Here is a 57,671-nt window from a genome sequence, read left to right on the forward strand (position 1 = left end):
GCGCCTGCCGCACCTGGCCCTATGAGTTTCCCGCGCAGGGTTTCGTCCACATCGACCTGGAGGAGCAGCCCCGGCCTGGCGCCTGGATCGACGGCCTGATGCGCGACATCGACAGCGCGCCGGCTCGCACCGGCAACCTGCTGTCGCTGGCCTGGCGCCAGGGGGGGCGCTGGCGCTTCGGCGTCGAGCCTCTGGCCCTGCCGCCGGCGGCGGCCCGGCCGCAGCGCCCGGTGCTGCGCGACCAGGGCCTGTACCTGGTCAGCGGCGGCTTCGGCGGCATCGGCGGCCTGGCCGCCCAGTGGCTGGCGCGCCAGGCCCGGCAGCCGCGCCTGGTGCTACTGGGACGCAGCGCCGTGCCGCCGCGCGACCAGTGGCCGGCGCTGCTGGCCGATGAGGGCGGCGATGCTGCCACGCTGGCGCGCATCCGCCAGATCCGCTCGCTGGAGGCCCTGGGCGCCGAGGTCGAGGCGGTGCAGGCCGACGTGGCCGACCGGGCCCGCATGCAGGCCGTGCAGGCGCAGCTGGCCGAGCGCTTCGGCAGCGCCGTGGTGCATGGCATCGTGCATGCGGCCGGCGTGGCCGGTGGTGGGCTGATGCAGCTGGAGGGCAGCGCCGGGGACACGCGCAATCTGCGCGCCAAGGTCGCCGGCACGCGCCTGCTGGCCGAGCTGTTCGGTTCACCGGCACTGGACTTCATGCTGCTGTGCTCGTCGCTGGGCGCGCTGGCGGGCACCCTGGGCCAGGCCGAGAACACGGCCGCCAATGCCTTCCTCGACGCCTATGCGCAGGCCGGCCCGCTGCGCGCGGGCGTGGTGCACAGCGTGAACTGGGACTACTGGCTGCAGGTCGGCATGATCCTGGAGCTTGCCGAGCGCCACCACCGCATCACCGGCGGCGCGATCGAGACCGGCATCCTGCCCGAGGAGGCGCCCGGCTGCTTCGAGCGCGTACTGCGCGCCGGCCTGCCCCAGGTGGTGGTGTCCACGGCCGACTTCCCGGCGCTGCTGGCCGCGCGCGCCCAGGCCACGGGCCAGGCGCTGGCGCTGTTCGAGAACGCCGACCTGCGGCGTGACGCTGCCGACGCCACCTCTGCGCGGCCGCTGGACGGCCCGGCCTATGTGGCGCCGGCCAGCGCCACCGAGCGCGTGCTGGCCCTGCTGTGGCAGGAACGCCTGGGGTTGGAGCGCGTGGGCACGGACGACGCGTTCCTGGCCCTGGGCGGCGACTCCATGCTGGCCCTGCCGCTGATGGCCGAGATGCGCGAGGCCCTGCAATTCGACCTGCCGGTGCGGACCCTGTTCGCCGAGCAGACCATCGCGCGCATCGCGCGCCACATCGCCAATCATGAAGCCCGGCCCGGGCTGACCGAACGCGTGGCGGCCGTGTACCTGCAGGTGCACGGCATGTCGCCCGAGCAGGTCGCGCTGGCGCTTTCCGAAGAGGTATCCGCATGAGCTCCCACCGTCTCGACGCGCAGCAACGCGCACTCATGGAACGGCTGCTGCGCGGCGAAGGGGTCGCCATGGCAGCCCCGGCCGCCAGCGCCGTGCCGCAGATCGAACCCGACACCGCCCACCGCCATGACCCCTATCCGCTGACCGACATACAGCAGGGCTACCTGCTGGGGCGCAACCGCCATTTCGTGCTGGGCAATGTCTCCAGCCATGCCTACCTCGAATTCGAGATCGAGGGCCTGGACGTGGAGCGCTACCGCCAGGCCTGGCAGCAGGTCATCGCGCGCCACGACATGCTGCGCACCGTGGTCCACGACAGCGGCCGCCAGCAGACGCTGGCCGAGGTGCCGCCGTTCGAGGTGGCGGTGCAGGACCTGCGCGGCCTGGAGGCGGCGGCGCGCGAGCAGGCGCTGCTGGCGCTGCGCGAGCACATGTCGCACGAGGTGCGCCCGGCCGATCGCTGGCCGCTGTTCGACGTGCGCGTCAGCCTGATCGATGGCGAGCGCCAGCGCATCCACTGGAGCTTCGACGCCATCGTCTCCGACGTCTACAGCAACTTCATCTTCCAGGGCGAGCTGCTGCGCTGCTACCGCGACCCGCAGCTGCGGCTGCCGCGCACCACGCTGAGCTTTCGCGACTACGTGCTGGCCCTCAAGGCCCAGGAGGGCGGCGAGGCCCATGCGCGCGCGCAGCGCCACTGGCAGCAACGGCTGCAGACGCTGGCGCCGGCCCCGGCCCTGCCGCTGGCCCGCGAACTGGGCGAGCTGCGCCAACCGCACTTCACGCGCTTGCGCCTGGCGCTGGCCGCGCCGCAGTGGCAGGCCATCCGCCAGCAGTCGCGCGCCATCGGCGTGACCACCACGGTGGCGCTGCTGACCGCGTTCTCGCATGTGCTGCGGCGCTGGAGCCGCGAGCCGCGCTTCACGCTCAACCTGACGCTGTTCAACCGCCAGCCCTGGCATCCCGAGATGAACGACATCGTGGGCGACTTCACCGCGACCCTGCTGCTGGGCGTCGAGGCGCTGGCCGACGGGCAGGCCCCCTCGTTCGCGGCCCGCGCCCGGCGTATCCAGGAGCGCTTTCTTGACGACCTCGAACACCGCGTCTACAGCGGCGTGCGCGTGCTGCAGGATTGGGCCGGGCGCTCGCCGGGCCAGGGCCAGAAGCTCATGCCGGTGGTCTTCACCAGCGCGCTGCAGGTGGGCGACGTCAGCGAGCGGCTCGATACCGGGCGCGAACAGCTGGGCCGGCTGGCCTACTCGATCACGCAGACCCCCCAGGTGCTGCTGGACCACCAGGTCTACGAGGAGGGCGGTGGCCTGTGCATCCACTGGGACCATGTGGCCGATGCCTTCCCCCCGGGTCTGATCGAGGCCATGTTCGCGGCCTATGCCGACAGCCTGCGCCAGCTGGCCGACGACGCCTCGGCCTGGCAGCGCGAGCTGCCGGTGGCGTTGCCTGCGGACCAGCAGCAGCGCCGCCGGCAGTACAACGCCACGCGCGACGAGGCGCTGGCGGCCGAGTCCGACGAGCCCCTGTACGCGGCCTTTCTGCGCCAGGCCGCGCGCCAGCCCGAGGCCATCGCCGTGATCGACGGCGAGACGCGCATCGCCTACGGCGAACTGGCGCGGCGGGCCCAGGCCGTGGCCCAGGTGCTGCGCGAGGGCGGCGCCGCGCCGAACCGGCTGGTCGCCATCAGCTGCGCCAAGGGCTGGCGCCAGGTGGTGGCCGCGCTGGGCATCCAGATGAGCGGCGCGGCCTACGTGCCCATCGACCCCGAGCTGCCGCAGGCGCGCCGCGAGGAACTGCTGGAGCAGACCGGCGCCGCCTGGGTGGTGACCGATGCGCGCGCCGACGCCGCCCTGCAGTGGCCGACCGCGCTGCAGCGGCTGGTGCTCGCCGATGCCGTGCCGGGTCCGGAGGTTGCGATCCGGCCCTGGCCCTGCCGCGCCGACGACCTGGCCTATGTGATCTTCACCTCGGGCTCCACAGGCCGCCCCAAGGGCGTGATGATGGAGCATGGTGCGGTGCGCACCACCCTGCTGGACCTGCAGGCCCGACTGCAGCTGGATGCCGACGACCGGGTGTTCGCCCTGTCCTCGCTGAGCTTCGACCTGTCGGTCTTCGATATCTTCGGCACGCTGGCCGCGGGCGCCGCCATCGTCATGCCGCAGGCCGGCCATGAGCGCGACCCCGCCCACTGGTGGCAGTGCCTGCGCGAGCATGGCGTGTCGGTGTGGAACAGCGTGCCGGCGCTGATGCAGATGCTGCTGGCCCACCGCCACGTGCCCGGCGCGCTGGACGGGGTGCGTGCCGTGCTGCTCAGCGGCGACTGGATTGCGCTGGACCTGCCCGGGGCCGTGGCCCGGGCCGCACCCGGCGCCGCACTGCTGAGCCTGGGCGGTGCCACCGAGGCGGCCATCTGGTCCATCCAGTACCCGGTGTCCGAGGTGCGCCCGGGCTGGCGCAGCGTTCCCTACGGCATGCCGCTGGCCAACCAGACCATCCAGGTGCTGGACGACGCGCTGCAGCCCTGTCCCGAGCATGCGGTCGGGCGCCTGTACATCGGCGGCGACGGACTGGCGCGCGGCTACTGGGGCGATGCCGACAAGACGGCCGAGCGCTTCGTGCTCCACCCCGCCACCGGCGAGCGCCTGTACTTCACGGGCGACCTGGGCAGCTTCTGCCCAGAGGGCCATGTGGAGTTCCTGGGCCGCGAGGACTTCCAGGTCAAGGTCGGCGGCCACCGCATCGAACTCGGCGAGATCGAGTCCGTGCTGGCACGCCATGCCGACGTGCGCCAGGCCGTGGTCCAGGTGGTGGCCGACGCCTCGGGCCAGCGCCGGCTGGTCGCCTATGTGGTGCCGGCCGACCAGGGCACTGCCACCCAGGCCGACCTGCAGGCCTTCCTGGCCGAACAGTTGCCGCGCTACATGCTGCCTGCCGCCTGGGTGCGGCTGGACGGCGGGCTGCCGCTGTCGGCCAACGGCAAGGTGGACCGCCAGGCGCTGCCGGCGCCCGACTTCCAGGCCCAGCGCGCCGCCGCCCATGTGGCGCCCGCCGACGCCATGGAGCGCCTGGTGGCCGCAGCCGTCGAGCAGCGGCTGGCCTGCGGGCCCGTCAGCGCGCAGGACAACTTCTTCGACATCGGCGCCAGCTCGCTGGACATCGTCGCCATCCACCAGGCGCTGGAGGCGCAGCTGGCGCGCAGCCTGTCCATCGTCGCCCTGTTCGAGCATGCCAGCGTGCGCGCGCTGGCGCGCCACCTGGCGCAGGACGGGCCGGCCGACGCCGACAACCTGATGGCCCAGGCCCGCGCCCGTGCGGTCCAGACCAGGCGCCGGCCCCAGCGGCCGGCCGCCACCCCCTCCACCGGCCCCCAATTCGCCGAAGACCATCCATGAATCCCTCGACTTTCTCCCCGGCTGCTGGCCAATCCCTGGGCACTGCGGTGCTCGACCATCCCGACGCCGTGGCCGTGATCGGCATGGCCGGGCGCTTTCCGCAGTCGCCCGATGTCCATGCCTTCTGGCAGCACCTGGCCCAGGGCGACGAACTGATCCGCCGCTTCGGCCCCGACGAACTGCGCGCCGCCGGCTTCCCGGCCGAGCAGGTGGCGCGGCCCGGCTTCATCGGCGCTGCCTCGGTGCTGGAGGACGCCGACGCCTTCGACGCCGATTTCTTCAAGGTCACGGCCGCCGAGGCCGAGCTGATGGACCCCCAGCACCGGGTCTTCCTCGAATGCTGCTGGCATGCGCTGGAGAACGCCGGCTATGCGCCTGGTGATCCGGCGGCCGGCGAGGTCGGTGTCTACGCCGGCAGCGGCATCAGCACCTACATGCTGGCGGCCGCGCCCCGGCTCACCGGCGGCGGGCTGACCTCGCTGCTGCAGCTGCTGATGGGCAATGACAAGGACTACCTGGCCACGCGCGTGTCCTACAAGCTGCGCCTGACCGGCCCCAGCGTCTGCGTGCAAAGCGCCTGTTCCACCTCGCTGCTGGCGGTGCACATGGCGGCGCAGAGCGTGCTGTCCGGCGAATGCAGCATGGCCCTGGCCGGCGGCGCCGACATTTCCGTGCCGCAGACCATGGGCTACGAGCACCAGGCCGGCATGATCTTCTCTCCCGACGGCCATTGCCGCGCCTTCGACGCCCGGGCTGGCGGCACGGTGGCCGGCAATGGCGCGGGCGTGGTCGTGCTCAAGCGGCTGGACCTGGCGCTGCGCGACGGCGACACGGTGCTGGCCGTGCTGCGCGGCTCGTCGGTCAACAACGACGGGGCCGACAAGATCGGCTATACCGCGCCCAGCGTGGCCGGCCAGGCGCGCGTGATTGCCCAGGCGCTGGCCGCCGCCGACGTCAGCCCCGACAGCATCGGCTATGTCGAGGCCCACGGCACGGGCACCGAGCTGGGCGACCCCATCGAGGTGCAGGCGCTGGAGCGCGCCTTCCGGGGCGAGACCCGGCGCACCGGCTTTTGCGCGCTGGGCTCGGTCAAGACCAATATCGGCCACCTGAACGCGGCCGCCGGCATCGCCAGCTTCATCAAGACCGTGCTGGCGCTGCGCCACCGCGCGATCCCGCCGAGCCTGCACTACACCCAGCCCAATCCCAAGATCGATTTCGCGCACAGCCCCTTCTTCGTGAACACCGTGCTGCGGCCCTGGCAGGAGGGGCCGGCGCCGCGCCGCGCGGGGGTCAGCTCATTCGGCTTCGGCGGCACCAATGTGCATGTGATCCTCGAAGAGGCGCCGGCTGCGGACCCGGTCGAGGCGTCCGCGCCCGCCGCCGGCCTGCTGCTGCTGAACGCGCACAGCGAGGCGCAGTTGCGCGCCCTGGCCGCCAGCCACGCGGCGGCGCTGCAGGCGGGGGACGCCCCCGCGCTGCACGACATCTGCCACACGGCCCTGGCCGGACGCCGCCACGACGGCGCGCACCGGCTGGCCGTGCTCGGCCTGGACCGCGCCGACCTGGTCGCCGGCCTGGACGGCTACGCCCGGCTGGGCACGCTGGGCGAGCGGGCCAGCCTGGGTGCGCGCGCGGCCGCCGCGCCCCGGGTGGCGGCGCTGTTCACGGGGCAGGGCGCCCAGTACGCCGGCATGGCGGCGGGCCTGTATGCCTCGCAGCCGGCGTTCCGTGAGGCCCTCGATGCCTGCGCGCAGGCGCTGGACGGCGTGCTGCAGCAGCCGCTGACCGAGGTGCTGTTCGGCGCCCACACGGCGCTGCTGCAGCGCACCGACCATGCGCAGCCCGCGATGTTCGCGGTGGAGTACGCGCTGTACCGCGCCTGGACGGCGGCCGGCGTGCGCTTTTGCGCCGTCGCGGGGCACAGCCTGGGCGAATTCGTCGCCGCCTGCGTGGCCGGCGTGATGAGCCTGCCCGATGCGCTGCGCCTGGTGGCCGCGCGCGGCCGCCTGACCGAGGCCATCGAGGGCGACCGGGGCTGCATGCTCGCCGTGCTGGCCGAGGAGTCCGTGGTCCGCGCCGGCCTGCGCGGCTTCGAGGACGACCTGTCGATCGCCGCCATCAACGGCCCGCGCAACCTGGTGGTGGCGGGCGGCAGCGCCGCCATGCAGCGTTTCGACCAGGCCCTGCAGGCGCAGGGCGTGAGCACGCGCCCGCTGCGCATCGCCGACGCCTTCCACTCGCCGCGCATGGACGCCGTGCTCGACGACTTCGAGCGCAGCGTGGCCCAGGTGACGCTGCACGCGCCGCGCATGCCCGTGGTGTCCAACCTGTACGGTCGCGTCGTCGCCGACGATGAAATCACCCGGCCGCGCTACTGGTGCGACCACCTGCGCGAGCCCGTGCTGTTCGCGGCCGGCGTGGACTGCCTGGCGCGCGAGTTGCAGGTGGATGTGCTGCTCGAATGCGGTCCCCATCCGATGCTGGCGCGCCTGGCCGCCGACTGCCTGGGGTCCGACACGGACATCGACTGCATCGCTACGCTCAAGCGAGAGCTGGATGACCAGACGCAGTGGCTGCTGGCGGCCGGGCGCCTGTACACGCGCGGCGTGTCGCTCGCCTGGCCGGGACTGGGCGGCGGCCTGCCGGCGCGGCGCGTGCCGCTGCCCGGCTACCCGTTCGCGCGCCAGCGCTACTGGCTGGAGGCCGTGGATCGCGGCCTGCACGGCGGCGCGGCATCCGCATCGGCAGCGGCGCCGGCCTCGCCCGGCTGGCAGGCGCTGCTGTCGGCGGGCCGCGCCCAGGCCGAGGCGGGCCTGCCCGCGCTGGGCCTGCCGACCTTGCGCGCCCATGAAGACCTGCTGCTGGCCCATGCGCGCGCCTCGGTGCTGCGCGCCTTCGAGCGCCTGGCCCTGTTCGCCGAGGACGGCCAGCCCCACACCGTGGCCGTGCTGGCGCGGCGCGGCGGCGTGCAGGCGCGCTTTCACCAACTGCTGGAACGCCTGCTGCAGGCGCTGGCCGAGTCCGGCGACCTGCAGCGCAGCGCCGACGGCGTCTATGGCGGCTTCACCGCCCCCGACGACGCGCACATGGCGCAGCTGGCCGCGCAGTGCGCGCCTGCCTGGGAGGCCTCGCCGGATTTCCGGCCGGTGTTCCTGCAGGCGGCCGAGCAACTGGCGGCGGTGCTGGCGGGCCGCACCAGCGGCCTCGAAGCCATGCTGGGCAACGATTCGCTGACCAGCGCCGAAGGCATCTACGCCGACCTGCCGACCTCGCGCTACTTCAATGCGCTGGTCAGCGAGCTGGTGCGCACGTTCGCGTTGCAGGCCGGCACGCGCCCGCTGCGCGTGCTGGAGATCGGCGCCGGCACCGGCGCCACCACGTGCCAGGTGCTGGCGCATCTGCCGGCCGGGCGCTGCGAATATGTCTTCAGCGACGTCTCGCCGCTGTTCCTGGACCGCGCGGCGCAGCGCTTCGCGGAGCATCCCTTCGTGCGCTACCAGCTGTTCGACATCGACCGCGCACCGCAGCAGCAGGGGCTGCAGCCGCAGTCCTTCGACCTGATCCTGGCCTCCAACGTGCTGCACGCGGCCGTCGACCTGCGCGCCACCATGGCCCATGTGCGCGACCTGCTCCAGCCCTCGGGCGTGCTAGTGATGTACGAGATCGTGCGCGAGACGCTGATCGGCGAGATCACCACCGGCCTGCTGCTGCCCGTGGTGCGCGACACCGAACTGCGCGGCATCCAGCCCTTCATGAACGAGGCGCAGTGGCATGGCCTGCTGGACGGGCTGGGCTTCGATGCCCAGGCCAGCCTGCCCGGTGCCGACTGCGCGGCGTCGGCGCTGGGAGAGCGCGTGCTGCTGGCGCGGCGTGGGCCTGCGCCCGCACTCTCACCTGCACTCGCACCTGCACTGGCGCTGCACACGGACGCGCCGGTCTACCGCCGTGTCTGGGAGGCGCTGGCGGCGCCTCGGGTGGGCGCGGCTGGTGCGGCCGCCGCGCCGCCGCCGTCCGGCCACTGGCTCATCGTCTGCGACGCCGGGGGCGTGGGCCAGGCGCTGGCCTACGGGCTGCAGGCCTGCGGCCAGCAGGTCGAACGCGTCGACCGTTCGGACTTCCCGGCGCTGGGCGAGCGACTGCGCGCGTGGGTGCGTGGCCAGCAGGGCGGGCTCGGGCGCATCGTCCATCTGCGCGGCCTCGATGCCCAGCTCGATGCCCAGACCACGGGGGACGAGCTGCGCGCTGCCCAGCAGCACAGCCTGGGCGAGCTGCTGGGCCTGCTGGGCGCGCTGGGCGCGGCCGAGGTGTCGGGCCTGGCGCAACTGGCCATCGTGACGCGCGGCGCCCAGGCCGTGGCGCCTGGCGAAGCGCCAGCGCTGGCGCAGGCGCCGCTGTGGGGCTTCAGCCAGGTGGCGGCGCTGGGCCATCCTGAGCTGCGCCTGGCGCTGTGGGACCTGGACCCGCTGGCCTCTGCGCGCGAAAACGCCCAGCAGCTGCTGGCGGCCCTGCTGCAGCGCGATGGCGGGGAGGGCGGGGAGGGTGAGGAGGCACTGCGCGGCCGGCGCCGGCTGGTGCCGCGCCTGCAGCGGCACCCCGTGCCGCTGGCGGCGCCGCGCCCGCCGGCCTGCGATCCCGCGGCCTGCTATCTGATCGCGGGCGGCCTGGGCGGCCTGGGCCTGGAGACGGCCCGCTGGCTGGCCGCCCAGGGCGCGCGCCACCTGGTGCTGGCGGGCCGCCATGCGCCGGCCGCGGCGGCCCTGGCCGCCATCCAGGCGCTGCAGTCACAGGGCGTGACCGTGCAGGTGGCACAGGCGGACCTGCGCGACGCGGCCGCCCTGGGCGCCCTGGTCGCAGCGCTGGAGCGACCGCTCAAGGGCGTGGTGCACTGCGCGGTGGTCACCGATGCGGCACAGCTGGGCGAGCTGCCGCCGCTGGAGCGCGCGCTCGAAGTGATGGCGCCCAAGGTCGAGGGCGCGTGGAACCTGCACCGCGCCACGGAAGAGGCGCCGCTGGACTTCTTCCTCCTGTACTCCTCCTCGGTGTCCCTGGTGCCGACGCGCGGACTGCCCGACTATGTGGCAGGCAATGCCTTCCTCGACGCCCTCGCGGCCTACCGCCAGGCGCGCGGGCTGCCGGCGCTCAGTATCAGCTGGGGCGCCTGGTCGGACGTGGGCACGGTGGCCGCCAGCGCCCAGCTGCAGCGGCTCGAACGCGGCGGCCTGCGCAGCTTCACGCCGGCCCGCGCGCTGGAACTGCTGTCGCTGGCGCTGGCCGGCGGTGCGCCGCACCTCGGTGTCTTCGATGCCGACTGGCCGCTGCTGCTGCGCGGCCATCCGCCGGCGCAATTGGCCGGCTATTTCCGGCCCGTGGCCAAGGCTGCGCTCGCCGCGGCCGACGGGGCCGAGGCCGCCACCGGCGCCGGCGCCGGCACCGGCACCGAAGCCGCCGATGGCGCACAGGTGCGCGCCGCGCTGCAGGCCGCGCCCGACGCGGCCGCGCGCGAACAGCTGCTGGCCTCGCACCTGCAGCGCACGGTGGGCCGGCTGCTGCGCCGTGCGCCGTCGGCCATCCCGCCCGACGCCGACCTGCTGCACCTGGGCATCGACTCGCTGATGTTCCTCGACCTCACGCACCGCCTGGGCCAGGCCCTGGGGCTGCAGATCCGGCCCAATGAACTCATGGCCGAGATGAATGTCGCGGCCATGGCGCGCAAGCTGGCGGCCCTGGCGCAGACGGCGGGCATGTCCGCCGCCGAGGCGCTCCCGGCGCTGCTGCAGCCATGCCCAGCCGACGCGGCGCTGCCCTTCGAGCTGACCGACGTGCAGCAGGCCTACTGGATCGGCCGCGACCAGGACATGGCCCTGGGCAGCGTGGCCTGCCATGGCTACATGGAGCTGGACTGCGAGCGGCTGGACCGCGAGCGGCTGGCCTGGGCCTGGCGCGAACTCGTGGCGCGCCACGAGATGCTGCGCTGTGTGATCGCGCCGGACGGCATGCAGCGCATCCTGGCCGAGGTCCCGGCCTATGACATCGCCGAACTCGATCTGCGCGGCGACACCGCCGACCTGCGCCAGCAGCGTCTGCAGGCCGTGCGCGACGAGATGTCGCACCGCGTGCCGCGCACCGACCGCTGGCCGCTGTTCGACATCCGCACCAGCCGCCTGGATGACCGGCGCACAAGACTGCACATCAGCCTGGACAACATCATGACCGACGGGCGCAGCATCGGCATCCTGATGAGCGAATGGGTGGCCTGCTATGCGCGGCCCGAGCAGCCGCTGGCGCCGCTGGGCCTGGGCTTTCGCGACTACACGCAGGCGCTGCAGCGCCACCGCCAGGGCGCCGAGCATGCGCGTGCCCGCGACTACTGGATGCAGCGCCTGGACGAGCTGCCGGCGGCGCCCCAGCTGCCGCTGGCCATGGACCCGGCCCAGCTGCGCGCGCCGCGCTTTGGCCGGCGCGAGTACAGCCTGGCGCCCGCCGCCTGGCAGCGCCTGCGCCAGCGTGGCGCCGAGCGCGCCGGCCTGACCCCCTCGGGGCTGCTGCTGGCCGTGTATTCGGAGGTGCTGGCGCGCTGGAGCGCCGCGCCGCGCTTCACGCTCAATGTGCCGACCTTCAACCGCCTGCCCGTGCATCCCCAGGTCAACGACATCGTGGGCGAGTTCACCTCGCTGATCCTGCTGGCCGCCGGCGGCGATGCCGCGCTGCCCTTCGAGCTGCGCGCGCGCCAGCTGCAGCAGCAGCTGCTGCGCGACCAGGCGCACGACAGCTTCACCGGCGTGCAGGTGATGCGCGAGATCGCACGCCGCGACGGCGCCCAGCGCGCTGCCATGCCCGTGGTCTTCACCAGCACCTTCGGCCTGGCCGAACAGGCCGACACCGGCCATGCCGAGCGCGAGCGCCAGGCTGGCCGGCTGGGCGAGCTGGTCTACACCATCAGCCAGACGCCGCAGGTGTGGATGGACAACCATGTGCACGACCATGGCGGGCGCCTCAATGTCTGCTGGGACACGGTCGATGCGCTGTTCCCCGAGGGGCTGCTCGACGCCATGTTCGGCGCCTACTGCCAGCTGCTGGACCGCCTGGCGGACGACAGCGATGCGGCCTGGGGCGAGGTGGCGCCGGTGGCGCTGCCGGCCGCCCAGGCACAGCGCCGCGCCGGCTACAACGACACCGCCGATGCTGCGCTGCTGCAGGGCCCCATGGACCTGCTGGCGCCGCTGCGCCGGACGGTGGCCGCCACGCCGCAGCGCACGGCGCTGATCTCCGGCGAGCAGCAGCTGAGCTACCAGGCGCTGCACGATGGCGCCCAATGGGTGGGCTGGCGCCTGCGCCAGGCCGGCGTGCGGCCCGGTGACCGCGTGGCGGTCGTCGCGCCCAAGGGCTGGCAGCAGGTGCTGGGCGTGATCGGCGCCCTGGCGGCGGGCGCGGCCTATGTGCCCATCGACCCGCAGTGGCCCGCGGCGCGGCGCCAGGCGCTGCTGGCGGCCTGCTGCATCCGCCATGCCATCGTCGGCGCCGGCGATGCCCCGCTGGCCTGGCCCGACGGGCTGCAGGTGCTGCAGGTGCCCGGTGCCGATGCCCTGCAGGCCTGTGCGGCCGAGGCGCAGGGCTTCGCATGGCATGCCGCGCAGGCCGGCGAACTGGCCTACATCATCTTCACCTCGGGCTCCACCGGCACGCCCAAGGGCGTGATGATCGACCACCGGGGGGCGCTAAACACGGTGCTGGACATCAACCGGCGCTTCGGCATCGGTGCCGGCGACCGGTTGCTGGGCCTGTCGGCGCTGAGCTTCGACCTGTCGGTGCACGACATCTTCGGCAGCTTCGCGGCCGGCGCCTGCCTGGTCCTGCCCGAGGCCGACGGCCTGCGCGACGCGCAGCACTGGCTGGCCCTGATGGCGCGCCATGGCGTGAGCGTGTGGAACAGCGTGCCCGCGCTGTGCCAGATGCTGCTGGAGCAGGCCGGCAGCGACCCCCAGGCACTGCGCAGCCTGCGCACGGTGCTGCTCAGCGGCGACTGGATTCCGCTGTCGCTGCCGCAGGCGCTGCAGGCGGCGGCGCCGCAGGCGCGCCTGACCAGCCTGGGCGGCGCGACCGAGGCCTCGATCTGGTCCATACACCACCGGGTCGATGGCGTGCAGGCCGACTGGCGCAGCATTCCCTATGGCCGGCCGCTGGCCAACCAGGGCTTCCATGTGCTGGACGGCGCCCTGCAGCCCTGCCCCGAGTGGGTGGTGGGGGAGCTGTACATCGGCGGCATCGGGCTGGCCATGGGCTACTGGGGCGATGCCGCGCGCACCGACGCCGCCTTCATCGTGCATCCGGCCACGGGCGAGCGCCTGTACCGCACCGGTGACCTGGGGCGCTTCCATCCGCAGGGCCACATCGAATTCCTCGGCCGGCGCGATCACCAGGTCAAGGTCAACGGCTACCGCATCGAGCTCGGCGAGATCGAGGCGGCCCTGCGCGCCCATCCGGCCGTGGGCGAGGCCCTGGTGCTGGCCATCGGCAGCGATGGCGGGCGCAGCCGCGCGGGGGCCGCGTCGCAGCGCAAGCAGGCGCTGGCCGCCTACGTGGTGCCGGCCGAGGGCGCGCCCGCCATCGACGGCCAGGCGCTGCGCGCTTTCCTGCAGGAACGCCTGCCGCAGTACATGGTGCCCGCCGACTGCATGGTGCTCGACCGCCTGCCGCTGAGCGCCAACGGCAAGGTCGATCGCGCCGCGCTGCCCGCGCTGCAGCCGCAGGCGGTGGCGCCACGCGAGAGCCAGCCGCCGGCCACGCCTGCCGAGCAGGCGCTGGCCGCCGAATGGTGCGCCCTGCTGTCGCTGCCGGGCGTGGACCGTCGCGACCAGTTCTTCGAACTGGGCGGCGATTCGCTGCTGGCCACGCGGCTGTGCGTGCGCATGAAGGAGCGCCACGGCATGGCGCTGTCGGTGCGCCAGGTGTTCGCGCAGCCCGAACTCGCGGCCATGGCGGCCTGCGCGGGCGGGGCGACGCCGGGCCCGCGCGAGCTGGTGGTGCGGCTGACGCCGGGCCGGCCCGCAGGCCGCGAATGCGCATGGTTCGGCTTCCACGGCAGCGATGGCGAGGTGTCCGTCTTCCAGCCCCTGGCCCAGGCCCTGGGCGAGGCCGGCCGGGTGCTGCACGGCCTGCAGTCGCCGCAGCACCCGCCGCTGACCATCGAGGCCATGGCGCATGGCTATGTGCATGCGCTGCGCCAGGTGCAGCCCCAGGGGCCGTACCGCCTGTGCGGATTCAGCTCGGGCGGCGTGCTGGCCTGGGAGGCCGCCTGCCAGCTGCGCGACGCGGGGGAAAGCGTCGAGCGGCTGCTGCTGATCGACACCGTGCCGCTGCCGTCCGCCCTGGTGGACCGGCCGCTGGCCACGCTGGCGCTGTTCGCCGCCGGGCTGGGCCTGCCGGCGCCGGCCCAGGCCTGGCCCGACGGGCTGGTGGCGCCGCCGGCGCCGGGCGCCACGCAGGCGCAGCTGGCGGCCTGGCTGGCCGGCCTGCCAGCCGCCGACGGGCCGGCCTTGCAGCGGGCTGTGGACCAACTGGCCGCCGCCACGGGCAGGGACGCCGACGGCCTGGAGGCACGCTTCGCGCTGTTCCGCCATCATGTCGAGGCAGTGGCGCGGCATGTGCCGCGCGCGCTGGGCGAGGTGCCGGTGACCCTGCTGCGCGCCCGCCAGAGCGCCGCGGCCGATCTGGATGCCGCCGCCTTCTGGCACGGCCTGTGCGATCGGCTGGTGACGGCGGACATCGCCGGCGATCACTTCAGTTGCATGCAGGCCGGCCAGGTCGGGCAGTGGGTGGATCACCTGGTGGCCGAGGCGGCCGCCGAGGAGCTGGCGCAATGAGCCCGTCCAGGAACTGGATCCAGGCCGAGGCCATGACGTCGGAGCCGCGCCTGCGCCTGTTCTGCCTGCCGCATGCGGGCGGCGGCGCCTCGTTCTACCGCGGCTGGCAGGCGCAGATGCCGGCCGGCGTGCAGGTCTGCCGCATCCAGGCACCGGGGCGCGAGAACCGCATCGGCGAGCCCGCCTACCGCCAGATGACGGTGCTCGTGGCCGAACTGGCGGCGCAGCTGCGGCCCTGGCTGGACCAGCCGTTCGCGCTGTTCGGCCACAGCATGGGCTCGGTGGTCGCCTACGAGCTGGTCTGCGCGCTGCAGCGCATGGGGCGCACGCCGGTGCATCTGTGGGTGTCGGCTTGCCGGGCGCCGCACATCGCCGACGCCGCGCCCATCCACGGCCTGCCCCGGGCCGAGTTCCTCGCGGCCCTGGGCGCGCGCGGCGGCACGCCGCGCAGCGTGCTGGAGAACCCGGACTACATGGCCATGATGGAGCCGGTGCTGCGCGCCGACCTCGAACTCATCGAGCGCTGGCACCGCAGCAGCTGGCAGCCCCTGCCACACCCGATCACCGCCCTGGCTGCCACGGACGACGGCGTGACGCCGCTGGAGGCAGTGCAGGCCTGGGCCCCCTACACGCACGCCGGCTTCGCGCTGCAGCGCTTCCGGGGCGGCCACTTCTACCTTTCCGACCCGGCCCTGTCTGTGCCGGCCCTGGTGGGCCGCACGCTGGCCCTCCATTTGACCCCCCATTTGACCCAGGAGTCCTTCGCATGAAGCTGTCCACCGAACTCACCACCCTGCTCGACATGATCGAGTCACCCCAGGCCAGCAGCGCCGATTTTGCGAACCTGCGGTTGCCCGAGTCCATGCAGGCGCTGGCCACCCTGCGCGAGGACCAGGAAATGTTCGTCGGCATGGATACCGAGGACAAGGACCCGCGCCGCTCGCTCAAGCCAGTACGGGTGCCCATCCCCGAGCCGCGCGCGGGCGAGGCCGTGGTGGCCGTGATGGCCTCCGGCATCAACTTCAACACCGTCTGGTCGGCGATCTTCGAGCCCTTGTCCACCCACCAGTTCCTGGCCCAGTACGCGCAAAGCCATCCGCGCGGGCGCCTGCACCAGCAGGACTACCACATCCTGGGCAGCGACGCGGCCGGCGTGGTGGTGCGCGTGGGCGAAGGCGTGACGCGATGGAAGCCGGGCGACCGCGTGACCGTCAATCCCAGCGTCTTCGGCCTGATCGATCCGGCCGGGCACGACGATCCGCTGCTCGATCCCGATGCGCGGGCCTGGGGTTTCGAGACCAATTTCGGCGGCCTGGCCCAGTTCTGCCTGGTGCAGGAAAGCCAGCTGATGGCCAAGCCCGAGCACATGAGCTGGGAAGAGGCCGCCTCGCTGGCCTTGGTCTCGGGCACGGCCTACCGCATGCTGGTGTCGCGCAACGGCGCGCGCATGAAGCAGGGCGACAACGTCCTGATCTGGGGCGGCTCGGGCGGCATGGGCGCGGTGGGCATCCAGTACGTGCTCAACGGCGGCGGGCGTCCGGTGGCCGTGGTCTCCGGCCCCGAGAAGGCGGCCCTGGTGCGCGAGCTGGGCTGCGAGATGGTGATCGACCGCTCCCGGCTGCGCGGCGGCTTCATCAAGGACAACGGCGAACTCAACATGCGCCAGCTGGTGGCCTTCCGGGGGGCGGCCGAACGCCTGCTGGGCGGCGAGGAGATCGACATCGTCTACGAGCACACCGGGCGCGAGACCTTCTCGGCCAGCGTCTTCGTGGCGCGGCGCGGCGGCAAGGTGGTGACCTGCGGCTCGACCACGGGCTACCAGCATGTCTACGACAACCGCTACCTGTGGATGCACGTCAAATCCATCATCGGTTCGCATGGCGCCAACTTCCGCGAGGCCTACGAGGCCAACCGCCTGGCCTGCCTGGGCAAGATCCATCCGACCGTCTCGCATTCCTACCCGCTGGAGCAGGCCGCCGAGGCTGTGGCCGTGGTCAAGGAAAACCGGCATGTCGGCAAGCTCGGCGTGCTGTGCCTGGCCCAGACCGAGGGCCTGGGTATCCGCAATCCGCAGATGCGCGAGCGCATCGGCGAGCAGCGCTTTCAGCTCTTCAGGCAACACCGTGCCCGTGTGAACGACGTGCAGGCAGCGCCGCTCAGAGCCGCCGCATGAACGTGCTGGCGCAGCCGCCGGCCCCTGCGGTCTTGCCTGCACCGCAGGTGGTCCTGGTTCCGGTATGCGCGACACCCAGCCGGCTGCGGGAGATGGCGTCGTGGCTGGACGCCGATGAAGCGGCGCGTGCCAGCCGCTTCGTCCACGCAGCGGACCAGGCCGTCTATGTGGCATCGCATGCCAGGCTGCGCGAACTGCTGGCGCATGAATGCGGCTGCGTGCCGCAGGAGCTGCGCTTCGTGCGCGGGCCGTTCGGCAAGCCGGCCCTGTGCCCGGGCCACGCGCGGCCGCTGCTGCGCTTCAACCTGTCGCATGCGCGTGGCTGCGCCGTGATCGCGCTGACACGCGATGGCTCGGAGCCGGGAGTGGACATCGAGGCCGTGGAGCACTTCGATGCCATGCACGAGGCGCGCAGCCTGTTCCTGTCGCCTGCGGAATGCGCAGCCCTGGCGGGCATGCATCCGTTGCATCGACGAGACCGGCTGGCGCGCAGCTGGACCGCAAAAGAGGCCTACACCAAGGCCGAGGGCAGGGGCCTGGCACACGGCTTTCCCACGCTGGAGGTCTGTTTCGACGGCCCCGAGCGCTTCTCGGTGCGGCCTGCGGATGGCACGTCTGCCCGTCCCATGCGCGGCGCGTGGTCCGGTACCGTTGCCGGGCAGGGCACCGTCTACCGCGTCGCCGTCGTGGTGCTGGGGGCGGCCTCGCCCTTGGCTTGATCCTGGCCCGCAAGCTTCCAGCCACGGACTTCCGACTGCCTGCGCCACAGGCGCGCATAGGTGCCGCCGGCGGCCAGCAGCACCTCGTGGCGGCCCTGCTCGACCAGGCGGCCGCCTTCCAGCACCAGCAGCTGGTCGGCATGCCGCACCGTGCGCAGGCGGTGGGCGATGACCACCACGGTCTTGTCGCGCGTCAGCCGGTCGATGGCCTGCTGCAGCTCGCGCTCATGGGTGGCATCGAGGCTGGCCGTGGCCTCGTCCAGCAGCACGATGGGCGCGTCCTTGAGGATGGCGCGGGCAAAGGCGATGCGCTGGCGCTCGCCGCCCGACAGGCGCGCGCCGCCTTCGCCCAGCGGGGTGTCGTAGCCCTGGGGCAGGGCCATGATGAAGTCATGCGCCCGGGCCTGCTGCGCAGCGGCCATCAGGGCCTGCATGTCGGCATCGGGCCGGCCCACGCGCAGGTTGTCGGCCACCGTGCCCGAGAACAGCACCACGTCCTGGAACACCATGGCCACATGGCGGTGCAGGTCCTCGAAGGGCATGGCGCGCACGTCGATGCCGCCGATGCGCACGCTGCCTTCGGACACCTCCCACAGCCGCGCGATCACATTCATCAGCGAGGTCTTGCCCGCGCCCGACGGCCCGACGATGGCAGTCAGCGAGCGCTCGGGCAGGGTGCAACTGACGTCGTGCAGCGCATGCCGGGCATCGGCGGCGCTGTCGTAGGCCAGGGACACGCCATCGAGTCGGATCTCGAAGTGCGTCGGCGCCTCGGCCTGCGCGGGCTCGGCCAGCGGGGCCTGCGCCAGCAGGTTGCGCACGCGCGGCAGCCCCTTGTGGGCGAAGCGCAGCAGCCACAGCGTGATGCCCAGGTCGGACAGCCGGCGCGTCATGGTGATGGACAGCAGCGCGAACATCAGAAAGGCCGGCGCCCCCAGCGTGCCGCCGCTGAGCAGGTAGCTGCCGATCAGCAGCACGCAGACGAAGCCCGCCTCGGTGATGAAGCTGAAGGCGTGGATCAGCGGGGCGGGGCCGGTCTCCATGCGTATGGCGGCGTCGCGCAGCTGGGCCAGCGCCAGGCGCAGGCGCTCCAGGCCTTCGCCCTGGCGGCCGAAGCTGCGCAGCACGGCAATGCCCTGCACATACTCGGCGCTGGCGTTCTTGGCGTGGTCCGAGGCCTGGACCAGGGCCCGTGTCTCGCGGTCCATGCGGCGCATCGCGCCCAGCAGCACCACCACCGCCAGCGGCAGGGTCAGAAAGATGGCCAGCCCCATGCGCCAGTCGATGGCCACCAGCGCCAGGCCCATGAACAGCGGCAGGGCGGCCGAGACGGTGAACAGGCCGATGAAGTGGCACCAGATATCCTCGATCAGCGCCATGTCGCTGGTCAGCACGCCGGCCAGCTGGCCGCTGCGCCGGCGCGAGAAAAAGCCCATGGGCAGCCGCCGCAGGTGGTCGGCCAGGCGGATGCGCGCCTCGCCCATCTGCCCGTAGGCCGCGCCGTAGATGCGCGACACCGACGGGATGCCGAAGCCGATCTGCACCGCCAGGGCCAGCGCGATGCCGGCCACCAGCCAGCCGGTGCGCTGCAGCGACAGCTGGCCGGCGAACAGATCGTCGAGCAGCACATAGGTCAGCAGATAGGGCGCGGTCGCGGCCAGGGCCTCGCCGATGGCCAGGGCCATGCCCTGCAGCAGTCGGGGGTCTCGCTTGCCCGAGAGGTCGTCGCCCAGGCGCAGGAGTTCAAGCAGGTTCATGGCAGTGTCTCGCGGGAAAGGCTGGGAAGGGGAGCTTGCGGGGACCGGTACTGGCGCTGCGCGGCGGCGCCGATCTCCCAGTGCGCGGCCTCCTGCTGGTCGGCCCACAGGCGCTGGTACAGCGGGCAGCGCGCGCGCAGCTCGGCATGCCGGCCCTGATCGACGACGCGGCCCTGGTCCAGCACCACGATGCGGTCGGCATCGACCACGGTGGCCAGACGGTGGGCGATGACCAGCACGGTCCTGCCACGGAAGACCTCGGCCAGCGCGTCCTGGATCAGCGCCTCGTTTTCGGGATCGGCGAAGGCCGTGGCCTCGTCGAGCACCAGGATGGGTGCCTGCTTGAGCAGGGCGCGGGCGATCGACAGCCGCTGTCGCTCGCCGCCCGACAGCCGCGCGCCGCGCTCGCCCAGCACGGTGTCGTAGCCCTGCGGCAGCTGGCAGATGAACTCGTGCGCGCGCGCCAGGCGCGCGGCCTCGTGCAGCTGCGCGTCGGTGGCGTCGGGGCAGGCCAGGCGCAGGTTGTCGGCAACCGAGCCGGCAAACAGAAAGACCTCCTGGAATACCAGGGAGACCCGGTCCAGCAGCGCGTCCAGCGGCATGTCGCGCAGGTCCACGCCGCCCAGGCGCACGCTGCCGGCGTCCACATCCCACAGGCGCGCCACCAGGCGTGCCACCGTGGTCTTGCCGGCGCCGCTGGGGCCGACCAGGGCCGTGATCTGCGCGGCCGGTATCTGCAGGTTCAGGTCCTGCAGGATGACGCGGCCGTCGTAGCTGAAGCCCACGCCCTCCAGCGACAGGCCGTTGTCCGCGGGCAGGCCGGCGCTGCCGGTGGCGCCCCGTGCGTCCAGTTCCGGGCTGTCGAGGATGGCATTGATGCGCTGCAGGCCTTCGCTGATGCGCATCAGGTCGCCGCCCGCATAGGTCAGGCGCAGAAAGGCCGACAGCACCTGGGGGCCGAGCACGATGAACAGCAGCAGCACCGGCAGGCTGACCTCGCCGCGCTGGTGCAGCCACACGCCCAGCGGGGCGATGGCGATCAGGCTGGAGCCCAGCAGGGCCGTGAAGCCGACCCAGACGGCGCGCATGCGCCGCGTGTAGTCCGACAGCCATTGCACCGAGCCGTGGATGGCATCGCGCAATTCGCTGAAGGAGCGCGCGCCCAGCCCGAAGGTCTTGATGACATGGATGCCGCGCAGGTATTCGAGCATGGCGGTGTTGATGCGTGCCTGCACCGCATGCCACTCCTGCATGCGCGCGCGCGCCTGGCGGCCGAAGAACAGGCCCTGCAGGATGAGGGCCACGGGCAGCACCGCGACCGAGGCCAGGGCCAGGCGCCAATCCACGGTGAACAGCAGCAGCGTGGTGGCCAGCGGCACGGTCAGCGCCGCCACCATGTCGGGCAGGCCATGGGCGATGAAGCCTTCCAGCGCCACCGCGTCGTTCATGAAGGCCTTTTGCAGATCGCCGCTGCCATGGCGCGAGAAAAAGGACATGGGAACGCGCGACAGCTTGTGCGCCATGCGCAGCTGCACGTCGTGCATCACGCGAAAGGCCGCCACATGGGCCAGCAGGCTGGAGCCGGCCGCGAACCCAAAGCGCAGCAGCAGCGCCACCAGCGCGATCCAGGCCAGCTGGCGCAGCCGCCCGGCATCCGGCTGGGCGGCAAAGACCTCGACGGCCATGAAATACAGCACGCCATAGGGCACCAGCTGGACCAGGGCGGCCAGCAGCGACAGCAGGCTGGCGGCCGCCGTCAGCGGCAGCTGGGTGCGCGCCAGGCGCAGCAGGCTGGCGGAACCGGGCCGCGCCTCGGCGGCTGCGGCGGTATCGGACAAGGGGGTGGTGCTCATGGGTTCGGCTGCTCCGTGGGGGGGGTTGGGAGGTCGCCGCTGTGCACGCGCGCGCCTAGGAGGGCGGCGGCGAGGCCGTGTCCGGGGCCAGGGACAGGCCGCTGGGCGACACGCCGAAGGCCTCCTTGAAGATCGCCGAGAAATGGCTGGGGCTGCGAAAGCCCACCATCTGCGCGGCCTGCATTACGCCGACGCCTTCCTCGCCGATCAGCTGGCGCGCGCGCTGCAGGCGCTGCTTTTGCAGGAAGCTGAAGGCCGAGGTGCCATAGACCGTGCGAAAGCCCGACTTGAGCTTGTTGTCGTTGATGCCCACGCGCCAGGCCAGCTCGATCAGGGTCGGCGGATTGCACATCTCGCTGACCAGGATCTGGGCGGCCTTGTGGATGCAGGCCAGGTCCGCCGCCTTCATGCGCGGCGCCACGGTGCGCGGCAGCGACAGCTTGCGCAGCAGCTCCAGCTGGTGCGACCACAGCTCCAGCACCTTGGCCGACAGGTAATGCCACTGGATGTGCGGCTGGTGCGTGCACTGCACCACCTCGTGCGCCACGGCCAGCATCCACTGCGACGCCAGGCCGGAGTTGTGCACGCCGTGCGACAGGGTGTTGCCCAGCCGTTCGAGCACGAAGCTCTCCTCGGCCGACTCCAGCCAGTTCGGGCTCAGGTGGATGGTGAGAAAGCAGCCGCGCTCGCCGCCCTTGAAGTGCGAACTCACATGGCTGTCGGTGCGCGCCGTGGTCGCCGGGTAGCGCGCGAACAACGTCTCCTGGCGGCCGATGCGCACGGGCGGGCTGCCCGCCGTGTCGTTGACCAGGCTTCCTTCGAGGCAGACGGTGAAGCTCAGATTGGGCTGGGCCACCACCTCGGCGTAGATCTCTGTGTCCCGGTGGAAGGTGGACTCCATCAGCGCCAGGCTGGCATTGCCGAGCAGGGCCGAGATGAAGACACGGCCGTGGCCATGTTCGGGCGGAATCTGCCAGACCTGGCCGCTGACCGGGGTGGCCACTTCCGACGTGTCGAAGCGCGCCTGTTCCGGTGGCAGTCCGAACACATCCGCAATGGAAAGCCTGATTTTCAATGCCGCCCGATTCCATGAATTGATAATGGTTCTCATTAAGATCTATTGGCATAAACTTGTCAAGTATTTCGGGGGCGGATAAGGGGTCGTGACGGAGCCTGGTGCTAGAAGGAACGGCGTGCGGACAGATAAAAGGAGGACTGTCCGCGCCATATGCCGTATTCGCTGGCGGCATTGCCCCACAGGCGCATGACGCCTGCGTCGAAACGCCATTGGTCGTCCATTTGCCATTGCGCGTACAGCTCTGCCGAGCCGCTGCGGTCGCTGCTTTGCAGCACGCCGCGCAGGCCGACCTCCAGGCTGGTGTCGAGGAAGCGCTCGCGCACCAGGTAGGTCAGGCCGTGGCGCCGCTGGCTGCGGCCTCCGTTCAGCGGCGAGGCCGCCTGGCGGTCGAAGTAGGCCTGCAGGTTGAAGTAGGGGCCGTCGTCGAACTGGCGGTCCCAGCCCAGCACCGCCCGCACGCGTGGCGAGCGTCCCAGCGCGCCCGTGTTGGTCGAAACCAGCGGGGCATCGGGCTCCCAGGCCATCTCGCCGCGCAGGCCGTGGTTGCCGAGCACGCCTTGCACCGCCGCGCCCAGGGTGCGCACGGCAGGCGCCGCGAAACGCCCTCCGCCCAGGGCCAGCGGCTCGCGCGCATGGCCCTGGTAGGCCAGCATTTCGAGGTCGAAGCCGTTGCCGTAGCGGATCCAGCGCACGCCGTATTCCGGGCGCGCGGGCGTCTCGACGCGGGTGGGCGAGGCGCCGGAGGCCGCACGCTGCTGGCGCAGCGCCTCGGGCTCCCAGGGGCTGCCGGCCTGCGGCAGCCGGCCGACGCCGGCACGCGGCACCCACACCAGCTGCAGCCGCCCGCCCAGGGCTTCGCGCTCGGCCGTGGCCAGCCAGGACGGCAGCCGCGTGGTGTTGCGCATGCCGCCCGCGAACGGGTCGGACAGGTCCACCGGGTTGACCAGATCGAGCACGCTGCGCCCGTCCGCCGCGCCCCAGCGCAGCCTGCGGCGTCCGGCGTCGAGCCGCCAGGCGCCGAGGTCGCGGCCCAGCGTCAGCTCGTGCAGGCGCGTGCGCACGGTGGAGTGGCGGTAGGTGGCCAGCGGGTCCCAGTCCACATAGGCCGAGGCCAGCAGCGACAGCGGGCCCGACTTCCACTGGGTTTCGAACCAGGCGCGCTGCGTCGCGCTCATGGCATGGCCGTCGTCCAGGCGCGAGCGCAGCTGCGACATCAGGTGGCCCGAGGTGGTCCAGGGTGCGCCGGCGTCGGCGGTGGCGGGCTCCGCCTGCGCTGCACCGGAAGTGGCGCAGGCCAGGGCGATACAGGCCGGGGCGATGCAGGCGCCGCCCCAGGCCCCGGCCCAGCTGGCGCGCAGAGGGCTAGGACTGGGCCTGGGCATGCGACGGCATTACGGGCACCGGCACGCGCGGCGGGAACAGCGTCAGCAGGGCCGGCACCAGCAGCAGGTCGCTGACCAGCGCGCACAGGAAGGCGAAGGCCGCGACCAGGCCGAACTCCGACAGGTCCGTGCTTTGCGAGAACACGAAGGCGCCGAAGCCCATGAACAGCACCGAGGAGTTGAACAGCAGCGCGCGGCCGATGTGGCGCACGGTGGCGCGCAGCGCGGCGGCCTGGTCGCCCAGCTCGCCCAGGTGGCGCCGGAAATGGGCGAAGAAATGCACGTTGTCGTCCACCGCCACGCCGATCACCACCGGCGCCAGCATCATCAGCGGCAGGTGCAGCGGAATGCCCAGCAGGCCCATCAGCCCGAAGGCGAAGACCACCGGCAGCACATTGGGCACCAGCGCGATCAGGCTCAGCCGCAGCGAGCGCAGGATCAGCAGCAGCAGCAGGGCGACGGCCGCCAGCGCCAGGCCGAAGCTCAGCATCTCGCCCTGCACGATCAGATCGCACAGCGCCACCACCAGGGCGAAGTTGCCGGCCGCCGCCAGGCGCGTGTCGGGTGCCAGCAGGGGGGTGGCCTCGCGATCGATGAAGGCCTCCAGCTCGCGCAGGTCGCGCGAGTCCAGGCTGCGGGTGCGCACGGTGACGCGCGCCTGGGCGCCGTCGAAGGACATCAGCCGCTCCAGCGACTTGCCGCCGCTGGTTTCGTAGAGGAACAGGTACTGCGCGGCCTGCTCGGGCGTGTCGGGCAGCCGGTTCCAGGCCGGGTCGTCGCCGTGCAGGGCCTGGTTGGTGCGCGCCACCACATCGGCCAGCGAGCGCGTCTCGGTCACCATGGGGTGGGTGGCGATGCGCGCCTGCAGCGCCGCCATGCGGCGCAGGAAGTCCAGTTCGCGCACACCGTCGGGCTTGGGGGCGGTGAGCACCAGCTCCACCGCCATCGCGCCCTTCATGCGCTGGTCCATCAGTTCATAGGACAGGCGCAGCGGCGCGCCGCGCGGGAAGCTCTCCACGGTCTTGGTCTGCGGCTCGACGCGGTGCGCCGCGCCCACCGCCAGCACGGTGGCGGCCAGAAAGCCCAGCGCCACCGTGCGCGGCCGGGTCATGGCGAAGCCGATGGTGCGTTGCAGCAGGCGGTCCAGCCTGCCTTCGTGCTGGCCCTCACGCTGTGGCGCGGGCCGCGCCTGGCGCAGCGCGCGGCCGCTGGCCAGCAGGGCCGGTGCCAGCACCAGCGACAGTCCTGCCGCCAGCACGATGCCCACGGCCGCGAGCACGCCGAGCTGGTTGATCGGCTTCAGGGGCGCGCCGCCGAAGGCCAGAAAGGCCGCCATATTGGTCAGCGTGGTCAGCAAAATGGGCACCGCCACCCGCTCCAGCGAGCGCGACACGGCATCGGGATGGGGCGTGCCGCCCTCCAGCTCCTGCTGGTAGTCGGCGATGACGTGGACGCTGTCGCAGATGCCGATGCTGACCAGCAGTGTCGGCAGCATGGCGGCCAGCCCCGTCATCGGCCAGCCGAAGACGGCCGCCAGCGCAAAGGTCCAGACCACGGACAGTGCCATCACCACCAGCGGAATCAGCGCCGCCTTGAAGCTGCGCAGCAGCACCAGCAGCATGGTGCCGAACAGCCCCAGGCCGATCAGCCCGAAGCGGCCGATCTCCTCGCCCACCAGCTGGTCGAAGGCCTGGGCCATGACCGGCCCGCCTATCAGGTGCGTGTGCAGGTCGGGAAACCGCGCCACGATCTCGGCGACGGCCGGGCCGACCTCCTTGCGCTGCATCTCGCGGTCGCCCGGATAGGCCTTGAGCTCCACGACGATGGCCGTCAGCGTGCCGTCGTCGGACACGAAGCGCCCGGCCAGGGCCGGGTCGGCTAGCGCGCGGCTGCGCAGCCGCGCCAAGTCCTGGGGCGCGCTGGGGATGTCCTTGAAGAGGGCTCCCACATGCAGCGTGTCGCCCTGGGCGCTCATGACCTCGGCCGAGCCCAGCCAGGAGACCTCGCGCACATAGGGCGTGTCCTGCTCCAGCGCGGCGGCCAGCGCCTTGACGCGGCCGAGCAGCGCGCTGGAGAAGACCTCCGGGCTCTCCACCAGCACCACCACGCTGTCGTCGTTGCCGAAGGTGCGCTCGAAGTGCTTGACCGCGAGCAGCCGCGCGTCGTCCGCCGCGAAGTAGGACGCTTCGCTTTCCTCGAAGCGCAGGTGCTGGAGCTGCAGGCCCAGGATGACGGTGACTAGGGCGACGATGGCGAAGACGACATAGCGTCCGCTGACGATGCGCTGTGCCCACCAGGTGCGCCGACGCGGCTGTGATTGCGGTGAATGCATGGGAATCCCAAGGGGGGTGAAACCGGCTGTCCGGGCGTATGGTCACGGCCGGGGAAGCATTGGATTGGCAAAGTTAACTGAGAATCGTTCTCGACTGTGGGCGCAATTGTTCGTGCCGGATCAGACAGGGCAGGGAATGGCGCGCGCGCGGTCACAGGCGCCGTGAAGGACGGTCTCTCGCGGCCTGCCAGGCGCGCCGATAATCGACAGTCTGGTAAAAAACAGGCGGACAAGATGAGCGAACAAGTCGATTGCGTGGTGGTCGGGGCAGGGGTCGTGGGGCTCGCGGTGGCCAGGGCGCTGGCCTTGCAGGGCAGGGGGGTGATGGTGCTGGAGGCGGCCGAGGCCATAGGTACAGGTACCAGCTCGCGCAACAGCGAGGTCATCCATGCGGGCATCTACTATCCGCAGGATTCCCTGAAGGCGCGTCTGTGCGTCGAAGGCCGGCAGCGGCTGTATGCCTACTGCGAAGAGCGCGGCGTCGAGTACCGGCGTTGCGGCAAGCTCATCGTCGCGACGGATGAGGCGCAGCGTGGGCAGCTGCAGGCCATTGCACGCAAGGCCGAGGCCAATGGCGTCCATGATCTGCGCTGGCTGGAGCGTGACGAGGCCCGGAGCCTGGAGCCCGCGCTGCAATGCGTGGCGGCCCTGTCTTCGCCGAGCACCGGCATCATCGACAGCCATGGGTTGATGCTGGCCTTGCAGGGCGATCTGGAGCACGCGGGTGGCATGGTGGTCTGCCATGCCCAGGTGCAGGAGGCGGCCGCCGTGTCGGACGGCATCTGGCTGCGCACGGAGGACGGCACGGAATTGACGGCCAGCACGCTGGTCAATGCCGCAGGGCTGCAGGCACCGGCGCTGGCATCACGCATCCGGGGCTTGCCGTCGCAGTACGTGCCCCATGCCTACTACGCCAAGGGCAACTATTTCACGCTGGCGGGGCGTGCGCCGTTCTCGCGACTGATCTACCCGGTGCCCGAGGCGGCGGGTCTGGGCGTGCACCTGACCCTGGACATGGGAGGGCAGGCGAAGTTCGGCCCTGATGTGCAGTGGGTCGATGGCGCGGACGATCTGCAAGTGGATCCGGCGCGTGCAGAGGCCTTCTATGCGGAGATCCGTCGCTACTGGCCTGAGCTGCCCGACGCCTCCCTGGAGCCTGGCTATGCAGGAATCCGGCCCAAGATCAGCGGCCCCGGCGAGGCCGCCGCAGACTTCGTGATCCAGGGGCCTCGGAGCCATGGCGTTGCGGGCGTGGTGCAACTGCTGGGCATCGAGTCACCGGGATTGACGAGCTGCCTGGCCATTGGCGCGCATGTGGCGCAATTGCTGGCCTGAGGATCTGCCGGTTCAAGACACACGGCCACGGCAGGCCTTGTCTGACAAGGCGCAGGCCCCCTCGCTTCCCGGAAGCCCGGGAACAATTGGATAAGATGCTTGTATGTAACAAGGGCCCTGCCCATGTTGCGTGACAGGTATCGGGCGACATGATTGCCTGCTCCCCGCTGTATTTGTTTTCACCTCAATAGAAAGGCTCATCATGACGAAATCGATCACTGACACCGTCTCCACCGCACAAGCCGATCTTGAAAAGCTGGTCGGCGACCTGCGTGGTCTGCTGTCTGCCAAGGAGCTGGACGCAGTGCCGGAAATCCATATGCTGCGCCAGCGTATCGATGATGGCATGTCCAATGTGCGTGAGTCCGCCGTGCGTGCGGCGCAGGAAGCGGCCCGCCAGGCCAAGGATGCCGCCTACGCTGCCGATCGCTACGCCCACGATGAGCCGTGGCGCGTCGCAGGCGCTGCCCTTGCCATGGGTGCCTTGCTGGGCTTCCTGCTGGGTCGTCGCTGATCAACGGCATGCCTGACCAGAAAAGGATGCCTGTGAATTGGATTTCCCTTCTGGGTTTGGATGCCTGGGTGGCGCGCTGGCGCGCTTCCGTGATCGAGCTGGCCATCGCCGCAGAGGACCGGACGGACCTCGCCCGGCTTGAGTGGGCCGAGCACAAGCGCAGCATGCAGACGGTGGTCGTGCTGCTGATTGCGCTCGCTGGACTCAGCGTCGTGGTGATGCTCACGCTGTCGGTGGCCTTGCTCGTGCAGTTCTGGGATACCGAGCACCGCGTGCTGGTGGCCTGGCTGGTCGGCGGTGGCTGGCTGGCGGTCTGGGCCATCGCCCTGTGGCAATTGCTTGCCGCCGTGCGCCGGCTGGCCCGCCCCTTCATCCTTACCCGCAACGAGCTGAGCCAGGACTGGCAGGCGCTGAAGAAGAGGCTGTAGCCATGGTCGATGCTTCCAACGCTTCCCCGTCCCGCAACGCCATCGCGCCGCCCGCGCCCACGGGGCTCAATGCGCAGCTCTGGGCCACATCCACCGTTGAGCAGCAGCAGGTGATGCAACGCATTGCCCAGCAGCGCGAGCGCCTCAAGGCGCGCTCTGCGGCCGTGGCCCAGGCCCGGGCATTGAGCCGCTCTGCCACCCAGGTGCAGCCCGATGCGCCGCTGGTGGAGCGTGCCATCACCTTTGCGCGCCTGCATCCCGTGGCCGTGGCCGTGGCGGCCGGTGCCGCACTGATGGTGGGCCCGCGCAAGCTGCTGCGATTCGGCACCACCGTCATGCCCCTGATCCTGCGCTGGCAGCAGCGCAGGGGTTGAGGGCCGAGAAGCCTGCTTCTCTCCCAAAGAAAACGCCCGGCATGCCGGGCGTTTTCGCGTTCTGCATCCAGTGCGGCAGCGCTGGCGGTGGTGTCTTGGACGAGCCTGCCTTGGCTGGAAACGGCCAGGCAGCCACCTGGCTACTGCCCGGCAACTGTCTTTCTGGCACCGGCCTCAACGCAGCTGGGCTATGGCGCGTGCGGTCTCGGGCACCAGGGCAGGGCCTCGGTAGATCAGGCCGCTGTAGATCTGGACCACGTCGGCGCCTGCGCGGATCTTGCTGACGGCATCCTCGCCGCTGAGAATGCCGCCCACGCCGATGATGGGGTAGCGGCTGCCCAGGGCGGAACGCAGCTGGCGGATGACCTGGTTGCTGGCTTCCAGCACCGGCGCGCCGGACAGGCCTCCCGTTTCCTGCGCGTGGGGCAGGCCCTTGACGGCTTCCCGGCTGATCGTGGTGTTGGTGGCGATCACACCATCCATGCCATGGCGCTGCAGCGTGGTGGCGATGACGCCGACCTGCTCCTCATCGAGATCGGGTGCGATCTTCACGAACACCGGCACCCGCTTGCCATGCTGCGTGGCCAGCTGCTCGCGGCGCTCGGCAATCGCACCCAGCAGGGCGTCCAGCGCTTCGTCGCTTTGCAGGGCGCGCAGGTTCTTGGTGTTGGGCGAGCTGATGTTCACCGTCACGTAGTCGGCATGCGGGTACACGCCGTCCAGCGCCTTGAGGTAGTCGCTGGTGGCGTCTTCGATGGGAGTGGTGGCGTTCTTGCCGATGTTCAGCCCCAGCAGCATGGGCTTGCCCTGGGCGCGGGCCTGTGAGCGCCTGACGTTGCTCAGGAAGGCATCCAGGCCTTCGTTGTTGAAGCCCAGGCGGTTGATCAGCGCATTGCGTTCGGGAATGCGGAACATGCGCGGCTTGGGATTGCCGGGTTGCGGGCGGGGTGTCACGGTGCCCACCTCGACGAAGCCGAAGCCCATGGCGGCCAGCGCGTCGATGCAGCGTGCATTCTTGTCCAGACCCGCTGCCATGCCCACGCGGTTGGGGAACCTGAGGCCGGCAAGTTCGACGGGGTCACTCACCATGGGCTGTGCCCATGCCTGCTGCAGGAGCGTGTTCTGCCCCTTTGCCATCAGGCTCATCGTGAGATCGTGGGCGGATTCGGGGTCCATGCCGAAGAGAAAGGGACGGGTCAGGGCGTAGGGGATCAGAGACATGGGGATAATCAAAGGATTACCTGGATTTTCCCTCATGACGACATCTGCTGCCTCTTTTTCCCAAGATGAACTCAAAGCCCTGGTCGGGCAAGCCGCACTGGCCTATGTGGTGCCCGGCGAAATCGTCGGCGTGGGCACCGGCTCCACGGTCAACAAGTTCATCGATGCACTGGCCACCATCAAGGACCGGATCCCGGGCGCCGTGTCCAGCTCCGTGGCCAGCACCGAGCGCCTGAAGGCGCTGGGCATCAAGGTGCTGGATGCCAACGAAGTCGCCAGCCTGTCGGTCTACATCGACGGCGCCGACGAGATCGACGGCCGCGGCTACATGGTCAAGGGCGGCGGCGCCGCGCTGACGCGCGAGAAGATCGTCGCTGCGCTGGCCGAGCGCTTTGTCTGCATTGCCGATGCGTCCAAGCGCGTCGAGGTGCTCGGAGACTTTCCGCTGCCTGTGGAGGTGATTCCCATGGCGGCTGCCCAGATTGCGAACCGCTTCAAGGCCCTGGGTGGCCGCGCCGAGATCCGCAGGAAGGACGGCGTGCCCCTGGTGACGGACAACGGCCAGCACATTCTTGATGTGCGCGGCCTGAAGATCTCCGAACCGCTGGCCTTCGAGTCCGAAGTCAACCAATGGCCTGGCGTGGTGACCGTGGGAGTGTTTGCGCACCAGAAGGCATCGGTCTGCCTGCTGGGCACGCCCGAAGGCGTGCAGACGCTCAACTATTGAGCGAAGGCCCCCCGGCCTCGGCTAGCCGAGGCTCTCGAACGCCACGGCGCCTGTGATCCATGCGAGCAGGGCCACTGCACCCAGGCACAGCGCGCGCAACGAAGCTTGCGCGCGCTGTTTCTTGTGGCGCTGCATGAGCAGGGCGATGGCCGCCAGCCCCGTGTAGACGGCAAGGAACGCAGCCGTCGTCATGTAGTAGGCCAGGCGGTTGAGGCCGTTGCCCAGGCCTCCGTCATGCATGAACCACAGCGTGATCAGGCAAGGCACCAGCACCAGACTGGCCAGCCTGAAAGGCTCTCGCCATGAAGGCCTTGCAACCAGGCTCCACACGATGAGCGCGGGCAGGCCGACAAGCGTGGCAAGCCTTGCCATGGTCCAGACCACATCGGACAGCATGGAATCCACTGCCGGGCTCGTGATTGCTGCGGCAGGCGCTTGCCTAGAAGCTCAGGCCTGCGGGGTTGTCGTTGGTGCGTGCACCAGGCGCCGGGGCGGGCGTGGGAAGGCGCCTGCTGCCCTGGTCCTCGGCAGCGGCGGGTGCTGCTGCGCGCGCCGATGCAGCCGCCGACGCAGCGGGCGTAGGCGTGGTCAATGGCTGTGCCGATGGACGCCTGTACTGGGCAGGCAGTTGCGAGGTGGCGGGATAGCCTGCGGCGTCCAGGTACTGGGTCCATTCGCTGGACGAGAAGCCGCTCAGGAACTGCTTGCCAACGGTGGCAAACGGCAGGCTGTTCTGGCCGCTGAGCTTTTGCAGGGCAGCGGCGTCCGCCTCGGTCTGCACCAGGCGCTCGGCATAGGGAATGCCTCTGGCTTGGAGCAACTGGCGCGCGCTGTCGCAGGGCGCGCAGTCGGACGAGGTGTACAGCGTTACCGGAAAGCGGCCGGCGATCTGGCGCAGCGCATAGGGCAGGTTGGCATTGCTGTCAGCGGTGCCCGCGACTGACGGGGCGGCAGGCGCTGCCTGCTGCTGGGCGCTTTGGGCCGGGCGGTCCGAGAAAGTGACCTTTCCATCGGGTCCGACAATGCGGTGCACCTGTTGCGCACCGGCCGGCAGTGCTGCGGCAAGGCAGGCGAGGGCGAGGCAAGGCATCAGGTGGCGCAGCGCGCCGTGGCCAGAGCTGAGTGAAGACTGCATGGACGATCTCGATTGAAGGAGAGAAGGGTTGCGTGCCAGGCATGGCCAATGCGCCGCTGGATGGATGCCTGACCATGAGTGCCTGCAAGCATAGCGTGCCATCCACCCAGGGCTGCCTTGCCGCACAGCCGGATGTGGTGGTGCGCATCCGGCCGCGTTGGGCGGGCCAGGAAAAAGCGCCCCATCGGGGCGCTGCAGACCTGGGGCCGGGCTCTCAGGCCCGGGCCATGCCCTGGTGGCGCAACAGTGCATCCAACTGGGGTTCGCGGCCACGGAAGGCCTTGAACGACTCCATGGCCGGGCGCGCGCCCCCGGCCTCCAGAATCGCCTCGCGGTAGCGGCGGCCCGTTTCGGGGTTGGGCGTTCCATCGGCGAGCATGGTTTCCTCGAAGGCCGCATAGGCATCTGCCGAGAGGACTTCGGCCCACTTGTAGCTGTAGTAGCCGGCTGCATAGCCGCCTGCAAAGATGTGGCTGAAGGTGTGGGCCGAGCGGCTGTAGGGGGTAGAGGGCAGCACGGCCACCTCGGCGCGCACGCGGGCCAGCAGCGGCATGATGTCTGCCTTCGGATCATGCTCGGTATGCAGCAGCATGTCGAACAGCGAGAACTCGATCTGGCGCAGCGTCTGCATGCCCGACTGGAAGTTCTTGGCCGCGATCATCTTGTCGTACAGGGCGCGCGGCAGCGGCTCGCCGCTGTCCACGTGGGCGGTCATGTGCCTGAGCACTTCCCATTCCCAGCAGAAGTTCTCCATGAACTGGCTTGGCAGCTCCACGGCATCCCATTCCACGCCCGCGATGCCCGAGACGTCGCGCTCGTTGACCTGGGTCAGCATGTGGTGCAGGCCGTGGCCGGTTTCATGGAACAGCGTGATCACGTCATCGTGCGTGAGCAGGGCAGGCTTGCCATCGACGCCGGTGGCGAAGTTGCAGACCAGGTGAGCGACCGGCGTCTGCAGCCTGTGGTTGTCGGGGCGCAGCCAGCGGGTACGCACATCGTCCATCCAGGCGCCGCCACGCTTGCCCGATCGCGCCGGCTGGTCCAGGTAGAACTGGCCGACCAGCTCGGGGCCTTGCGGCGTGCTGCGCTCGATGCGATAGAACTCGACGGCGGGATTCCAGACCGGCGCCACGTCGCGGCGGATGGCCACGTCGAACAGCGTCTCGACGATCTTGAACAGGCCGGCCAGCACCTTGGGCGCAGGGAAGTACTGCTTGACCTCCTGCTCGCTGAAGGCATAGCGCGCCTCCTTGAGCTTTTCGGAGACATAGGCCCAGTCCCAGGGCTGGGGATCGGCCAGGCCCAGCTCATCGCGTGCGAAGGCGCGCAGGTCGGCGACATCCTTCTCGGCATAGGGGCGAGCCCGGTGCGCGAGATCGCGCAGAAAGTCGATCACCTGCTGTGGCGAATGCGCCATCTTGGGAACCAGCGAAATCTCGCCGAAATTGCGGTAACCCAGCAACTGCGCCTCCTCCTTGCGCAGGGCCAGGATCTCCGAGATGTTGGCCGTGTTGTCGAAGCGGATGGCATCGCCCTCGGCCTGGTCGGAGGCGCGTGTCACATAGGCGCGGTAGAGCTTCTCGCGCAGCGCACTGCTGGCTGCGAACTGCATCACGGGCAGATAGCAGGGCATCTTCAGCGTGAGCTTGAAGCCTTGCTTGCCTTCGGCTTCGGCGGCGGAGCGGGCTGCCTGGCGCACATCCTGCGGCACGCCGTCCAGCTCTTCGGCCGTGGCATAGTAGGCGAATGCATCGGTGGCGTCGAGCGCGTTCTCGCTGAACTTCTGCGTCAGTTCGGCCGAACGTTCCTGGATCTTGGCAAAGCGCAGCTTGTCCTCGCCCCGCAGCTCGGCGCCGGAGAGCACGAAGTTGCGCATGGCATGGTCCCAGGCCGCGCGCTGCTCGACATTGAGCGTGGCGGGGTCAATGGCCTTGTACTTGGCGTACAGGCGCTCGTCGGCACCCAGGCGTGTCCAGAATTCGGTGACCTTGGGCAAGGACTCGTTGTAGGCGGCGCGCAGCTCGGGCGTATCGGCCACGCTGTTGAGGTGGCTGACGGCGCCCCAGGCCGTTCCCAGCTTCTCGGTGGCGACATCGAGCACGGCCGAGATCGAATCCCAGCGCGCCGGAAAGTCGGGTGCCGTGACGGTCTCCAGGGCCTCTGCGGCCCCGGTCAGCAGGATATCGATGGCCGGGCCGACATCGGCAGGGCGTATGCGATCGAACAGGGGCAGGTCGGAGGATTCGAGGAGGGGATTGCTCATGCGTGTCAGATGCCGTCGGGTGCATTGAAATCAAGCGGCTCCCCAGGGAGCCGCCCGATGGTTGTCAGCTCCTGGTCAGCCGGCGGCGCGCTCGGCCGCCTCCATGGTGTTGACCAGCAGCATGGTAATCGTCATGGGTCCGACACCGCCGGGTACGGGCGTGATGAAGCCGGCCACTTCCTTGACGCCGTCAAAGTCCACGTCGCCGCAGAGCTTGCCTTCGTCGTTGCGATTCATGCCCACGTCGATGACCACGGCGCCGGGCTTGCACATGTCGGCCGTCAGCACGTTGCGCTTGCCGACGGCGGCGACCACGATATCGGCCTGGCGCGTCATGGCGGCAAGATCGGCCGTGCCGCTGTGGCAGATGGTCACGGTGGCATTGGCGGCCAGCAGCATCATGGCCATGGGCTTGCCGACGATGTTGGAGCGGCCGATGACCACGGCGTGCTTGCCGCGCAGGTCCTTCATGCCGATGGATTCCAGCATCTTCATGCAGCCGTAGGGGGTGCAGGCCTTGAAGCCGACTTCGCCCACCATCAGCGCGCCTGCGCTGGCCACGTGAAAGCCGTCCACGTCCTTGAGCGGCGAAATGGTCTCGATGACCTTGTGATCGTCGATGTGTGCGGGCAGCGGGAGCTGGACCAGGATGCCGTGGATGGCCGGGTCGTTGTTCAGCGCCTCGACGCGGGCCAGCAGTTCGGCCTCGGTCATCGAGGCATCGTACTTCTCCAGCACCGAATGAAAGCCAGCGTCCTCGCAGGCCTTGACCTTGTTGCGCACATAGACCTGGGAGGCCGGGTTGTCGCCGACCAGGACCACGGCCAGGCCGGGCGTGGTGCCGTGGGCCTTCAGGGCTGTGGCGCGCTGGGCGACTTCGGCACGCAGTTGGCGGGAGAGGGCGTTGCCGTCGATGAGTTGGGCTGTCATTGCAGTGAATACCAATAAAAATGCTGCTAGGGCTTGTTGATCAAGCGCTAGCAGCTCTTTGAAAAAAGCGGTGGTGTCTCTTGGCTTATCCGGCGACGGCTGCCTTGGCCGCCGCAGCGGTCTGGCCCTGGCCCAGGGCGATCTTGAGCAGATCGGCCACGGTGTTGGCGTTGAGCTTTTCCATGATGTTGGCGCGGTGCGCCTCCACCGTCTTGATGCTGATGCCAAGATCGTCGGCGATCTGCTTGTTCAGCCGGCCGGCGACGATGCGCTCCAGCACCTGGGCTTCACGGCTGGTCAGCTTGGCCAGCAGCGCGTCGCGGCTGGCGGCCTGCTGGTGGCCGGCAAAGGCTTCGCGGGCATGGTCCAGCATGCGCTCGACCAGGTTCAGCAGTTCCTCTTCGTTGAACGGCTTCTGGATGAAGTCCAGTGCGCCCTTCTTCATGGTGTTCACCGCCATGGGCACGTCGCCGTGGCCGGTGATGAAGACGATGGGCAGGGGGGACTTGCGTTCGATCAGGCGGTCCTGCAGCTCCAGGCCCGTCATGCCGCCCATGCGGATGTCGACGATGAGGCAGGCGATCTCGCGTGGGTCGTAGCGCGAGAGGAAGGTCTCGGCCGAGTCGAAGCAGCGCACACGATAGTCCTTGCCCTCCAACAACCATTGCAACGAATCACGAACCGCTTCGTCGTCATCAACTACGTACACAGTGCCTTTTTTCGGGATCAAGCTCATGCAATCGTCCTTGTTGTGGGTTCAATGGTCGCTGCCGGCGTTGTCGCGTCGCCCGGCGGGGCCAGCGGCAGCCAGAATGAAAACCGGCAGCCGACAACCTCGGAACCATTGTAGAGGTTCTCGGCACGCATCCGGCCCTGGTGGGACTCGACAATGCTGCGGCACAGATTCAGGCCCATGCCCATGCCTTCGCTCTTGGTGGTGAAGAAGGCCTCGAAGAGTCGCTCCAGCACCTCGGGCGGCAGGCCCTTGCCGGTGTCCTGCACGTTGAATTCGATGACGCGCTGCTCCTCGATGGTGCGCGGCACCACACGCAGTTCCACATTGCGCTGGTGGCTGGGGCGGCCCGACTGTTCGATGGATTCGGCGCCGTTCTTCATGAGGTTGACCAGCACCTGCTCGATGAGGATGGTGTCGGCCATGATGGCCGGCATGCGCTCGGCCACGTGGTAGGTCAGCTGCACATTGCGGCGGCGCAGCTCGATCCCGGCCAGTTCCACGGCCTCGCTGACCATGTCGGTGACCTGGGCCAGGGTGCGGTTGGGCTCGCTGCGCTTGACGAAGGAGCGTATGCGCAAAATGATCTGCCCCGCGCGCTGCGCCTGGTGGGCGGTTTTCTCCAGCGCGAACTTCATCTGCTCTTCGGTCAGCGTGCCCTTTTCGAGCCGGGTGAGCATGCCGCTGCAGTAGTTGCTGATGGCGGTCAGCGGCTGGTTGAGTTCATGGGCCACGCTGGAGGCCATCTCGCCCATGGTGATCAGACGGCTGACGGACTGGGCATGCTCGGCCTGGCGATCGGCCTGTTCCTCGGCCAGGCGGCGCGGCGTGATGTCGGTGGCAATCACCATCTGGGCCAGGCGGCCGTCCACCCAGCTCAGGTAGCGCGATCGCACTTCCAGCCACTTGCCCAGTTCGGGCAGGTAGATCTCGGCGTTTTCGCTGCGTGCGCTGGTCAGCGAGTCGGTGGGCAGGCCCATGAGGCCGTCCTCGTCGTCCATGCCTTGCGGCTGCGAGCGCACGGGCAGCACGCCGGCCTGGGCAACGAGCTGCAGGTGGCCATCGGTCTGCGAGCCGAACCATTGCCGGTACAGCTTGTTGGCGAACAGCAGCTCGGCGCTGCCCAGCGGGGCGACGGACACAGAGGCGTCCAGCGCCTCCAGCACGATGGTAAAGCGTTCGTAGGAGGCGGACAGCTGCTCGCGGATGCGGTTGGGCTCGGTGATGTCGGTCATGGACGACATCCAGCCCGTGTGCTGGCCATGGGCGTCGATCAGCGGCGAGACATACAGGCGCGCATCGAACTGCGTGCCGTTCTTGCGCTGCACGCGCACCTGGAAGCCGCCGACGATGGTCTTGCCCGAAAGCTCTTCGCGCAGCTTGGAGTGCAGGTTGTCGTAGTCGTTGTCGGGCCAGTAGGAGTAGGGCGGCATCTGGCCGACCAGCTCTGATTCGCTCCAGCCCGTCATCTGGCAGAAGGCGGCATTCACATAGGTGATGCGGCCTTGCAGGTCCAGCGCGCGCATGCCGGTGAGCACGGAGTTTTCCATGGCGCGGCGGAAGTTGGTCTCGGCGACCAGGGCCTCCTGGGCGCGCTGGCGGCGGCGCGTGTGGCGCCAGGTGGCCAGCAGCAGCCATGCCGTCATGGCACTGAGCGTGCCCACCAGCCAGAACAGGCCGCTGCCGACCACGCCCAGCGAGGTGCGATAGGCCTGGGCGCGCAGCACCAGGCTGTTGCCCACGGGGGCGACGGGGGCCTCGTCCTCATTGGCAACGGTGCGCCAGCGCAGCAGCTCGGTGGCGGTCTGCTTGCGCGGCGTCAGCGGCGTGCCTGCCAGCACCTGGCCGCGGCTGTCGAGCATGGTCATGGCGTAGCGGGCCATGATTTCGGTAGGCGTGCCGTAGCGCAGCAGGCTGTCGATCGAATACTCGCCCAGCAGTTCGCCGATATAGCGGCCGTCCTGTGCCAGCGGCACATGCAGCTGCAGCAGCGGCGCTGCCTCCCCCTTGTGGGCCAGTCCCTGCACGTAGATGGGTTGCTGCATCTCGCGCGCGAGCTGGTAGGCCTCCAGCGCATCGCCGGCGCGCAGCACTTCGCGCGGGATGCGCAGCTGCTCGCTGCTCACGGTGGGTGCGGACTGGCTGGCCAGGATGCGCCGCTGTGCGTCGATCCAGGTGATGGACTGCAGTTCCGGGTACTGGCTGATGAGTGCTTCGGCGCGGCTGGCGAAGTCGGACTCGCCCAGGTCGTGATTGCCGATGTCGCGCGCCATGCGCATCAGTTGCTCCTGGCGCTCCAGCAGGCGCAGGCGCACGCGTTGCTGGGCGTATTCCACGTCGCGGTGCAGCGCTTCCTTCTCACGGTCTATCTCCTCCATGCGCAGATACCAGAACGAGGCCACGATGGCCGCCATGAACATCAGTACGGCTGCGAGGGGGGCGAGGGCCGCGAAGCGGTCCTGGCGCGTGGGGGAAAGACTGCGCCACCAGCTGCGCCACCAGCGCACTGGCGCGGCCACGCCTGCCATGGGGGCAGGGCTGTGCGTGCCGTGCTCGGAAGGGGAGGATTGCATGCGCCCAGTGTAGGGGAGAGTCTGACTGTTTTTAAGGAGTATTGAAGTCGCCACGGAGGCGCTTCGGCGACGTTCTTTGGAGTCTTCACTGTATGTGCGTTTGCAGCATAATTTCAAATTATGAAATCAGAAAGCACCATTTGAAATTCGAAAAAAGTATGCGACACTCGCCGAGCATTGAGGCAGTGAATCGGTATTTTCAAGTTCGCCAGACAGGGTCTGTGCCGCGCAAGGCGTGGTGAACTACCCGCCTGCGTTGGCGCTCTGTGCCGCTCACTGGTTCGACCCCAAGACGCTACCTTCTGCAAGGAGACATTCCCATGACAGCTCAGACTGACCCGCAAGGCAATGCAGGCGTTCCCGCCGGCCTGGACCAACAAGAATCGCGCGAATGGATGGACGCCCTGTCGGCCGTCATCGATCGTGAAGGCGCCGAGTACGCGCACAAGCTGATCGAGGACCTGCTCGAGCACGCACGCCAGAACAGCGTGGACATGCCTTTCTCGGCCAACACCGGCTATGTGAACACCATCGAGGCCTCGCAGGAAGCCCGCTGTCCCGGCAACCTGGAAATCGAAGGTCGTCTGCGCGCCTACATGCGCTGGAACGCCATGGCCATGGTGGTCAAGGCCAACCGCCTGCACCCGCCCGAAGGCGGTGACCTGGGCGGCCACATCGGCTCCTTCGCTTCGCTGGCCAACATGTTCGCGGCCGGCTTCAACCATTTCTGGCACGCCGAAAACGAGAACCACGGCGGCGACTGCCTGTACATCCAGGGCCACGTCTCGCCCGGCATCTATGCCCGCGCCTACCTTGAGGGCCGCATTTCCGAAGAGCAGCTGCTGAACTTCCGCCAGGAAGTGGACGGCAAGGGCCTGTCCAGCTACCCGCACCCCAAGCTGATGCCCGAGTTCTGGCAGTTCCCCACGGTGTCCATGGGCCTGGGCCCGCTGATGGCCATCTACCAGGCACGCTTCCTCAAGTACCTGCATGCCCGTGGCATTGCCGACACCGAAAGCCGCAAGGTCTGGGTGTTCTGCGGCGACGGCGAAATGGACGAGGTCGAGTCGCTGGGCGCGATCTCGCTGGCCGCCCGCGAAAAGCTGGACAACCTGATCTTCGTGATCAACTGCAACCTGCAGCGCCTGGACGGCCCGGTGCGCGGCAACGGCAAGATCATCCAGGAACTTGAAGGCGAGTTCCGCGGCTCCGGCTGGAACGTCATCAAGCTGCTGTGGGGCAAGGGCTGGGACGAGCTATTGGCCAAGGACAAGGACGGCGTGCTCAAGAAGATCATGGCCGAGTGCAACGACGGCGACTACCAGTCGTTCAAGGCCAATGACGGCGCCTATGTGCGCAAGAACTTCTTCGGCCGCGATCCGCGCGCGCTGAAGATGGTCGAGCACATGAGCGACGACGAGATCTGGAACCTGCGCCGCGGCGGCCACGATTCGCAAAAGGTCTATGCGGCCTTCCACGCTGCCAATTCGCACAAGGGCCAGCCCACCGTGCTGCTGGTCAAGACCGTCAAGGGCTTCGGCATGGGCAAGATCGGTGAAGGCAAGAACACCGTCCACCAGACCAAGAAGCTGGGCGACGAGGACATCAAGGCCTTCCGCGACCGCTTCAACATTCCAATCCCCGACAGCCAGATCGCCGACCTGCCTTTCTACAAGCCGGCCGACGATACCCCGGAAATGCGCTACCTGCACGAGCGCCGCAAGGCCCTGGGTGGCTACCTGCCGCACCGCCGCGTGAAGGCCAGCGAGCAATTCACGGCGCCTGCGCTGGATACCTTCAAGGCCATCCTCGAAGCCACGCCCGAAGGCCGTGAGATCTCGACCACCCAGGCCTATGTGCGCTTCCTCACGCAGCTGCTGCGCGACAAGGAAATCGGCCCGCGCGTCGTGCCCATCCTGGTGGACGAGGCCCGTACCTTCGGCATGGAAGGCCTGTTCCGCCAGATCGGCATCTACAACCCCGCTGGACAGCAGTACACCCCGGTCGACAAGGACCAGGTGATGTACTACCGCGAGGACAAGGCCGGCCAGATCCTGCAGGAAGGCATCAACGAAGCCGGCGGCATGAGCAGCTGGATCGCGGCAGCCACGAGCTACAGCACGAGCAACCGGATCATGATCCCGTTCTACGTGTACTACTCGATGTTCGGTTTCCAGCGCATCGGTGACCTGGCCTGGGCGGCCGGCGACATGCAGGCGCGCGGTTTCCTGCTGGGCGGCACTTCGGGTCGCACCACGCTGAACGGCGAAGGCCTGCAGCACGAAGACGGCCACAGCCACATCCTGGCCAACACCATTCCCAACTGCGTGAGCTACGACCCGACCTTCGCCCACGAAGTCGCCGTGATCATGCAGGACGGCCTGCGCCGCATGGTGCAGAACCAGGAAAACGTCTTCTACTACATCACGCTGCTCAACGAGAACTACGCCATGCCCGGCCTCACGCCCGGCACCGAGCAGCAGATCATCAAGGGCATGTACCTGTGCAAGCCCGGCCAGAAGGTGCCGGAAAGCGGCCTGCGCGTGCAATTGCTGGGTTCGGGCACCATCCTGCGCGAATCCTTCTTCGCCCAGGAGCTGCTGCTGGCCGACTGGGGCATTGCCGCCGACGTGTGGAGCTGCCCGAGCTTCAACGAACTCACCCGCGACGGCCAGGATGCCGACCGCTGGAACCTGCTGCATCCGCTGGACACCCAGAAGGTGCCCTTCGTCACGCAGCAGCTGCAGTCGCACAATGGCCCGGTGATCGCATCCACCGACTACATGAAGGCCTACGCCGAGCAGATCCGCCCCTACATGCCCAAGGGCCGCACCTACAAGGTGCTGGGCACCGACGGCTTCGGCCGTTCGGACTTCCGCCGCAAGCTGCGCGAGCACTTCGAAGTGGATCGCCACTACATCGTGGTTGCCGCACTGCGCGCGCTGGCCGAAGAAGGCAAGATCAACGCCACCACCGTGGCCGAGGCGATCGCCAAGTACGGCATCAAGGCCGACAAGATCAACCCGCTGCACGCTTGAGTAAGAACGGGAGACACATATGGCATTGGTAGAAATTCAAGTCCCCGATATCGGTGATTTCGACGAAGTTGCTGTGATCGAAGTGCTGGTCAAGGCCGGCGATCAGATCAAGGCCGAGCAATCGCTGATCACCGTGGAGTCCGACAAGGCCTCCATGGAGATCCCCTCCAGCCACGCTGGCGTGCTCAAGGAACTGCGCGTCAACATGGGCGACAAGGTCAAGCAGGGCAGCATCATTGCCGTGGTCGAGTCGGCGGAAGCCGCTGCCCCGGCACCTGCAGCCGCCGCACCGGCCCCCGCCGCTGCAGCCCCGGCCCCGGTGGCTGCGCCTGCACCGGCCGCTGCTCCCGCCGCCGCGCCTGCGGCCTCGGGCGCCGCCACGCAGATCGACATCAAGATTCCCGACATTGGCGACTTCAAGGACGTGGCCGTGATCGAGATGCTGGTCAAGGTCGGCGACACCGTGACGGCCGAGCAATCGCTGTTCACCGTCGAATCCGACAAGGCCTCGATGGAAATCCCGTCGCCAGCGGCCGGCACCATCACGGCGCTGACGCTCAAGATCGGTGACACGGTCAACGTGGGCGACGTGGTCGGCCAGATGAGCGTGCAGGGCGCCGCCGCGCCTGCAGCCCAGGCTGCGGCCCCGGCACCTGCTGCTGCAGCCCCTGCACCGGCTGCTGCGGCTCCGGCTGCTGCGGCTCCGGTTGCTGGCCCTGCTGCATCGGCTCCCGCCGCTGCACCTGCCCACAACCCCACGGTGGCGCCCACGGGCAAGCTGCCCCACGCATCGCCCTCGGTGCGCAAGTTCGCCCGCGAACTGGGCGTGCCGCTGGACGAGGTCAAGGGCTCGGGCAACAAGGGCCGCATCACGGCGGACGACATCCAGTCCTTCACCAAGTCCGTCATGGCGGGGGCCGTGCAGACCAAGGCCCAGGCCGCGACCGCTCCCAAGGGCGGCTCCGGCGGCGGCGCAGGCCTGGACCTGCTGCCCTGGCCCAAGGTGGACTTCGCCAAGTTCGGCCCGGTCGAGCGCAAGGACCTGTCGCGCATCAAGAAGATCAGCGGCGCCAACCTGTCGCGCAACTGGGTCATGATCCCGCACGTCACCAACAATGACGAGGCCGACATCACCGACCTGGAAGCCTTCCGTGTCTCCACCAACAAGGAGAACGAGAAGAGCGGCGTCAAGGTGACCATGCTGGCCTTCGTGATCAAGGCGGTGGTTGCGGCGCTCAAGAAGTTCCCGGAGTTCAACGCCTCGCTGGACGGCGACACCCTGGTCTACAAGCAGTACTTCCACGTCGGCTTCGCGGCCGACACGCCCAATGGCCTGGTGGTCCCCGTGCTGCGCGATGCCGACAAGAAGGGCATCCTGCAGATCAGCCAGGAAATGGGTGAGCTGGCCAAGAAGGCCCGCGACGGCAAGCTGGGCGCTGCCGACATGCAGGGCGGCTGCTTCTCGATCTCGTCGCTGGGCGGCATCGGCGGCACGAACTTCACCCCCATCATCAACGCCCCTGAAGTGGCCATCCTCGGCCTGTCCAAGGGCCAGATGAAGCCGGTGTGGGATGGCAAGCAATTCGTGCCGCGCCTGACGCTGCCGCTGTCGCTGTCCTATGACCACCGTGTCATCGACGGTGCCTCGGCCGCGCGCTTCAATGCCTTCCTGGGCCAAGTGCTGGCGGACTACCGCCGCATCCTGCTGTAAACGGAGGCCCGACACATGGCAATCATCGACATCAAGGTGCCCGACATCGGCGACTTCGCCGAAGTGGGCGTGATCGAACTGCTGGTCCAGCCCGGTGACACCGTGGCCAAGGACCAGTCCCTGATCACCGTGGAGTCCGACAAGGCCTCCATGGAGATCCCCTCCAGCCATGCCGGCGTGGTCAAGGAACTCAAGGTCAAGATCGGCGACAAGATCGCCGAAGGCGGCCTGATCCTGACGCTGGAGGCCGCTGGCGAAGCGGCCGCCGCACCCCAGGCGGCAGCACCGGCCCCTGCAGCGGCGGCTCCAGCGCCTGCCGCTGCAGCGCCCGCAGCATCGGCTCCCGCTCCGACCGCAGCCAGCTACGCCGGTGGCGCGGCCGATTACGACTGCGACGTGGTCGTGCTCGGCGGCGGTCCTGGCGGCTACTCGGCAGCCTTCCGTGCGGCCGACCTGGGCCTGAACGTGGTCATCGTCGAGCGCTACAAGACCCTTGGCGGCGTCTGCCTGAACGTGGGCTGCATCCCGTCCAAGGCGCTGCTGCACGTGGCGGCCGTGGTGGACGAGGTCAAGCACCTGGAGGTGGCCGGCGTCAAGTTCGGCGCGCCCGAAGTCAACATCGACCAGCTGCGCGGACACAAGGACAAGGTCATCGGCAAGCTGACCGGCGGCCTGGGCCAGATGGCCAAGATGCGCAAGGTCACCGTGGTGCGCGGCTACGGCAACTTCGCCGGTGCCAACCACCTGGAAGTGGAAGAGACCACGGGCGACGGCCAGGAAAAGACCGGCAGCAAGAAGATCGTGCAGTTCAAGCGCGCCATCATTGCCGCCGGCAGCCAGGCCGTGCACCTGCCCTTCATGCCCAAGGACCCGCGCGTGGTGGACTCCACCGGCGCGCTGGACCTGGCCGGTGTTCCGAAGCGCATGCTGATCCTGGGTGGCGGCATCATCGGCCTGGAAATGGGTACCGTCTACTCCACGCTGGGCGCCCGCCTGGACGTGGTGGAGATGATGGACGGCCTCATGCAGGGCGCCGACCGCGACCTGGTCAAGGTCTGGCAGAAGATGAACGCGCCGCGCTTCGACAACATCATGGTCAACACCAAGACCGTGGGTGCCGAAGCCACGCCCGAAGGCATCAAGGTCAGCTTCGCGCCTGCCAAGGACGGCATCACCGTGCCCGAGCCCCAGGTCTACGACCTGGTGCTGCAGGCCGTGGGCCGCACGCCCAACGGCAAGAAGATCGCTGCCGAGAAGGCCGGCGTGGCCGTCACGGACCGCGGCTTCATCGAAGTCGATATCCAGATGCGCACCAATGTGCCCCACATCTTCGCCATTGGCGACGTGGTGGGCCAGCCCATGCTGGCGCACAAGGCCGTGCACGAGGCCCATGTGGCTGCCGAAGTCATCGCCGGCGAACTGCAGGGCAACAAGGAGCTGGCCGCCAGCGCCTTCAATGCCCGCGTGATCCCCAGCGTGGCCTATACCGACCCTGAAGTGGCATGGGTGGGTTTGACCGAGGACCAGGCCAAGGCCCAGGGCATCAAGGTCAAGAAGGGTGTGTTCCCCTGGACGGCTTCGGGCCGCGCCATTGCCAATGGCCGCGACGAAGGCGTCACCAAGCTGCTGTTCGATGACAGCCCCGAGGCGCACGGCCATGGCCGCATCCTGGGCGGCGGCATCGTCGGCACACACGCGGGCGACATGATCGGCGAGATTGCGCTGGCCATCGAAATGGGTGCCGATGCCGTGGACATCGGCAAGACCATCCATCCCCACCCCACGCTGGGCGAAAGCCTGGGCATGGCGGCCGAGGTGGCGCATGGCTCCTGCACGGACCTGCCGCCGCAGCGCAAGTAGGCGCAAGGCCTGGCTTTCAGGCCAGGCAAGGACAGAAAGGCAGCTTCGGCTGCCTTTCTGCTTTGGGAGACGCAGATAAGGACACAGACATCAGCCCAGACACCGGTCCAGACACCGGTCCAGACACAGGCACGGCAAGGGGGCAGACCTGTTCAGGCCTGGGCGCGCAGCCACTGCAGCAATTGGTCGTGCACGCCATCTGGCGTGGGCGGAGCGGGGGACAGCAGGCAGTAGCGCGAACCGTCTTCGACAAAGCCCATGGGCGCTGCCAGCACACCGTTGGCGATGTCGTCGCGCACCAGTTGCCAGGGGCCGATGGCCAGCCCCATGCCGGCCACGGCGGCCTGCAGGCTGAAATAGAAATGATCGAACTGCAGCTGGGGTCCCGATGGTGGAGGCTGACCGCTGTGCTCTGCCCAGGTGGACCAGGCCTCCGGGCGAGTGCGACTTTGCAGCAAGGGTGCCTCCGGGCGCAGCCCGGTGGCATGCCCCTCGTCGGAGTGCATGCACCACTGCGCCAGCCGCTGGGGCCGGCAGACCGGGCCTATGCGCTCGGCAAACAGGGTCTCTGCATGACAGCCCGCTGGCGGAGAGAAGTCATCGCGTCGTATGGCCAGATCGATGCCGTCCGCGAAAGAGAAAGGCCCACCGCCCGCCATCAGGTGCAACTGCAACTCGGGGTGCTGTTCCTGGAACTGGGGCCAGCGCGGGATCAGCCAGCGCATGAGCAAGGTGGGCTCGCAGGACAGCACCCAGCGGCGCGCCTGCCGGGCGCGCGAGCGCAACTCCTGCGTGGCCTGGCGCATGCGCTCCAGACCTTCGTGCACGGCCTGGGCCAGTTGGCGGCCCGCCTCGGTCAGGAAGACGCGGCGGCTGCGGCGGTCAAACAGGGGCACGCCCAGATCGTCCTCCAGCAGGCGCACGGCCCGGCTGATGGCGCCGTGGGTCAGATGCAGTTCTTCCGCCGCCTTGCTGAAGTTCTCCCGTCGGGCGGCCGCTTCGAAGCAGCGCAAGGCCTGCAGCGACGGCAGTCGCTTGCTCGGAGTGTGTGAGTTGAGTTCACCAGCTGTGTCAGAAAACATCGTTATATATTTTCACTGAAGGCCAATACTATCAGGCGCGTTGCATTGAATCGAATGGATCACCGATGACCGAGTGGATAGCTGTAGTCACCATTACCTTGCTGGCTGTCATCAGCCCAGGGGCGGATTTCGCCATGGTCACGCGCAACAGCCTGCTGCGCTCGCGCCGCGCGGGCCTGCTCACGGCACTGGGCATTGGCCTGGGGGTGCTGGTCCATGTCGGCTATACCTTGCTCGGCGTCGGGCTGCTCATGCAGCAGTCCACCTGGTTGTTCGACGCGGTCAAGCTGCTGGGGGCAGCCTATCTGATCTATTTGGGCGTGACCATGTTGCGCAGCCGTCCGGAGGGCGATTTGCCCAGCCAGCCCGTGGCCGCGCTCTCCGACCTGGCGGCACTGCGCATGGGCTTTCTGACGAATGCGCTCAATCCCAAGACCACGGTATTCGTGGTCAGCCTGTTCCTGCAGATCGTGGGACAGGACACGCCGCTGGCCACGCAGCTGGCATATGGCGGATTCATCTCGATGGCCCATGTGGCGTGGTTCTGCATTGTGGCGATGTGCTTTTCCGCCCAGCGGGTTCGTGCGCGGTTGCTGGCCGTGCGGCATTGGATAGACAGGGCCTTTGGCGGCATGTTGGTGGGGTTCGGTGTGCTGTTGGCCAGTGCCAAGCTGCAGCTGTGAGGTCGTGACGACCTGATACGAATCGGTGGGAAGGGGAGGACGGGCGAAAGGCATGCTGTGCATGCACGACTGCCCGGCAGGCGAGGCCTGCGGGGTGCCGTCCGGTACCTCGCAGGCTTAGCTGTTTCTGGCGAGTGTCAAGTCCGCCCGGCAAGCGGGTTGGGGCCCCGGTGGCTTGCGATTTGACCCTGTGCGGCAGGTTTTCATGGTGGGGGAGTGCCATCGTCTCCATGGCGGAGGCCGGCGCCCATGCCCAGGCCGCCCATGCCTGAGGCGCCCATTCCTGAGGCGCCCATTCCTGCGCCGCCTCTGCTGCCACCACCGCCCTTGCTCGAAGCGCCGGCTTCCGCACCACCTTTGCGTGCCCCGCCCGCCGTGCCGCCGGGACGCGTGGGGCCCTGGTTGGGAACATGCAGGCTGTCGGGGATCGGCTCCAGATCCAGCGCTTCGCGGATGAAGGCGCGCAGCGAAGTGACGAGTGCCGCAGTCTCGACAGGCTGGCCTGCCACCATGTCCTGGGCCGCCTGGGCGGCCATGCGCACCTGGTCTTGCGTACCCAGCAAGATGACATCGGACAGCGCGGCTTCGACCGCATCGCGAATGCGCCGTTGTCGCTCGCTGCCAAAAGCCGGTGGTGCATCGGCGTCGTCGGCGGCGGGCCTGCGCAGATCGCGCAGGTGCAGGGGACTCACATGCAGCGTCCCCGTGAAGGAGCCGCCCAGCGTCTTGTAGGCGGCGATAAGCGACTTCAGGCGTTCATTGATCTGGCGGTTTTCACGCTCGCGTCGCTTTTGCACGGTCTGCATGAACAGCAGGCGAATGCCCATCATCAGGCAGGTGACCAGCAACAGGCCCAACACCGTGGACAGCAGCGAAGACCAGGAACTGAAATCTAGCGATGAACGCATGCGGAGGGCCTCGGGGGTTGATGCAGGCGTTCAGTGTGCCTCCATACGGGCGGGTAGGCAGGTAAGAAGAGTGCTGTTTGCAGGCGCCGCTTGGCCTATGCTTTCGATACTTCACACATCAGCTACAGGGCGCATGGCATGCGCCCCCGGGAGGCAGCATCCAGTGAAAACAACGAAGCAGGGAGGGCATCCCTCATGGATTGTCGTGGCGGCCGGCGTCAGCGCGGCCCTGCATGTGGGCAAGCTGCCGCCGGCCGTGCCGGTGCTGCAGCAGCAATTGGGCCTGTCCCTGCTGCAGGCCGGTTTTCTGCTGTCTACCGTGCAGGTGGCCGGCATGGTGCTGGGCCTGGTGGTGGGCCTGGGTGCAGACCGCTGGGGGCTGCGGCGCAGCATGCTCGCAGGCCTGCTGCTGATGGCTGCGGCCAGCGCCCTGGGTGCCGCCGCCACGGGCTTTGCTCCGCTGCTGGCCTTGCGTGCCGTGGAGGGGCTGGGCTTTTTGCTGGTGGCCATGCCGGGGCCGGGGCTGATCCGGCGTAGCGTGGCGCCTCGCGATCTGAGCGCGCGCATGGGCTGGTGGGGCACCTATATGCCGTTGGGCAGTGCCGTCGGATTGCTGGTGGGACCGTGGGTGATGGCCTGGGCATCCTGGCCCGTGTGGTGGTTGCTGATGGGTCTGGTCTCTGCACTCGCATGGGCCGCCGTCTGGTGTGGCGTGCCGGCAGACAGGCAGGTGCCCATTGGCACGTCAGTGGCGGGTGGTGGCTGGCGTCCTCGCCTGGAACTTACCTTGCGCAGCCCTGGTCCCTGGTGCGTGGCTGTGGCCTTTGCCGTGTATTCAGGGCAGTGGATGGCCGTCATCGGCTTTCTCCCCACGGTCTATGCCGAGGCCGGCCTGGGCGCCGCGCTATCGGGCACGCTGACGGCCGTGGTGGCGCTGGCCAACATGGTGGGCAATGTGGCCTCGGGCCGTTTGCTTCAAGGCGGCTGGAGCGCCTCACGTGCCTTGCGCCTGGGCTTTGGTTGCATGGCAGCGTGTGCGCTGCTGGCCTATCTGCAATGGCAGGGGCAATCACTGGCGCCGTTGTGGCTTCGCTTTGTGGCAGTGGTGCTGTTTTCGGCGGCGGGCGGGCTGATTCCGGGCACGCTGTTTTCCATGGCGGTGCGGCTGGCCCCCGATGAGTCCACGGTATCGACCACGGTGGGTTTCATGCAGCAATGGTCCAGCGTGGGGCAGTTTGCAGGCCCGCCTCTGGTGGCGGCCGTGGCCGTGCAGGCGGGCGGATGGCAGTGGACCTGGGTGGTGACGGCGGCCATGTGCGCCATCGGCTGGTGGCTGGCCGGCGCGATCGGGCGCATCGGCGGTGCGGGTGCAGCGCCGCGCGGGCGCGCTGCAGTCTGATCACGCGTCGCGCGAGCCTATCAGCGCCTTCAGGGCCTCTTCCATCTGCTGCGCATGGTCCAGCGCGGGCAGCCAGGCCGTGGGCACGGGCTGGGCGGGGGGCTTGGGCGCGGAGGCGGCCAGTTCGGCCAGGGCGTCATCGGGCTGCAGGGCCACCACGTTGCCGTTGGCGGACAACTGGCGGCAGGCATCGACCAGCCATTCGCAGTGCAGGACGATGGCGCGCGGCATGAGACCACTGTCATGGGACATGCCGCGCACCAGGCTTTCGCCCAGCAGCAGCGCGCTGGCATACAGGCGCACGGCGTGGCGGTCATAGCGCCCGGTGATGGTCTGCAGCCCCGCGCCGCCCAGGCGGCCGCGCAGGGACCAGCGGCTGGCGCTTTGCGCCTCCATCATGGCTGCGCGCAGTGCGCTCAGCGCATCGCTGCTGCGCGTGAGCTGGCCCAGCGCGACGGTGGCATCAGGCGTGTCGTGGGTGGCGGTGGCGCGCAGGGTGGCTTCCAGCCCTTCGGCCAACTGGCCCAGCAAGGCGCTTGCCGAGCGTGACACGGCGCGCAGCGGGTTGGCCGTGAAGATCACCTGGCTGAACATCAGGCCGACGCCGGCGCCCACCAGTACGTCAACCAGCCGGGTCTCGCCTGCTGCGCTTGGTCCCATGCTCAGGACCAGCACGACGGAGACTCCCGCCTGTATCGGGACGACGGGCGGCTGCCCGAGCATGGCGGCCAGAGACAGTGCGACCAGCGAGGCCAGACTCAGCCGCAGCAGCGGAATAGTGTCGGGCAGCAGCCACGCCAATTCGCCGACGATGATGCCGATGGCGCAGCCCAGTACCAGACCCCAGGTCTGCTTGAGGTGGCTGGGCAGGCCGGGAGCCAGGCAGACCAGGGCCGTGACGGCTGCAAAGACGGGTTTGGGGTGGCCGAGCAGGTAGTGGGACAGCTCCCAGGCCAGCATCGCACCCAGCGAGGCGGCGATGGCGTCGCGCAGCGCCAGACGCAGGCGGCCGGGCGCAGCGGCCATGCCGCTCTTGGGTGTTCCAGGGGGTGTTTTTGCTTTTGCTTTTCGCCAACGCACGAAGATTCTCCCTCCAGCATGCGAAATCCAGGTTCGCAAATGCCTAAAAGCATAGCGGCCGGTGCAGCAGCGATGTGCAGGAGAGATGCTTCTTGCTTGTAAGAAAGCAGCCCGCAGCAGGCGGGTCGGGCATATCAGGCGGGTTGGAGCAGGCCTTGGATGAAGGCCCATTCATCGGGCGTGACCGGCGTGATCGACAGGCGGTTGCCCTTTTGCAGTACACGCATGCCGGCAAGCTCGGGATGCTCGCGCAGCTCGGCGATCTGCAGCGTGCGTGTCTTGCGCAGCGCCTGCACATCCAGCGTGAGCCAGCGCGGCTTGTCGGGCGAGGACTTGGGGTCGTAGTAGGGACTGCGCGGGTCGAACTGCGAGGCATCGACGCGCAGGTTGCCTGCAATGCGGGCGATGCCGTAGATGCCGGGCTCGGCGCAACTGGAGTGCCAATACAGCACCCCATCGCCCACCTGCATGGCATCGCGCATGAAGTTGCGCGCCTGGTAGTTGCGCACACCGTCCCAGGCGATGGTGGCCTGCGGCGCGGCCAGCGCGTGGTCTATGGAGAATTCGTCTGGCTCGTTCTTCATGAGCCAGAACTGGCGGGCGGAGGTGGGGGCGGCAGTCATGCCGCGATTGTGGCAAATCCCCGGACGCCGTGGCGGCGTTCCGCGCGCGCCGGCAGGAGCGCGCCGGTGACGGGACAATGGCCTTCAGCCGGGCATCTCTCTCCAGCCCGCGAACCACAGGAACCCTGCATGACCGACAGCTCCACCTATGTCCCGCCCGCCGTATGGCAGCCAGCGCCTTCTGGCGGCACCTTTGCCAACATCAACCGCCCGGTCGCCGGTCCCACCCATGACAAGGCATTGCCGGTGGGGCAGCAGCCGCTGCAGCTGTATTCGCTGGCCACGCCCAACGGCGTGAAGGTCACCATCATGCTGGAGGAGCTGCTGGCGCTTGGCCATGCCGGCGCGGAGTACGACGCGTGGCTGATCCGCATCGGCGAAGGCGACCAGTTCTCCAGCGGCTTTGTCGATGTCAATCCCAATTCCAAGATCCCGGCGCTGGTGGACCGCAGCGTCGAGCCGCCGGTGCGCGTGTTCGAGTCAGGCTCCATCCTGCTGTACCTGGCCGAGAAGTTTGGTGCGCTGCTGCCTGCCGAGCCCGCTGCGCGCACCGAGACGCTGAACTGGCTGTTCTGGCAGATGGGGTCGGCACCTTACCTTGGCGGCGGTTTCGGGCATTTCTATGCCTATGCGCCCGAGAAGTTCGAGTACCCCATCAACCGTTTCACCATGGAGACCAAGCGCCAGCTCGATGTGCTCGATCGCCAGCTGGCCCTGCACCCGTTCATTGCGGGTGCGAGCTACAGCATTGCCGACATCGCCATCTGGCCCTGGTACGGGGCCCTGGTGCTCAACGAGGTGTATGGCGCGGCCGAGTTCCTGTCAGCCCATGAATACACGCATGTCATGCGCTGGGCCCGTGAGATTGCCCAGAGGCCGGCCGTGCTGCGGGGGCGCCGCGTGAATCGTACCTGGGGAGATGAAGCCACCCAGGTGCCCGAGCGCCACCAGGCGTCGGACCTGGGCTGATAGCCGTCTACTGGGAGCGGCCCCAGGGGCCGCGATCGGGCTGGCGCCAGAAGCGCGGGCGCTTGCCGGAGGGCTCGGGGGCGGGCTCGGCCTCGCGCCCGTCCTTGTCGGTCCTGTCGGCCTTGTCGGCTTTTTCAGCGTTTTCCAATTGCTGACCTGTCTGCTCGACCTTGCGCGCCGTGCGATCCAGCCGCGAGGGAATGTCGAGTTCTGCGTGCTCGACCACACGAATGCAGTCCTGGATGTGCCGCTCGCCCAGGTAGCGCAGCGTGGCATAGCCCAGCGCTGCCGCTGCGGCCTGGCCTGCCAGCGGCACGTACTTGGCGGCCTGCGTGGCCGTCATGCGCATGCCGGCCGCGCGCGCCAGGCGCACCACCATGTCGCGCGTGATCAGCTTGCCGATCAGCACCGAGCCCACCATGGCCACGGCCTTTTGCACCTGCTCGCGCTTGCCGGGTTCCAGCTTGTCCAACTGTTCGGGTGTGAGGCCGAATTCGCGGTTGATGCGCGGCAGCAGCCGCGCCAGCAGTGCGGCATCCACCAGCCAGTCCAGGCCCGGAATGGGCAGGCTGCTGGCCGCTGCGCCGACCAGCGCACGCCGGTGCAGCAACTTGCGCGCGCTCTCGGCCGCTTGCGCCACATCGTGGCGCGGTGGTGGAGGGGGAGGGGTCTTGTCCGATGTGCGAAAGATCATGCGTGCCAGTGAAGACGGGGCAGATGTCGATCAGGAAAATGCGCCAGCCGGCGGATGCGGCTGGCGCGCAGGGTGGTCAGCGTGCGCTCTTGCTGCGCACCAGGCCGTAGATGAAGAGAATGACGACGGCGCCCACGATGGAGGCGATCCAGCCTGCGGGTTGCCCGGCCTCGTACCAGCCCATGGCGACGCCGACATAGCTGGCAAGAAACGATCCTGCCACGCCAAGCAGGATGGTCATGATCCAGCCAAGGCTGTCATCGCCGGGTTTGAGTGCCCGCGCCAGCAAGCCAACGACCAGGCCAACGATGAGGGTACCAATCAAGGACATCATGCTTTTCTCCGAACTGAAGCTTCCATGCCGCGACTCTAGGGCCGGGCACCGGGTGGCCCTGTCGGACAGCATCTCAACCTGGAACGAAGCCAGGGCAGGGCCCTGGAAAACAAAACGCCTGCACGGGCAGGCGTTTGTGGATTGGCGCAAAAGACGCTGCGATCACTGCAGCTGGCTTGCCTGCATCTGCAGGGCCAGAGCGGCCTTGCTGGCGTCCAGGCCCAGGCCATCGGCATCCTGCACGCGGCGGGCGCCATCGAAGCGGCGGGCCCAGTACGCGCTTTGCATGCTTTCCACGCGGACCTGCGCACCGGTGCGCGGTGCATGGATGAAGTTGCCGTCGCCTACATAGATGCCGACATGGCTGAAGGTGCGGCGCATGGTGTTGAAGAACACCAGATCGCCGGGCTTGAGTTCGTTCTTGTCGATTTTTTCCGTGGCCTGCGCCTGCTGGTCAGCGCGGCGCGGCAGGACCTTGCCCAGGGTTTCGGAGTAGATGGCGCGGACGAAGCCGCTGCAGTCGAAGCCGGTCTCGGCACTGTTGCCGCCGCGGCGGTAGGGAACGCCGATGAAGCCCATGGCGGTCACGACCAGATCGGAGGTCTTTTCGGCGACGCTTTGTCGTGCTTCCTTGACGAAGTCGGAAGTGCGTTCCGCCATGTGGTGGCGGGCTTCGCGCAGCTGCGAGATGAGGCTGCGGTTGACCAGCAGCTGATTCATATCGTCGTCACGCATTTCGGGCGGAGCCGCGTGTGCCGTGACGCTGACAAACAGGAGTGCAATAAGCCATCGGGACATGGGGCGCGAGATTACCACGCAAAAACGTAGGACAAATTCGATAAGACCCCCGAAAGCCTGGGTTTTTGAGTTACCTCAGGAATCCGGGCTGCGCGGCAGGGAGCGCACGCAAGCTGCGACAATGGAAAGCTTTCCCTTTTGTCCTCTATAAGAAGGGCGGCCCGCGCCGCCCCATATTCCCAAGAAAGATCCGCCATGCTGCTTGAAGCCACCGACTCCCAGCTCGTACTCGTCGATTACCAGGAGCGCCTGATGCCGGCCATCTTCGAGGGACCGGCAGTTCTGGCCAATGCCGTGAAGCTGGCGCGCCTGGCGCAGCTGGTGGACGTGCCGGTCTTCGGCACCGAGCAGAATCCCTCGCGCCTGGGCGCCAACGACGCCGAACTGCGCGCGCTGTGCGACCGGACCCTGTCCAAGATGCATTTCAGCGCCGTGGCCGAGGGCCTGGGCGAGTGGCTGCGTCCTCCTGCACGGCCCCAGGGCGGCAATGCACGCAGCCTGCCCAAGCACCTGCAAAAGCCCCAGCAGCAGGCGCCCGAGCGCAGCATGGTGGTGATTGCCGGCTGCGAAGCCCATGTCTGCCTGCTGCAGACGGCGCTGGAGCTGCTGGAAGATGAGTTCGATGTCTGGGTCGTCACCGACGCCTGCAGCTCGCGCACCGAGCGCAACCGCGATGCCGCCTTCGACCGCCTGGCCGGCGCGGGTGCCGAGCTGGTGACCACGGAGATGGTGGCCTTCGAGTGGCTGCGCAGCTGCGAGCACCCGGCCTTCAAGGAGTTGCTGGCCCTGGTCAAGTAAGGCACGGGTTCCTGGGTCCGCCGTCTTGAGGCGCTCTTTGGAGCGCCTTTTTTCATGGTGACCTGTCTGTTCTTGGGAGGCGGGCTGTCGCTGCACCGCGTAGTTCTACGGAGCTGCGTGCGTAGCCGGCCGAATAGGCGCGGGCAGGGCGTTTTTCTACAGTGGCGGCATTCCCCCAAGAGAGACTGTATGAAGCACGTTCTGACCTTCACCGCCCTGATCCTGACCGCCTCGGGCAGCGCTTTGGCTGCCGACAATTTCTATGGCGCCGTCCGCATCAACTCCGCCAACTACAAGGCCCACGACATGGACTCCAGCGCCCGCCCCGGCCTGGGGCAGTTCGTGCCTGGCGACGACAGCCGCCGCGCTACAGGCGGCTCTCTGGCCCTGGGCTATCAGCTCCCGTCGGACTGGCGCCTGGAAGCCGAATACACCCTGCCCAGGAGCAACGAGTTCACCAGCGGCTCCACGCGCTTTCCCACGAGCTTCAATCACCACAGCATCCGTTCTCAGCGCCTGATGATCAATGCGTACAAGGATTTCCCCCTGAACGCGCAGTTCTCCGTTTACGGCACGGCGGGCCTGGGCCTGGCCCACCTGCAGTCCAGCGGCTGGCAAGGCAATCCGAATCGCCAGTACTTCAGCGATTCCCAGAACAATCTGGCCTATGCGCTGGGCTTTGGCGTCAGCTACTCGCCGATGCAAAAGCTCAGCATCGACCTGGGCTATCGCTATGTGGGAATGGGCAAGACCCACAGTGGCGCCAACAACTTCACCAATGTCCGTGGCCTGCAGGATGAGCAGATGCGCGCCAAGCTGAGTTCCAGCGAGATCTCGGTCGGCCTGCGCTACAGCTTCTGAGTTTGTAGGGGCCTGCCTGCCAGCGCAGCGCCGAGTTGTCAGCTTTTGGCAAGCGCATTATGAATAATTATGAATTCAGAAGCCGCCAATCCATGACAACGACAGGAGACAGACAATGGCCCCGCGTTTCGACGATTTCCACCGCCGCTCCATCGAGGAGCGCGATGCCTTCTGGGCCGAGCAGGCCCGCCGCATCGACTGGCATGTGCCGCCCCAGCGCATCTGCGACTACGACAATCCGCCGTTTGCACGGTGGTTTGTCGGGGGGCAGACCAATCTCTGCCACAACGCCGTGGACCGGCACCTGGCCGGGCGCGCCGACCAGAACGCGCTGATCGCCATCTCCACCGAGACCGGCACGGAAAAGGTCTACACCTACCGCGAACTGCATGCCGAGGTGCAGCGCATGGCCGCCGTGCTGCAGTCGCTGGGCGTGCACAAGGGCGACCGCGTGCAGATCTACATGCCCATGATTGCCGAGGCGGCCTTTGCCATGCTGGCCTGCGCGCGGCTGGGCGCCATCCATTCGGTGGTGTTCGGCGGCTTTGCCTCGGCGGCGCTGGCCTCGCGCATCGATGATGCCGAGCCCAAGGTCATCGTCAGTGCCGACGCGGGCTCGCGCGGCGGGCGCGTCGTGGCCTACAAGCCCTTGCTGGACGAGGCCCTGCAACTGGCCAGCCACAAGCCAGCGGCCGTGCTCATCGTGGACCGTGGCCTGGCGCCCGCTCCCATGCGCGCAGGCCGTGACCACGACTGGGCCAGCCTGCGTGCGCTGCACGCCGACGCCCAGGTCGCCTGCACCTGGGTGGAATCCACCGACCCCAGCTACACGCTCTACACCAGCGGCACCACGGGGCGCCCCAAGGGCGTGCAGCGCGATACGGGCGGCTATACGGTGGCGCTGGCCGCCAGCATGCCGCTGATCTTCGGGGCCGAGGCAGGGCAGACTTTTTTCTGCACCAGCGACATCGGCTGGGTCGTGGGTCACAGCTACATCATCTATGCGCCGCTGATCGCCGGCATGGCCACCGTGCTCTACGAGGGCCTGCCCATACGCCCCGACGCGGGCATCTGGTGGAGCATCGTGGAGAAGTACCGGGTCACCCACATGTTCTCGGCGCCCACGGCCATCCGCGTGCTCAAGAAGCACGATGCCGAGTACCTGCACCGCCACGATATCTCCAGCCTCAAGGCGCTGTGGCTGGCCGGCGAGCCGCTGGACGAGCCCACGGCGCAGTGGATCAGCCAGGCCCTGGGCAAGCCCATCATCGACAACTACTGGCAGACCGAGACAGGCTGGCCCATCCTCACGCTGTGCAACGGCGTGGAGCAGCAGACCACGCGCTTCGGCAGCCCGGGCAAGGCCGTCTATGGCTATGACGTCAAGCTGATCGACGAGGCCACTGGGGAGGAGCTGCTCGGTGCCGGGCAAAAGGGCGTGCTGGCCATCGAGGGACCGCTGCCGCCGGGCTGCATGCAGACCGTCTGGCGTGACGATCAGCGCTTCGTCAACACCTACTGGAAGAGCATTCCGGGCCGCATGGTCTACAGCACCTTCGACTGGGGCATTCGTGACGAGGACGGCTACTTCTTCATCCTGGGGCGCACGGACGACGTGATCAACGTGGCCGGCCACCGCCTGGGCACGCGCGAGATCGAGGAATGCATCTCCGCCCATCCCCAGGTGGCCGAGGTCGCCGTGGTCGGCGTGGCCGATGCGCTCAAGGGCCAGGCGGCGCTGGCCTTTGCCGTGCCCCGGACGGCGCTGGAGGGCGAGGCCGAGCGCGCGGCGCTGCAGGCCGATGTGATGAAGCTGGTCGATGCGCGGCTGGGCGCGGTGGCACGGCCCTCGCGCGTGGTCTTCGTCAGTGCGCTGCCCAAGACGCGCAGCGGCAAGCTGCTGCGCCGCGCCATGCAGGCCGTGGCCGAGGGGCGCGACCCGGGCGACCTCAGCACCATGGAGGACCCGGCTGCGCTGGCCCAGGTGCAGCAGCAACTGTGAGGACGGGCGTGCGCTGCAACCGTTTGTAGCCGGAGTGATGTGCGGCGGCGCCCCTGCCTGCCGCGCCTACAATCGCGCCTTGGGCCGCAGCCGGGCCGGGTTCCGGGCTGCGGCGCCCTGTTTTCAACCGACGAGAAAGCGTTTTCGACGTGCAGGTCGCATCTTCCATCTTCAAAGCCTATGACATCCGCGGCATCGTGCCGTCCACGCTCAACGAGGAGGTAGCGCTTGGCGTGGGCCGCGCCTTCGGCATGGCGGCCCTGGCGGCCGGCGAGACCGTGGTGGCCGTGGGACGCGATGGCCGCCTGTCGGGACCCTCGCTGTCCGCGGCGCTGATTGCCGGCCTGACCGAGGTCGGCATCGAGGTGATCGACATCGGCCTGGCCACCACGCCCATGCTGTACTACGCGGCCAGCACGCTGGCGCGCTCGGGTATCCAGGTCACGGGCAGCCACAACCCCAAGGACTACAACGGCTTCAAGATGGTGCTGGCCGGCCGCGCCATCTACGGCGAGGAAATCCAGGCCCTGCGCCGCCGCGTCGAAAGCGATGACTGGACGATCATGGGCACCGGCAGCATGCG

40 protein-coding genes (2 of these 40 cut by a window edge) are annotated in these 57,671 nt (G+C 68.9%); 21 read left to right on the forward strand and 19 right to left on the reverse strand.

The window, feature by feature from the left end; genetic code table 11:
- The 6 genes in view from A9976_RS29910 to A9976_RS29935 are tightly spaced (each overlapping or abutting the next) and all read left to right on the forward strand, a layout consistent with a single transcriptional unit that may run on beyond the window.
- On the forward strand, positions 1–1,454 hold the final stretch of the coding sequence (locus A9976_RS29910) for a type I polyketide synthase (RefSeq protein ID WP_183021966.1). 3,190 nt of this gene lie to the left of the window's left edge; the window shows 1,454 of its 4,644 coding nt (coding positions 3,191–4,644); its start codon lies off the left edge, out of view; the stop codon is at positions 1,452–1,454.
- Positions 1,451–4,858 carry a non-ribosomal peptide synthetase gene (locus tag A9976_RS29915; RefSeq protein WP_183021967.1) on the forward strand — a complete coding sequence of 1,136 codons (3,408 nt, stop codon included), beginning with the start codon at positions 1,451–1,453 and terminating at the stop codon, positions 4,856–4,858. The genes A9976_RS29910 and A9976_RS29915 overlap by 4 nt, the downstream gene beginning before the upstream one ends.
- A complete protein-coding gene (locus A9976_RS29920; RefSeq protein WP_183021968.1) occupies positions 4,855–14,721 on the forward strand; it encodes a non-ribosomal peptide synthetase/type I polyketide synthase in 9,867 nt (3,288 codons plus the stop codon). The genes A9976_RS29915 and A9976_RS29920 overlap by 4 nt, the downstream gene beginning before the upstream one ends.
- The gene (locus tag A9976_RS29925) at positions 14,718–15,491 is read left to right on the forward strand and encodes a thioesterase II family protein (protein ID WP_183021969.1); all 774 of its coding nucleotides are present in this window, start codon (positions 14,718–14,720) and stop codon (positions 15,489–15,491) included. Before A9976_RS29920 ends, A9976_RS29925 begins: the two co-directional genes overlap by 4 nt.
- Positions 15,488–16,894, forward strand: a complete 1,407-nt coding sequence (ccrA, locus tag A9976_RS29930) for a crotonyl-CoA carboxylase/reductase (RefSeq protein ID WP_183021970.1) — start codon at positions 15,488–15,490, stop codon at positions 16,892–16,894. The genes A9976_RS29925 and ccrA overlap by 4 nt, the downstream gene beginning before the upstream one ends.
- Complete coding sequence (locus A9976_RS29935) at positions 16,891–17,613, forward strand: 4'-phosphopantetheinyl transferase superfamily protein (RefSeq protein ID WP_183021971.1); 723 nt, start codon at positions 16,891–16,893, stop codon at positions 17,611–17,613. The genes ccrA and A9976_RS29935 overlap by 4 nt, the downstream gene beginning before the upstream one ends.
- On the opposite strand, the gene A9976_RS29940 is transcribed toward A9976_RS29935, so the two are convergent.
- The 5 genes from A9976_RS29940 to A9976_RS29960 all read right to left on the reverse strand — a co-directional run bounded on the left by A9976_RS29940 (position 17,565) and on the right by A9976_RS29960 (position 26,015).
- Positions 17,565–19,370, reverse strand: coding sequence for an ABC transporter ATP-binding protein (locus A9976_RS29940; RefSeq protein ID WP_183021972.1), 1,806 nt, complete (start codon positions 19,368–19,370; stop codon positions 17,565–17,567). The genes A9976_RS29935 and A9976_RS29940 overlap by 49 nt on opposite strands.
- Positions 19,367–21,223: an ABC transporter ATP-binding protein gene (locus A9976_RS29945; protein ID WP_183021973.1), complete on the reverse strand. Its 1,857-nt coding sequence runs from the start codon at positions 21,221–21,223 to the stop codon at positions 19,367–19,369. Before A9976_RS29945 ends, A9976_RS29940 begins: the two co-directional genes overlap by 4 nt.
- A gap of 55 nt (positions 21,224–21,278) precedes the next feature.
- On the reverse strand, positions 21,279–22,298 hold the full coding sequence (locus tag A9976_RS29950; protein ID WP_183021974.1) for an AraC family transcriptional regulator: 1,020 nt from the start codon (positions 22,296–22,298) through the stop codon (positions 21,279–21,281).
- 104 nt (positions 22,299–22,402) lie between these two features.
- Positions 22,403–23,683 carry a hypothetical protein gene (locus A9976_RS29955; RefSeq protein WP_183021975.1) on the reverse strand — a complete coding sequence of 427 codons (1,281 nt, stop codon included), beginning with the start codon at positions 23,681–23,683 and terminating at the stop codon, positions 22,403–22,405.
- Positions 23,664–26,015, reverse strand: coding sequence for an RND family transporter (locus A9976_RS29960; protein WP_183021976.1), 2,352 nt, complete (start codon positions 26,013–26,015; stop codon positions 23,664–23,666). The genes A9976_RS29955 and A9976_RS29960 overlap by 20 nt, the downstream gene beginning before the upstream one ends.
- Before the next feature lie 234 nt (positions 26,016–26,249).
- On the opposite strand from A9976_RS29960, the gene A9976_RS29965 reads away from it, so the two are divergent.
- The 4 genes from A9976_RS29965 (at position 26,250) to A9976_RS29980 (ending at position 28,666) form a co-directional block, all read left to right on the forward strand.
- Positions 26,250–27,350, forward strand: a complete 1,101-nt coding sequence (locus tag A9976_RS29965; RefSeq protein WP_183021977.1) for an NAD(P)/FAD-dependent oxidoreductase — start codon at positions 26,250–26,252, stop codon at positions 27,348–27,350.
- 202 nt (positions 27,351–27,552) lie between these two features.
- Entirely contained in the window at positions 27,553–27,864 is a 312-nt protein-coding gene (locus A9976_RS29970) for a DUF883 domain-containing protein (protein WP_012205816.1), read from the forward strand.
- 8 nt (positions 27,865–27,872) lie between these two features.
- Positions 27,873–28,292, forward strand: coding sequence for a phage holin family protein (locus tag A9976_RS29975; protein ID WP_183021978.1), 420 nt, complete (start codon positions 27,873–27,875; stop codon positions 28,290–28,292).
- 2 nt (positions 28,293–28,294) lie between these two features.
- The gene (locus tag A9976_RS29980; protein WP_183021979.1) at positions 28,295–28,666 is read left to right on the forward strand and encodes a hypothetical protein; all 372 of its coding nucleotides are present in this window, start codon (positions 28,295–28,297) and stop codon (positions 28,664–28,666) included.
- A gap of 174 nt (positions 28,667–28,840) precedes the next feature.
- Here A9976_RS29980 and A9976_RS29985 read toward each other — a convergent pair whose 3' ends face one another.
- A complete protein-coding gene (locus tag A9976_RS29985; protein WP_183021980.1) occupies positions 28,841–29,887 on the reverse strand; it encodes a quinone-dependent dihydroorotate dehydrogenase in 1,047 nt (348 codons plus the stop codon).
- Between the two features lie 34 nt (positions 29,888–29,921).
- Between A9976_RS29985 and rpiA the strand changes: the two genes are divergently transcribed.
- Positions 29,922–30,614 (forward strand): ribose-5-phosphate isomerase RpiA, encoded by a 693-nt coding sequence (rpiA, locus tag A9976_RS29990; RefSeq protein WP_183021981.1) that lies wholly within the window; start codon positions 29,922–29,924, stop codon positions 30,612–30,614.
- A 21-nt stretch (positions 30,615–30,635) separates the two neighbouring features.
- Here rpiA and A9976_RS29995 read toward each other — a convergent pair whose 3' ends face one another.
- From A9976_RS29995 to A9976_RS30020, 6 genes are all read right to left on the reverse strand, one after another.
- Positions 30,636–31,010 carry a hypothetical protein gene (locus A9976_RS29995; protein ID WP_220808979.1) on the reverse strand — a complete coding sequence of 125 codons (375 nt, stop codon included), beginning with the start codon at positions 31,008–31,010 and terminating at the stop codon, positions 30,636–30,638.
- 43 nt (positions 31,011–31,053) lie between these two features.
- Positions 31,054–31,749 (reverse strand): glutaredoxin family protein, encoded by a 696-nt coding sequence (locus A9976_RS30000; RefSeq protein WP_183021983.1) that lies wholly within the window; start codon positions 31,747–31,749, stop codon positions 31,054–31,056.
- 214 nt (positions 31,750–31,963) lie between these two features.
- A complete protein-coding gene (locus A9976_RS30005) occupies positions 31,964–34,012 on the reverse strand; it encodes a M3 family metallopeptidase (RefSeq protein ID WP_183021984.1) in 2,049 nt (682 codons plus the stop codon).
- A 75-nt stretch (positions 34,013–34,087) separates the two neighbouring features.
- Entirely contained in the window at positions 34,088–34,942 is an 855-nt protein-coding gene (gene folD, locus A9976_RS30010) for a bifunctional methylenetetrahydrofolate dehydrogenase/methenyltetrahydrofolate cyclohydrolase FolD (RefSeq protein WP_183021985.1), read from the reverse strand.
- Between the two features lie 85 nt (positions 34,943–35,027).
- The gene (locus tag A9976_RS30015; protein WP_012205807.1) at positions 35,028–35,678 is read right to left on the reverse strand and encodes a response regulator transcription factor; all 651 of its coding nucleotides are present in this window, start codon (positions 35,676–35,678) and stop codon (positions 35,028–35,030) included.
- On the reverse strand, positions 35,675–38,248 hold the full coding sequence (locus A9976_RS30020; RefSeq protein ID WP_183021986.1) for a PAS domain-containing sensor histidine kinase: 2,574 nt from the start codon (positions 38,246–38,248) through the stop codon (positions 35,675–35,677). The genes A9976_RS30015 and A9976_RS30020 overlap by 4 nt, the downstream gene beginning before the upstream one ends.
- Positions 38,249–38,568: 320 nt before the next feature.
- Here A9976_RS30020 and aceE point away from each other — a divergent pair, with 320 nt between their 5' ends.
- Genes aceE through lpdA form a run of 3 tightly spaced genes read left to right on the forward strand, consistent with a single transcriptional unit; the run spans position 38,569 to position 44,857 of the window.
- Positions 38,569–41,286 carry a pyruvate dehydrogenase (acetyl-transferring), homodimeric type gene (gene aceE / locus A9976_RS30025; RefSeq protein WP_183021987.1) on the forward strand — a complete coding sequence of 906 codons (2,718 nt, stop codon included), beginning with the start codon at positions 38,569–38,571 and terminating at the stop codon, positions 41,284–41,286.
- A 19-nt stretch (positions 41,287–41,305) separates the two neighbouring features.
- Positions 41,306–42,997 carry a dihydrolipoyllysine-residue acetyltransferase gene (gene aceF / locus A9976_RS30030; RefSeq protein WP_183021988.1) on the forward strand — a complete coding sequence of 564 codons (1,692 nt, stop codon included), beginning with the start codon at positions 41,306–41,308 and terminating at the stop codon, positions 42,995–42,997.
- Positions 42,998–43,012: 15 nt separating this feature from the next.
- The gene (lpdA, locus tag A9976_RS30035) at positions 43,013–44,857 is read left to right on the forward strand and encodes a dihydrolipoyl dehydrogenase (protein ID WP_183021989.1); all 1,845 of its coding nucleotides are present in this window, start codon (positions 43,013–43,015) and stop codon (positions 44,855–44,857) included.
- Positions 44,858–45,009: 152 nt separating this feature from the next.
- Here lpdA and A9976_RS30040 read toward each other — a convergent pair whose 3' ends face one another.
- On the reverse strand, positions 45,010–45,939 hold the full coding sequence (locus A9976_RS30040) for a LysR family transcriptional regulator (RefSeq protein WP_183021990.1): 930 nt from the start codon (positions 45,937–45,939) through the stop codon (positions 45,010–45,012).
- A gap of 65 nt (positions 45,940–46,004) precedes the next feature.
- On the opposite strand from A9976_RS30040, the gene A9976_RS30045 reads away from it, so the two are divergent.
- Complete coding sequence (locus A9976_RS30045) at positions 46,005–46,622, forward strand: LysE family translocator (RefSeq protein ID WP_183021991.1); 618 nt, start codon at positions 46,005–46,007, stop codon at positions 46,620–46,622.
- 203 nt (positions 46,623–46,825) lie between these two features.
- On the opposite strand, the gene A9976_RS30050 is transcribed toward A9976_RS30045, so the two are convergent.
- Positions 46,826–47,530 carry a hypothetical protein gene (locus tag A9976_RS30050; RefSeq protein WP_183021992.1) on the reverse strand — a complete coding sequence of 235 codons (705 nt, stop codon included), beginning with the start codon at positions 47,528–47,530 and terminating at the stop codon, positions 46,826–46,828.
- A 133-nt stretch (positions 47,531–47,663) separates the two neighbouring features.
- Between A9976_RS30050 and A9976_RS30055 the strand changes: the two genes are divergently transcribed.
- Positions 47,664–48,929: a CynX/NimT family MFS transporter gene (locus A9976_RS30055; protein WP_183021993.1), complete on the forward strand. Its 1,266-nt coding sequence runs from the start codon at positions 47,664–47,666 to the stop codon at positions 48,927–48,929.
- Here A9976_RS30055 and A9976_RS30060 read toward each other — a convergent pair whose 3' ends face one another.
- Together A9976_RS30060 and A9976_RS30065 are read right to left on the reverse strand one after the other, a co-directional pair.
- A complete protein-coding gene (locus tag A9976_RS30060) occupies positions 48,930–49,955 on the reverse strand; it encodes an aromatic acid exporter family protein (RefSeq protein ID WP_183021994.1) in 1,026 nt (341 codons plus the stop codon).
- 188 nt (positions 49,956–50,143) lie between these two features.
- A complete protein-coding gene (locus A9976_RS30065; RefSeq protein WP_183021995.1) occupies positions 50,144–50,632 on the reverse strand; it encodes an EVE domain-containing protein in 489 nt (162 codons plus the stop codon).
- 129 nt (positions 50,633–50,761) lie between these two features.
- On the opposite strand from A9976_RS30065, the gene yghU reads away from it, so the two are divergent.
- On the forward strand, positions 50,762–51,601 hold the full coding sequence (gene yghU, locus A9976_RS30070) for a glutathione-dependent disulfide-bond oxidoreductase (protein WP_183021996.1): 840 nt from the start codon (positions 50,762–50,764) through the stop codon (positions 51,599–51,601).
- 7 nt (positions 51,602–51,608) lie between these two features.
- Here the strand turns inward: yghU and A9976_RS30075 are convergent, their stop codons facing one another.
- From A9976_RS30075 to A9976_RS30085, 3 genes are all read right to left on the reverse strand, one after another.
- The gene (locus tag A9976_RS30075; protein ID WP_183021997.1) at positions 51,609–52,295 is read right to left on the reverse strand and encodes a hypothetical protein; all 687 of its coding nucleotides are present in this window, start codon (positions 52,293–52,295) and stop codon (positions 51,609–51,611) included.
- A gap of 76 nt (positions 52,296–52,371) precedes the next feature.
- The gene (locus A9976_RS30080; protein WP_183021998.1) at positions 52,372–52,629 is read right to left on the reverse strand and encodes a GlsB/YeaQ/YmgE family stress response membrane protein; all 258 of its coding nucleotides are present in this window, start codon (positions 52,627–52,629) and stop codon (positions 52,372–52,374) included.
- Positions 52,630–52,791: 162 nt separating this feature from the next.
- On the reverse strand, positions 52,792–53,427 hold the full coding sequence (locus tag A9976_RS30085; protein WP_012205793.1) for a C40 family peptidase: 636 nt from the start codon (positions 53,425–53,427) through the stop codon (positions 52,792–52,794).
- Positions 53,428–53,622: 195 nt separating this feature from the next.
- On the opposite strand from A9976_RS30085, the gene A9976_RS30090 reads away from it, so the two are divergent.
- The 4 genes from A9976_RS30090 to A9976_RS30105 form a co-directional block, all read left to right on the forward strand.
- Positions 53,623–54,225, forward strand: a complete 603-nt coding sequence (locus tag A9976_RS30090) for an isochorismatase family protein (protein ID WP_063325974.1) — start codon at positions 53,623–53,625, stop codon at positions 54,223–54,225.
- 189 nt (positions 54,226–54,414) lie between these two features.
- Positions 54,415–55,086, forward strand: coding sequence for an outer membrane protein (locus tag A9976_RS30095; protein WP_183021999.1), 672 nt, complete (start codon positions 54,415–54,417; stop codon positions 55,084–55,086).
- A 115-nt stretch (positions 55,087–55,201) separates the two neighbouring features.
- On the forward strand, positions 55,202–57,088 hold the full coding sequence (locus tag A9976_RS30100) for a propionate--CoA ligase (RefSeq protein ID WP_183022000.1): 1,887 nt from the start codon (positions 55,202–55,204) through the stop codon (positions 57,086–57,088).
- A gap of 149 nt (positions 57,089–57,237) precedes the next feature.
- On the forward strand, positions 57,238–57,671 hold the start of the coding sequence (locus A9976_RS30105) for a phosphomannomutase/phosphoglucomutase (RefSeq protein ID WP_183022001.1). The gene runs 955 nt beyond the window's last position; 434 of the gene's 1,389 nt are visible here — the first part of the coding sequence; its start codon is at positions 57,238–57,240; its stop codon lies off the right edge, out of view.

It is taken from the genome of Delftia sp. UME58 (assembly GCF_014170385.1).
Lineage (GTDB): Bacteria > Pseudomonadota > Gammaproteobacteria > Burkholderiales > Burkholderiaceae_C > Comamonas > Comamonas acidovorans.

Bases quoted from the DNA above. Each gene is read 5' to 3' on its own strand.
- A9976_RS30100 (WP_183022000.1), top strand. From the start codon at position 55,202: ATGGCCCCGCGTTTCGACGATTTCCACCGCCGCTCCATCGAGGAGCGC.
- A9976_RS30090 (WP_063325974.1), top strand. From the start codon at position 53,623: ATGCTGCTTGAAGCCACCGACTCCCAGCTCGTACTCGTCGATTACCAG.
- A9976_RS29920 (WP_183021968.1), top strand. From the start codon at position 4,855: ATGAATCCCTCGACTTTCTCCCCGGCTGCTGGCCAATCCCTGGGCACT.
- A9976_RS29965 (WP_183021977.1), top strand. From the start codon at position 26,250: ATGAGCGAACAAGTCGATTGCGTGGTGGTCGGGGCAGGGGTCGTGGGG.
- A9976_RS29985 (WP_183021980.1), bottom strand. From the start codon at position 29,887: ATGTCTCTGATCCCCTACGCCCTGACCCGTCCCTTTCTCTTCGGCATG.
- folD (WP_183021985.1), bottom strand. From the start codon at position 34,942: ATGACAGCCCAACTCATCGACGGCAACGCCCTCTCCCGCCAACTGCGT.
- A9976_RS29925 (WP_183021969.1), top strand. From the start codon at position 14,718: ATGAGCCCGTCCAGGAACTGGATCCAGGCCGAGGCCATGACGTCGGAG.
- A9976_RS29945 (WP_183021973.1), bottom strand. From the start codon at position 21,223: ATGAGCACCACCCCCTTGTCCGATACCGCCGCAGCCGCCGAGGCGCGG.
- aceF (WP_183021988.1), top strand. From the start codon at position 41,306: ATGGCATTGGTAGAAATTCAAGTCCCCGATATCGGTGATTTCGACGAA.
- A9976_RS30050 (WP_183021992.1), bottom strand. From the start codon at position 47,530: ATGCGTTCATCGCTAGATTTCAGTTCCTGGTCTTCGCTGCTGTCCACG.
- A9976_RS30000 (WP_183021983.1), bottom strand. From the start codon at position 31,749: ATGCAGTCTTCACTCAGCTCTGGCCACGGCGCGCTGCGCCACCTGATG.
- A9976_RS29970 (WP_012205816.1), top strand. From the start codon at position 27,553: ATGACGAAATCGATCACTGACACCGTCTCCACCGCACAAGCCGATCTT.
- A9976_RS29980 (WP_183021979.1), top strand. From the start codon at position 28,295: ATGGTCGATGCTTCCAACGCTTCCCCGTCCCGCAACGCCATCGCGCCG.
- A9976_RS30095 (WP_183021999.1), top strand. From the start codon at position 54,415: ATGAAGCACGTTCTGACCTTCACCGCCCTGATCCTGACCGCCTCGGGC.
- A9976_RS30085 (WP_012205793.1), bottom strand. From the start codon at position 53,427: ATGTCCCGATGGCTTATTGCACTCCTGTTTGTCAGCGTCACGGCACAC.
- A9976_RS30020 (WP_183021986.1), bottom strand. From the start codon at position 38,248: ATGCAATCCTCCCCTTCCGAGCACGGCACGCACAGCCCTGCCCCCATG.
- A9976_RS30040 (WP_183021990.1), bottom strand. From the start codon at position 45,939: ATGTTTTCTGACACAGCTGGTGAACTCAACTCACACACTCCGAGCAAG.
- A9976_RS29915 (WP_183021967.1), top strand. From the start codon at position 1,451: ATGAGCTCCCACCGTCTCGACGCGCAGCAACGCGCACTCATGGAACGG.
- rpiA (WP_183021981.1), top strand. From the start codon at position 29,922: ATGACGACATCTGCTGCCTCTTTTTCCCAAGATGAACTCAAAGCCCTG.
- A9976_RS29935 (WP_183021971.1), top strand. From the start codon at position 16,891: ATGAACGTGCTGGCGCAGCCGCCGGCCCCTGCGGTCTTGCCTGCACCG.
- A9976_RS29940 (WP_183021972.1), bottom strand. From the start codon at position 19,370: ATGAACCTGCTTGAACTCCTGCGCCTGGGCGACGACCTCTCGGGCAAG.
- A9976_RS30080 (WP_183021998.1), bottom strand. From the start codon at position 52,629: ATGATGTCCTTGATTGGTACCCTCATCGTTGGCCTGGTCGTTGGCTTG.
- A9976_RS30075 (WP_183021997.1), bottom strand. From the start codon at position 52,295: ATGATCTTTCGCACATCGGACAAGACCCCTCCCCCTCCACCACCGCGC.
- A9976_RS29960 (WP_183021976.1), bottom strand. From the start codon at position 26,015: ATGCATTCACCGCAATCACAGCCGCGTCGGCGCACCTGGTGGGCACAG.
- A9976_RS30015 (WP_012205807.1), bottom strand. From the start codon at position 35,678: ATGAGCTTGATCCCGAAAAAAGGCACTGTGTACGTAGTTGATGACGAC.
- A9976_RS30065 (WP_183021995.1), bottom strand. From the start codon at position 50,632: ATGACTGCCGCCCCCACCTCCGCCCGCCAGTTCTGGCTCATGAAGAAC.
- A9976_RS30055 (WP_183021993.1), top strand. From the start codon at position 47,664: ATGGCATGCGCCCCCGGGAGGCAGCATCCAGTGAAAACAACGAAGCAG.
- A9976_RS29975 (WP_183021978.1), top strand. From the start codon at position 27,873: ATGCCTGACCAGAAAAGGATGCCTGTGAATTGGATTTCCCTTCTGGGT.
- yghU (WP_183021996.1), top strand. From the start codon at position 50,762: ATGACCGACAGCTCCACCTATGTCCCGCCCGCCGTATGGCAGCCAGCG.
- ccrA (WP_183021970.1), top strand. From the start codon at position 15,488: ATGAAGCTGTCCACCGAACTCACCACCCTGCTCGACATGATCGAGTCA.
- A9976_RS29955 (WP_183021975.1), bottom strand. From the start codon at position 23,683: ATGCCCAGGCCCAGTCCTAGCCCTCTGCGCGCCAGCTGGGCCGGGGCC.
- A9976_RS30060 (WP_183021994.1), bottom strand. From the start codon at position 49,955: ATGGCCGCTGCGCCCGGCCGCCTGCGTCTGGCGCTGCGCGACGCCATC.
- A9976_RS30045 (WP_183021991.1), top strand. From the start codon at position 46,005: ATGACCGAGTGGATAGCTGTAGTCACCATTACCTTGCTGGCTGTCATC.
- A9976_RS29995 (WP_220808979.1), bottom strand. From the start codon at position 31,010: ATGCTGTCCGATGTGGTCTGGACCATGGCAAGGCTTGCCACGCTTGTC.
- lpdA (WP_183021989.1), top strand. From the start codon at position 43,013: ATGGCAATCATCGACATCAAGGTGCCCGACATCGGCGACTTCGCCGAA.
- aceE (WP_183021987.1), top strand. From the start codon at position 38,569: ATGACAGCTCAGACTGACCCGCAAGGCAATGCAGGCGTTCCCGCCGGC.
- A9976_RS30005 (WP_183021984.1), bottom strand. From the start codon at position 34,012: ATGAGCAATCCCCTCCTCGAATCCTCCGACCTGCCCCTGTTCGATCGC.